We start from the raw sequence: 57,671 nt of genomic DNA on the forward strand, positions 1-57,671 counted from the left end.
GTTCTCAGTGGCTTCCTCGCGAGGACAGCATTTTTCCTCGTGGCGGAGCCACTTGGAAAAATGATCCCGCAGCGAGGAAGCCACTGAGGTTCCGCTACCCGGACACCTACGCAGGACGCCATCGTCCTTCTGACACAAGGAACAAAAGCATCGTTTCGTTCGTAAGGAGGACAACGCGGAGTCCGTTGTGCAGCATGATCCGGGTCACGTTCCCACCACAACGGAGAGGCGGGATCCCCGTGCGCCTACGCAGCGCGCTGTCCGTGGTCGCGTCCCTGCTGCTCGTGCTGCTGGTGCCGCCCTTGGTGAGCACCGGCTCCGGCGGCGAGACCGAACAGCAGATCCGCGGATTGCGGATGCTCGTGCCGAATTCGCCCGGCGGCGGCTACGACATCACCGCCCGCACCGCCGTGAAGGCGATGGAGGACGCGAAGCTCAACGGCAACGTCGAGGTGTTCAACCTGCCCGGGGCGGGCGGCACCGTCGGGCTGGGCCGGGTCGTCAGCGAGCGCGGCAACGGCAAGCTCGCCATGTCCATGGGACTCGGCGTGGTCGGCAGCGTCTACACGAACCACTCGCCGGTGTCCTTGCAGGACACCACGCCCGTCGCGAAGCTCGTCGAAGAGCCCAACGTGGTCGTCGTCGCGAAGGACTCCCCGTACCGGAACTTCGACCAGCTGGTCGCGGACTGGAAGCGCGACCCCGGTCAGACCCCGGTCGGCGGCGGTTCCTCGCCCGGCGGACCGGACCACTTGGCGCCGATGCTCATGGCCAAGGCCATCGGGCTGAGCCCCAAACAGGTCAACTACGTGCCGTTCGACGGCGGCGGTGAACTGCTGGCGTCGGTGCTCGGCGGCAAGGTCGACTTCGGCGTTTCCGGCATCGGCGAGTACCGCGACCAGATCGAGGCGGGCGAGCTGCGGGTCCTCGCGGTCACCGGGCCGGAACGGCTGCCCAATGTGGACGCCCCGACGCTCACCGAGGCCGGTGTGGACGTGCGGTTCACCAACTGGCGCGGCATCGTCGCCCCGCCCGGCATGTCCGAGGCCGACCGGGCCAAGCTCGTCGACCTGTTCACCCGGCTGAACTCCTCCCCGGAGTGGCAGGAGGCGATGGTGCGCAACGGCTGGACCCCGGCGTTCCAGCCCGGCCCCGCGTTCGGTGAATTCCTGCAGCAGGAGAGCGACCGGGTCGTCTCGGTGCTCGGGGAGTTGGGACTGGCATGAACACCAACGGAGTTTCCCGGCGGCAGTGGTTGCGGGAGCATTCCGAACTCGGCATCTGCGTGCTGCTGGCCGCGCTCGGAGTGGTCGTCCTCGTCGACGCGGCCACCATCGCCACCGATTTCACCCAGCGCGGGCCGGTCGGCCCGAAGACGGTGCCGCTGATCGTCGGCGCGCTGCTGCTGGTCGTGTCCGCGCTGCTGGTCCGCGACGTGCTGCGCGGCGGTCGCGGCCAGGCCGAAGCGGGCGAGGACGTCGACCTGGACGCGCCCAGCGACTGGCGCACCGTGCTGCTGCTGACCGGGGCGTTCCTCGCGAACGCCGTGCTGATCAACGTCATCGGCTTCCCGCTGTCCGGGATGATCTTGTTCTGGGGCTCGGCCTACGCGCTGGGCAGCCGCAACCCCGTGCGCGATCCGCTGATCTCCGCGGTCCTGTCCGTCGGCACGTATGTCGTGTTCAACCACTTGCTCGGTGTGCCCCTGCCCGGCGGACCGCTGATGGGGGTGTTGTGACGTGGAATCCTCGTTCGACCTGTTGATGCAGGGGTTCGCCACCGCGCTGACCCCGATGAACCTGGTGTGGGCCGCGTTAGGCGTGCTGCTGGGCACCGCCATCGGCGTGCTGCCCGGCATCGGGCCGGCGATGGCCGTGGCGCTGCTGCTGCCCGTCACCTACGCGCTGGAACCGACCGGGGCGTTCATCATGTTCGCCGGCATCTACTTCGGCGGGATGTTCGGCGGATCGACCACGTCGATCCTGCTCAACACGCCGGGGGAGAGCGCCGCCGTGGTCGCGGCCATGGAGGGCAATCCGATGGCCCGCAAGGGCCGCGGGTCGCAGGCGCTGGCCGCCGCCGCCATCGGGCACTTCATCGGCGCCCTGATCGGCATCACGCTGCTGACGCTGCTGGCGCCGACGGTCGCGTCGGTCGCGGTGAACATCGGTGCGCCCGACTACTTGGCGGTGATGGTGCTCGCGTTCATCGCGGTCACCTCGGTGCTGGGCAGTTCGCGGATTCGCGGGTTCGCCTCGCTGCTGATCGGCCTCACCATCGGGCTGATCGGACTGGACGAGATGACCGGGCAGCAGCGCCTCACCTTCGGGCTGCTGCCGCTGGCCGACGGGATCGACGTCGTCATCGTCGCCGTCGGGCTGTTCGCCATCGGCGAGTCGCTGTGGGTGGCCGCGCACCTGCGCCACACCTCCGGCAAGCCCATCCCGGTGGGGCGGCCGTGGCTGGGCAAGGAAGACCTGCGCCGCTCCTGGAAGCCGTGGCTGCGCGGCCCGGTGATCGGGTTCCCGTTCGGCGCGATCCCCGCCGGTGGCGCGGAAATCCCCACGTTCCTGTCGTACGTCACCGAGAAGCGGTTGTCGCGCCACAAGGACGAGTTCGGCAAGGGCGCCATCGAAGGCGTCGCCGGGCCGGAGGCGACGGCCAGCGCCTCGGCCGCCGGGACGATGGTCTCGATGCTGACCCTCGGGTTGCCGACCACGGCGGTCGCGGCGGTCATGCTCGCCGCGTTCCAGCAGTACGGCATCCAGCCGGGACCGCTGCTGTTCCAGCGGGAATCGGACCTGGTGTGGGCGCTGATCGCGAGCATGTTCATCGGCTCGGTGCTGCTGCTGGTGCTGAACCTGCCGCTGGCGCCGGTGTGGGCGAAGCTGCTGCAGATCCCGCGGCCGTACCTGTACGCGGGCATCCTGTTCTTCGCCAGCATCGGTGCCTACGCGGTCGGCGGGTCCTCTTTGGACCTGCTGGTGCTGTTCATCGTGGGGCTCATCGGTTTCGCCATGCGCCGCTACGGTTTGCCGGTGCTGCCCGCGATCATCGCCGTGATCCTGGGACCCACCGCCGAGCAGCAGATGCGCCGCGCGTTGCAGATCAGTGACGGTCAGGTCATCGGTTTGGTGAACACGCCGTTCTCGCTCACCGTCTACGCCGTGGTGCTGCTGATCTTGGCGTGGCCGTTGCTGGCCAGGTTCCTGCCCCGGCGCAAGGCCGTTGATCAGGAACGCGAGCGGGACGAGGACCGGACGGAGGTCTGATCCGCGCGATCGACCTCCATTCCCGGCGGAGGTCCGCGTCGTACCCCCAGGCGATGCGGACCTCCGTCACCCGTCCCCACGTGATCACCGGACGAACTAGACTCCGGCAGGTGGCCGAATACCGGATCGACGATCTCGCCCGCGCCGCGGGCACCACGGTGCGCAACGTGCGGGTTTACCAAGACCGGGAACTGCTGCCCGCGCCGCGCCGGGAGGGCAGGCTCGCGATCTACTCCGACGCCCACCTGGTGCGCCTCCGCATGATCATCAACATGCTCGAACGCGGCTACGCCTTCGCGCAGATCAAGGAGATGCTCTCGGCCTGGGAAGCCGGACGAAGCCTTGCCGAGGTGCTGGGCCTCGAAGAGGTCATGGGCGAATCCTGGGCGGAGCAGTCGCCGCGGGTGTTCTCGCTGTCCCAGCTGCGCGAGATGTTCCGCGGCCAGCTCAACCAGCGCAACATCCGCCGCGCACTGGAGCTGAACCTGCTGGAGCGGTGGGGCGCGCGGTTCGTCGCCCCCAGCCCGCAGCTGCTCGACGCCGGGAGCGAGCTCGTGCACCTCGGGGTCCCGCTGGAGGACGTGCTCGACCTCGCCGAGCAGTTGCAGAGCGACGTGGACCACGTGTCCGCGACGCTGGTGTCGTTGGTGCGCACCCACGTCCTCGGCGATCCGTCCACGGCGGTCTGGGACGAATCGGAGGTGGCCCGCTACTCCGACGCGGTGCAGCGGCTGCGGCCCCTCGCGATGTCCGCGCTGAACGCGGCGGCGGCCCGCTCGGCGGAACGCGTCATCCCGGAGATCCTCGGCGACAAGCTCATCGGCCTGCTCCAGAAGAACCAGCCCCACACCTGACCCGCCCGCGCCGTCACGGTGTGGACGATTTCCGCAATTGAACCACTCGAACGGGGCGAACCCTGCGATTCAGGTTCCCGGACCCCTGCTGAACAGCGAATACAGTTGTCCACAGGGGGTGTCCGACACGCCGGGTGCGTTCGATTTCTCGGGTGCGATCCGCGTGTGGAATGAGTGACGAGCGACCGCGCGGCACTCCGAGTGCGAGTGCCGCGCGGTCGCGCAGGAATTCCCGGTTCCGTCAGCGGTTGTTGAAACCCGCGCGGCGCAGGGCGTCCGCCATCGCGCCGCCCGCGGGAGCGGAGTCGCGGCCCTTGCGCTGGCCACCGCCCTTCCCGCTGCCGCCCTTGCCGCCGTTGCCGTTGCCACCGCCGGGCCGTCCGCCGCCGTTGCGGCCGCGGTTGCCCTCGCGGCGTTCACCGCCGCCGCGCTCACCGCGTTCCGAACCGGCCTCGTCGTCCAGCCGCAGGGTCAGCGAGATCCGCTTGCGCGGCACGTCCACGTCGAGGACCTTCACCTTCACCACGTCGCCCGACTTCACGACGTCGTGCGGGTCGTTGACGAAGTTCTTCGACATCGCCGAGACGTGCACCAGACCGTCCTGGTGCACCCCGACGTCGACGAACGCGCCGAACGCCGCCACGTTGGTGACCACGCCTTCCAGCCGCATCCCCGGCTTGAGGTCGCCGATCTTCTCGACGCCGTCGGCGAAGGTGGCCGTCTTGAACGTCGGCCGCGGGTCCCGGCCCGGCTTCTCCAGCTCGGCGAGGATGTCGGTGACGGTGGGCAGCCCCACCGAGTCGTCGACGAAATCGGCCGGCTTGATCTCGCGCAGCACGCGGGTGTTGCCGATCAGCGTGCCCAGCTCGGCCCCGGCGGACTCCAGGATCCGGCGCACCACCGGGTAGGACTCCGGGTGCACGCTGGAGGAGTCCAGCGGGTCGTCACCGCCGGGGATGCGCAGGAAGCCCGCGCACTGCTCGAAGGCCTTCGGGCCCAGCCGCGCCACGTCCTTGAGCCCGGCGCGGGAGCGGAACGGACCGTTGCCGTCGCGGTGCGCGATGATGTTCTCCGCGAGGCCCTCCCCGATGCCCGAAACCCTGGTCAGCAGCGGCGCCGACGCGGTGTTGACGTCCACGCCGACCGCGTTCACGCAGTCCTCCACCACCGCGTCCAGCGAACGGGACAGCTTCGTCTCGGTGATGTCGTGCTGGTACTGGCCGACGCCGATCGACTTCGGGTCGATCTTGACCAGTTCCGCCAGCGGGTCCTGCAACCGCCGCGCGATGGACACCGCGCCGCGCAGCGACACGTCCAGGTCCGGCAGCTCGCGGGAGGCGTAGGCGGAGGCCGAGTACACCGACGCGCCCGCCTCCGACACCGAGATCTTCGTCAGCCCCAGGTCCGGGTGCCGCTGGATGAGGTCGGCGGCGAGCCGGTCGGTCTCGCGGGACGCGGTGCCGTTGCCGATCGCGACCAGGTCCACGCCGTGCTCGCGGACCAGTTTCTCCAGCGAGACGATCGCCTGGTCCCAGCGCTGCTGCGGCTGGTGCGGGTAGATCGTGTCGGTGGCCACCACCTTGCCGGTGCCGTCCACCACGGCGACCTTGACGCCGGTGCGGAAGCCCGGGTCCAGGCCCATCGTGGCGCGCATCCCGGCGGGCGCGGCCAGCAGCAGGTCCCGCAGGTTCGCGGCGAACACCCGGGCGGCCTCGTCCTCGGCGGCCTGGCGCAGCCGCAGCCGCAGGTCGATGCCGAGATGGGTCAGCACGCGCGTCCGCCACGCCCAGCGCACCACTTCGCCGAGCCAGCGGTCCGCGGGCCTGCCGAGGTCGGCGATCTCGAAGCGCCGCGCGATCTCGCGCTCGTAGGGGGTCGGGCCGTCCTGCTCGGCGCCGTCGTCCGGTTCCATCGAGAGGTCCAGGACCTCTTCCTTCTCCCCGCGGAACAGCGCCAGGATGCGGTGCGAGGGCAGCGCGGCGAACGGTTCGTCGAACTCGAAGTAGTCCGCGAACTTCGCGCCATCGTCCTGCTTGCCGTCGCGGACGCGGGAGACCACGCGGCCGTTCGACCACATGCGCTCGCGCAGCTCGCCCACCAGGTCGGCGTCCTCGGAGAAGCGCTCGACGAGGATCGACCGGGCGCCTTCCAGCGCGGCGGACGCGTCGGCGATGCCCTTGTCCGCGTCGACGAACTCGGCCGCGCGGGTCTGCGGGTCCTGGCCGGGATCGGTCAGCAGCAGGTCCGCCAGCGGTTCGAGCCCGGCTTCGCGCGCGATCTGCCCCTTGGTGCGCCGCTTGGGCTTGTAGGGGAGGTAGATGTCCTCCAGGCGGGCCTTGGAGTCGGCCGCGTTGATCCGGCTCTCCAGCTCGTCGTCGAGCTTGCCCTGGGAGCGGATCGACTCCAGCACCGTGCTGCGCCGTTCCTCCAGCTCGCGCAGGTAGCGCAGGCGCTCCTCCAGGGTGCGCAGCTGCGCGTCGTCGAGCGCCCCGGTGACCTCCTTGCGGTACCGCGCGACGAACGGCACCGTGGCACCGCCGTCGAGCAGGCCGACGGCAGCGTCGACCTGCCGCTCCCGCACGCCGAGCTCCTCGGCGATCCTCTGATGCACAGCCGTCGTCACGATGTTCCGACACCTCTCCTGATCTCCGCCCAGAACGTGCGTGCATTCTGCCCGACGCCCGGATCAGGCCGGTTCGGTACACGCGTCGGCGTGTCGGCACGGCTGTGAGCTGGTATGGGGTACCGCCGAACGGGTACTGCTGTGACCGGTGCCATACGCTCGGAGCAGGAGGTGGGCGGTGAGCACGGCGAACACCACGCGGGGAACGCGAGAACGGCTGCCTCCCGAGACGACGAGCTTCATCGGCAGGCGCCGCGAACTCGCCGATGCGCGCAGGCAGATGTACTCCGGCCGGTTGCTCACGCTGACCGGGCCGGCCGGGGTCGGCAAGAGCCGGTTGGCGCTGCGGCTGGCGCGCAAGGTCCGGCGCGCCTTCGCCGACGGAGTCGTCCTGGTCAGCCTCGCCGACGTGCAGGACGCGGCGCTGCTGCCGCAGACGGTGAACGCGGCGCTCGGCGGCCGCCCCGGGCCGGGGAACCCGGCCGAGGACCTGGTCAGCCGGATCCGGGACGAGCGGATGCTGATCATCCTCGACGACTGCGACCACGTGCTCCACGCCGTCGCCGGGCTGGCCCGCAGGCTGCTCACCGAGCAGGTCGAAGTCCGCATCGTGGCCACCAGCAGGCAGGTGCTGGGCGTCGCGGGCGAACTGGTGCTGCCGGTCGCGCCGCTGTCGCTGCCCGCGGAGGCCGTCACCGCCGAGCACGGCTACGGGGACGTGTTCGCCGACGCCGTCAGCCTGTTCACCGACCGCGCGGCCTCGGTGGTGCCCGGTTTCGTCCTCGACGAGACCAACCGGGAGGCGATCGGCCGGATCTGCCGCAGGCTCGACGGGATGCCGCTGGCCATCGAGCTCGCCGCCGCGCAGCTGCGGGACAGCTCCCTCGACGACGTGCTGCACCGGCTCGACGACCGGTTCGCGCTGCTCACCAAGGGGCACCGCTCCTCCCGCGACGAGGCGCTGGAGGAGTCGATCGGCTGGAGCTTCGGGCTGTGCGCCGCCAGGGAGCGGCTGCTGTGGACGCGGCTGTCCTGCTTCGTCGGCGAATGGGACCTGGACGCGGTGCGCGCCGTGTGCGCCGACGACGCGCTCGCCGTCGACGAGATCGCCGAGTCGCTCGACGTGCTGGTCTCCAAGTCGATCGTGGTGCGGGAGTTCGACGCGAGCGGCGGCACCGACTACTTCCGCATGTTCGACAGCATCCGCGAGTACGGCCTGGCCCGGCTCTACGCCGCCCACCAGGAAGGCGTGGTGCGCGAGCGGCACGCCGCCTACTTCCACTCCCTCGCCGAGCGCTACCGGCGCGAGGTGTTCGGGCCCGAGCAGCTGGAATGGGTCCACCACATGATCCACCTGCACGCCAACCTCCGGTACGTCCTGGAACGGGACCTGGAGGTGCCGGGCGGGGCGGTGACGGCGGCGGCGACCGCGTCGAAGCTGTGGTCGTTCTGGTTCTCCGGCAACGCGTTGCGGGAGGGCTACCAGTGGCTGCTGAGCTCGCTGGAGCAGCTCCCCGAACCGGTCGCGGAGCGGGCCGACGGGCTGGGGGTGGCGGCGTTCCTCGCGCTGCACCTGGAGGAGGTGGAGGCCGCGGACCCCATGCTGCGCGAGGCGCGGGAGATCGCCGACCGCTACGGCGATACCGCGTTGAGCGCCCGGGTGGACGGCACCCGGGGCATGGAGGCGATGCTCGCCGGCCGGTTGGACGAGGCCGCCGAGGTGCTGGAGCGGGCCGCGACCGGGCACAAGGCGACCGGCGATCCGTTCGGCTACGTGAGCGCGACGATCCTGCTCGCTTGCCTGGGCTTCTACCGGGGGGACAACGGCGGGACCGAGGCGGCGGCGGACTCCTTGCGGCTGTGCGAGACCTACGGCGCGACGTGGACCAAGTGCTACGCGCTGTGGGTCGTGTCGCTGCACCGGTGGCGCGGCGGGGACCACCGCGAGGCCACCTTGCTGATCCAGCAGGCGATCCGGTTGCAGCGGCTGGCGCGGGACATGGCGGGGCTCGGCGTCTACCTGGAGGTGCTGTCGTGGTGCGCGACGACGACGGACCAGCCGCAGCGCGCGGCGCGGCTGATGGGGGCGTCGAACGCGCTGCGCAAGGCCAACGGCGGCGAGATGGGCGATTCGGTGTACTTCGACGACTACGACGCGGTGGCGATGAGGTGGGCGCAGCAGGTGCTCGGGGAGGCCCGGTTCCGGTCCGCCTACGACGAGGGCGCGGGCTGGGAGCTGTCCGAGATGGTCTCCTACGCGCTCGAAGAACGGTCCGCGAGCCCGGCGACCGGTCCGGAGATCACCTCCGGGGACGGTGGGCTCACCTCGCGCGAGATGGAGGCGGCGCTGCTGCTGTCGGCGGGGTCGAGCGGCGCGGAGATCGCGCGGCGGCTGCACATCGCGCCGCAGTCGGCGGAGGTGGAAGCCGATCAGGTGCTGGAGCGGCTCGGCTTCCGCGCTCGGGAGGAGATCGTCGGATGGGTGCGGCGGCGTCTTTCGTAGCCGGGGGCGTGGGTTAGGCTGACCGCGTTCCGGGCTGTTTCGAGACGGTGCGGTTCCGCCGATGTTTCGTGAGCCAGCTCTCCGGTTCGGCCGGAACATTCACAGCCCGTGACGATTCGGCCGGGCGACGGTGGCCTGGGTCGACGTAACCAGGTACCTCCGTACGTAGAAACCGCGATGCACGTACACGCTCCGTTCCGGAGTGTGGGGCCTCGTGACACCCCCCGATCGAAACCAGAACCCCGAACGAGGCAACGAGCCTCAGACCCCGACCCCCGAGAACCAGAACCCCGACACCTCGCGGACCGCTTCGGCGAACAGCAACGCCTGGCGGGACACGGCCTTGGGAGCCGACCACGCGGTGCGTTCCGGAGTGGACCGGGTGCGGCCCTACGCCCACCAGGTCTGGCAGCGGATCCTCCCGCTGCTGCGCCGGTTGTGGCTCGCCGTGCTGCCGCTGCTGCAGCGGGTGCGGAACTCCACCGCCGGTCAGTGGATCGAGCAGCGCGTCGGCCCGGCGGCGAGCGGCGCCGCCACCAAGTTCCAGGCCGCGACCGAATCGAACCGCGGCGGGCACCGCAGCCCGCAGCACCCCCGGCTGCGCGCGATGCAGGCCGGCGCCGGACTCGCCGTGCTCGGCGTGCTGGGCGTCGCCGTGCTCAGCGTCAGCACCGGTTCCGACAACGACGTCCGCGCCGCCGCGCAGGTCGACGACATCCCCGCCGCGGAGCAGGACTCCGGCAAGGACGAGGGCGGCCTGTTCGGTTCCGACGAGGCGCCGAAGGACACCGGCCCCGTGCCGGGCCCGCCCGCCAAGGGCATCGACGTTTCCAACCACAACGGCTCCGTCGACTGGAAGAAGGTCGCGGAGTCCGGTCAGAACTTCGCGTTCGTGCTGGCCACGGACGGCACCGACTTCACCAGCCCGAAGTACGCCGAGCAGTACCACGGCGCGAAGGACGCGGGCCTGATGGCGGCGCCGTACCACTTCGCCCGCCCGGACGAGTCCGCTGAGGCGCAGGCCGACAAGCTGCTGTCCGTCGCCGACTACAAGAAGGACGGCAAGAGCCTGGCCCCGGTGCTGGACCTCGAGGTCGACCCCTCCGGCGGTGGCTGCTACGGCCTGTCCGTGCCGGAGATGCACAAGTGGACCGACACGTTCAACAAGAAGATCAAGGACGCGACCGGGGCCGACCCGATCATCTACGCGAACCCTTCGTTCTGGAACGAGTGCATGGGCGGCAGTGACGCCTACGCGGACCACCCGCTGTGGCTGGCCGCCTACGAGGTGGACGAGCCGACCGTGCCCAAGGGCTTCAAGGACTGGAACTTCTGGCAGTACACCGAAGAGGGCTCCGTGCCCGGCGTCAGCGGTGACGTGGACCAGAACCACTTCCAGGGCAGCGTCGGCGACCTGGCGAAGCTGGGTCAGGACTGATCCCGCGGGGCGGGTCGCTTCCCCGAGCTTCTCGCCCCTTCCCGGGAACGCAGCCGCCCCGAGGCTGCGAACCGGCCCCGACGAAGTGAACAGCGCACGGGACGCCCGACTCCCGTGCTCCGCCGGACCCCGCCTGCCCCCGCAGGCGGGGTCCGAGCACGTCCGGCCCGGGCCAGCGAGTGGTACCGGGACCGCGTGAGCGTGCTCACCAGCACGAACGATCGACGCACCGCTGCCTGCGGGTAGCCTTCGTCGTGATTGAAGGAGGCGTCATCCGCTACGACGGCCACGTGACCAAGGCAGCCCTGATCGTCAACGCGAATTCCCGATCGGGTGCTCGCGCGTGCTCGCACGCGGAAGACCTGCTGCGAGCGCTGGACGTGCCGCTGCACGCCGTGCACCCGCTGCGGGACCCGTCCCGGCTGCTGGAGGTCGTGGAGGGCGCCGTGGACGCGGGGCACGACCTGATCGTGCTCGGCGGCGGCGACGGGACCGTCAGCTCCGTCGTCGACGTCCTGGCGCACCGCGGGGTGCCGATGGGCCTGCTGCCGCTGGGCACCGCGAACGACTTCGCCCGCACCATGCACATCCCGGCGGACCTCGACGGTGCCTGCCGGACCATCGCCCGCGGCCACGTCGTGGACGTGGACTTAGGGCTGTGCGGTCGCAATTACTACGTGAACCGCGCCTCGGCCGGTTTGGGCGCCGCCGTCGCCGAGCACATGTCGCCGAGGTTGAAGCGGCGCATCGGTCCGCTGGCCTATCCGGTGGCGACGGCGCGGGCGTTGCGCAAGCACCGCCCGTTCACCGCGACCCTGGAATTCCCGGATGGTGATCACGAGCCGTTGACGTTCACCGACCTGCTGCAGATCTCGGTGGCCAACGGTCGTTATTTCGGCGGCGGCCAGCTCGCCGCGCAGGACGCGGGCATCGACGACGCGATGCTCGACGTGTCGGTGCTGCGCAACGGGAGCCCGCTGCGGCTGCTGTCGATGGCCCGCGAGCTGCGCACCGGCAGCACCACGGACAGTTCGCTGGTCACGCACCTGCGCACGGGGAAGGTCGAGGTCCGCACCGACGCCGAGCTGCCGATCAACATCGACGGCGAGCTGGTGGCGAACACGCCGCAGCTGTTCTCGGTCGCCAGCAACGCCCTGCACGTCATCGCCCCGCCGACGTGGACCGACGGCGGCTGATCCGAGGCTCGTCCGCCATCGCCGGGAGAACGGTTCTCCCGGCGATTCGCTCCATTCCCATTTGCCGATCCGGGCCCTCGGGTCATCTCCGCGATAACGGTTACGGCATTTCGGATGGTGAATCGCGCTGGAATTCCCCGGTTTTCCCGTTCTCGCTGGTGCCGGGCGTGATTTCGCTTCATCGTTAGTCCATCGCGCGGACATGTGATTGCTCTGAACGATTCACTCGTCAGTGGCTTTTCGCGTGCCAGACTTTTGCCTTGACCGTGCTTTGTGACGCGGCGTCACCGCGAATCGCCAATGCGTAGGTGGCGTCAGCCTTTCGGGAGAGGATCATGCCCGTGCTGAAGACCCGTTGGAAACGACTGGCCGTGGTGGGCGCCTTGCCGCTGGCTCTGGCGGTGCCGATGCCCGCTTCCGCCGCTCCCGCCGACCTGGGTGTGGCCGATCGCGTGACGGCCTACGACGACACGTACTACGAGCCGGCGCTCGGCAAGACCGGTGAGGAGCTGAAGGTCGCCCTCAACGACATCATCAGCACCAACGACCAGCTCACCTACGACGACGTGTGGGAGGCGCTGAAGGTCACCGACCAGGACCCGGCGAACCCGGACAACGTCATCCTGCTCTACAGCGGCCGTTCGCAGGGCAAGGACACCAACGGCGGCGGCGCCGACCAGTGGAACCGCGAGCACACCTGGGCCAAGTCGCACGGCGACTTCGGCACCGCGGTCGGACCCGGCACCGACGTCCACCACCTGCGCCCCACCGACGTGTCGGTGAACTCGGAGCGCGGCAACAAGGACTTCGACATGGGCGGCAGCCCCGTCGACGAGGCCGAGGGCAACTTCACCGACGAGGACTCGTTCGAGCCCCGCGACGAGGTCAAGGGCGACGTCGCCCGCATGATCATGTACATGGCGGTGCGCTACGAGGGCGAGGACGGCGCCCCCGACCTGGAGCTCAACGACAACGTCGACAACGGCAGCGCCCCGCTGATGGGCCGCCAGTCGGTGCTGCTGGAGTGGAACGCCCAGGACCCGCCGGACGAGTTCGAGCAGAACCGCAACCAGGTCATCTACGACCAGTTCCAGCACAACCGCAACCCCTTCGTCGACCACCCCGAGTGGGCCGCCGAGATCTGGAACTGAACGAGCGAGCACCGGAGGCGGCCCGCGCGTCGGGTCGCCTCCGCTGCTGTCTCCGGCCGCGAAATTCACGGGAACGAACCAGCGCTTGAGACCGTCGCAGTACTATCGCGGCACTGATCGGCGGTGACGCAATCGGTTCGATCCTGGGGGGACGAGCGTGGCACTGAATGTCGCACCGGAGGCCTTGACCGCGCACAGCCAGGGCTCCGAGGGGGTGTCGCAGCACCTGGACCAGCTGTCCTCGGTGCTGGAGCAGGCGCGGGTCAGCGACGACTGCTTCGGCCCGATCGGTGAGCTGCTGGCGTTCGCCTACTTCGACTCCCTGGAGGAGTGCCGCGACCTGGCCAAGCAGGCCGGCGGCTTCATGAGCCACATCTCCTCGGCGGTCCAGGACTGCGCCAAGGACTACCAGGAGATGGACCAGACGCAGGCCGACGACCTCGGCAAGATCGACCTCAGCGGGATGCGCGTGTCCGGTGGCGGACCCGCCTCGCTCGGCGCGGTCAACGGCGCGGGCGGTCCGGGCAAGAGCTACATGGAGCAGACGACCGAATACGGCTCGTCCGCCGCCTCGACCAGCGGTGACCTGGCGCGAGCGGACAACCCGCCGGACGTCGCGATCGCCACCGTCAACGCCCGCATGGAACAGCTGCAGATGGTCACCAGCCCTGGGCAGTCCTTCATGGACAACGGGCTCGGATTCCTGGTGTCGCTGGTGATCAGCCCGCTGGTGGAGTTCGTCCTCGAACCCGCCATCGGCGACCCGGAGCAGATGCGCAGCACCGGCAAGGGCTGGGAGCAGGTCGCCGAGTGGCTGGACAAGCTCGGCGAGCAGGAGAAGCAGCGCGCCGAAGCCACCAAGCCGCACTGGGAGGGCCAGGCGGGCGACGCCTTCCGCAAGCAGCTCGACGAGTTCTCCGGCGGCGCGAGCGCGTTCGCCTCGGAGGTCCGCGGCCTCACCCAGATCCTGAACATGGCGGCCGACCTCTTCGACATGTTCGTGGAGATGGCGATCGACATCATCCAGGAACTCGTGATCGGCCTCATCATCGAGTGGATCGCAGCCCTGGCCGCCTCCTGGATCACCGCCGGAGCCTCGGTCGGCGCCGCCTCCGGCCTGACCGCTTCGCAGGTCGCCATCACCGGCACCCGCCTCGGCACGAAGGTCGCCGAACTCCTCCACAAGCTCAAGCCGCTGGTCACGAAGCTGGAAGAGCTCCTCAAACAACTCCGCAGCGGCCCCCTGCGCAAGGTCGTCGAGAAGATGAACGACCTGCGTGGCGGGAACATGGCCCAGCAGTGGGTCGCCCGCCAGATCGACGGAAACCCCCTTGCGAAGATGGTCACGCGCGGCGATACCGATGGCGTCCGCAATGCGCAGCGCGGAGTCCGGGAAGCGGAAGAGGCGCTCGCGCAAGGTCGGCCTGGAGCGCAGGCGGATCTCAACAGGGCGACCCGCGACCTGGAGCGCGCCAACGCACAGGACATGGCTTCGACGACCGGCAATCGTTATGCCAACCAGGCGAGGACCGATCACAACGGTGACGTCATCTACCGGCAGGATTCAAACGGGAATCCTGTTCGATCGTGGGGCGGTGATCTTCAGCCGGAGATGGAGCGGGCGACGGGCGAGCAGGCATTGGCCACCAATGCAGTGCAAGCCGGGCTCGGTGCAGCCGGACTGAGCGGTGAGCACCGCTGGCAAGATGCCGTCGTGCACGAGGGAAGTGCGGCGGTGGCGCAAGAGGGCATCGAGCAGGGTGTGAAGTACGGCTACGACAAGGCTCAGGACCCGTCGAGCTCCGAGGATCGGCAGGCGGCCACGGACAGTGGATTCAGCGTCTGAGAAGGGGAACCGTATGTCGGTGTCCAGGGCGCTCTCGGCGCCGTTGGTGGCTCGCGAATGGTGGTGTGCTCGCGATGAGCCGCTGCTGTGGGCCCTCTGGCAAGAGGACATGGCTTACAAGGTCAAGGGGTTGGACGCGAGCGGCGCCCCTACCGAGAGCATGGGCAAGCGTTTCGCGAGGGGCGGCGGAAAGGCCGCTGCCGCTGTAGGGAACTTCGCGGGGGACGCGTTGCTGACGATGGCGTTCGGCAGCGGCGACAGCGGCGACCGTGGTGGCGCAGGGGGTAACAGCGGTCGTCGGACTGATCTGACCGTGTTCGGCGGCGATCCGGATTGTGCCGCGGTGCGAGCGGTCCGCAGTACCGTTCCCGCAGAGGGGTCGCCGTATCGCATGCTGTGGGTTTTGACGCCTCGACGGCTGGGTGTAGCGGTGGAATTGCTTGCGCGGCCGGGCTCGGCCGGTCAGCCCGGTGCTGGGAAAGAAGCGGAGAAGTTCGGGAAGAACATCTCCGGCGAGCCGATTCGGCCTGAGCGCGTGTTGCCGTGGTTGGACTTCAGCGCCGCAGACATCGCGGATTGCCGCCCGATCGGATCGAAACATCCCATGACGTGCGCGATCACACTGCGCGATGGATCCGGCTTCGGGTTGAACGCCCGTCGGCCGCAAGGCGTCCCGGTCATGGTCGACGCCCTGCAAGCGTTCATGCGCGGACAGCAATGGAGCGGACGTGGCTGATCTCAACGAACTGGATCGGGAGATCCTGGAGCGCAAGTGGTCGGCGAAGCTGGCCGAGAAGTGGCTGGTCGACGGCGAGCAGCTGTTGTGGCTCGTGCTTCCGGAGCAAGGCTATGTCGGTTCTACGGTGTCGGGGCGAACCCTCGTCCCGCACTCCCCGGTCCTCGAAGTGATCACATCCACTGTGGACACCTCGGATTGGCCCTTGCCGAGCGAGCTCGTCACGTCCGGCCGGTATTTGAACGACGAGTGGGCCGACGATCCTTCCATCATGTGGTGGGTGTTCGCCGATTCCGCTGAACGTGACGCGGTCCGATTCGGCGATCGCCTCGCGACGGTTCCCGGCGAAGCGTTCCTCGCGTTGAGCTCGAATCGGCTGGCCGTGATCGTCGAACAGGGCAAAGTCAGCGCGCGACAGGCAGAGCAGCGTGATGAGTCGAGCACCGGATGGTTCGGGAAGGTCCGTTCGGTGGCCGCACAGGTTCAGCAGGCCGCGGAGGGTGTTGCCGCGCTCAAGGATGCCAAGCAGCCGCACTCGTACGTGGAAGTGCCGATCGCACGCGTCGCCGCCGTGAACTTCGCGCCGCTCGGCCGCAACATTCCGCGGGAGCCGTTCTTGCGGATCGACTTCGCCGATGGATCGATCTTGTTCGCCCGCCATTACCTAGCGGAAGCCCACGCGCCGAAGTTCCCAAGCTCCCGCTGACCCCGCACCGGGGATGTTGCCAAGCGTGCCCCGGCACGGCGAGCATGGCGTCGCGAGTGTGCATCTCACGACGGAGGACGGCGTCATGCGTTCCAGCAGCGAAGGCATTCTGACCACTCAAGCGGGCAGCTTGCCGCGGCCCGAGGCGCTCATCGAGTGGAACGCGGCGGACGGTGGGGATGCCGCGGCCTACCGGGAGGAACTGGACGCGGAGCTGGCCGCGCTCGTGGTCCGGCAGCGCGACCTCGGCATCGGGTTCGTCGGTGACGGGGAGTTCGGCAAGGCGACCAGCCAGAAGGTGGATTACGGCGCCTGGTGGTCGTACTCGTTCCAGCGGCTCGGCGGCCTGGAGCTCGGCAGGACCGCGCTGGCGGACGTGACGGGGCAGCGCGCGAAGCCGACGGGCGAGGTGGAGCTGACGACGTTCGGCAACCGCCGAGACCGGACGCGGTTCGCCGACGCCTACGCCGATCCGACGTCGGGCGCGGCGGTGAGCAGCAGCGCGAAGGTGTTCCCGACGTGCACCGGGCCGTTGACCTACACCGGTCAGGAGGCGATCGCCTCGGACATCCGCGGGTTCAAGCGGGCGTTGGCGGCGGCCGGGCTGGAGGAGGGGTTCATGACCTCCATCGGGCCGGGCAGCTGTTCGCGCATCGGCAACGAGCACTACGCCGACGAGGAGGAATTCCTCTACGCCTGCGCGGATGCGATGCGCGAGGAGTACGAGGCGATCATCGACGCGGGGCTGATCCTGCAGATCGACGACCCGGCGATCGCGGAGAACTGGGATCAGATCAACCCGGAGCCGACGGTGGAGGCCTATCGGGACTTCACGATGCGGCGGGTGGAGGCGCTCAACCACGCGCTGCGCGGGCTGCCGCCGGAGCGGATCCGGTTCCACCTGTGCTGGGGGAGTTGGCACGGCCCGCACACCACGGACCTGCCGATGCGCGACCTGGTGGACGTGCTGCTGTCCATCAACGCGCAGGCCTACGCGTTCGAAGCGGGCAACGTGCGCCACGAGCACGAGTGGAAGGTGTGGCGGGACGTCGCGCTGCCCGAGGGCAAGCTGCTGCTGCCGGGTGTCGTCAGCCACGCCACGAACGTCGTGGAGCACCCCGAGCTCGTCGCCGACCGCATCGTCCGGTTCGCGGAGTGCGTCGGCCGGGAGAACGTGGTCGCCTCCACGGACTGCGGCCTCGGCGGGCGGGTGCACCCGCAGATCGCCTGGGCGAAGCTGGAATCCCTGGTGGCGGGGGCGGAATTGGCGACCGCGAGGCTGTGGGCCTGATTCGTCCGCTGTGGACCTGGTCCTGAGGTCGCGGGCGGGAACCCGACGGTTTCCGCCCGGTCAGGATCTGGGGGCGTCACCGTCCGGTCGCTGTGCGGAACCGGACGGTGCGCTCAGCGGGAACCGGGCCGTGAAGTGCGCGCCGCGGTCGGAGTCGTTGATGACGACCGAACCGTGGTGCAGGTCCGCGATCTCGCGGACCAGCGCCAGGCCGAGCCCGGAACCGCCCTGCTCGCGGGCGCGGGCGGTGTCCAGGCGGGCGAACCGTTCGAAGACCTGATCGCGGGACTCGACGGGAATGCCGGGTCCGTCGTCGACGACGTCCAGCCGGGCGCACCCGTCCTCGGCGCGCAGCCGCAGCGCGACCCGGTGTTCGGCGTGGGCTTCGGCGTTGTCCAGCAGGTTCGTGATCAGCCGGGCGAGGTGGGTGCGGTGGCCCCGCACGACGATCCCCGGTTCGAGCTCGACGGCGCGTTGCGGTTCGGCCGGAGCCCGCCGGGCGACGGTGTCGGCGGTCAGCGAGCTCAGGTCGAGCTCGTCGCCAGGGGCAGGGGTCGTGCCGTCGATCCTGGCCAGCGCCAACAGGTCCGAGGTGAGCCGCTCCAGCCGGTCCAGGTCGTGCAGGGTGCCTTCGGCGATGCTCGGCCAGTGCGCCCGGTCCGGGTGCGCCTGCGCCACCTCCAGCGGGGTGCGCAGCGCGGCCAGCGGGCTGCGCAGCTCGTGGGAGGCATCGGCGACGAACCGCCGCTGCCGCCGCACCGAATCGTCGAGCCGGTCCAAGGTGTCGTTGAGCGTCAAAGCGAGCCGCGCGATCTCGTCCCCGCTGGCGGGCACCGGCATCCGCCCGCGCAGGTCCTGCGCGGACAGGCGGGTGAACTCGTGCCGGATGGCCTCCACGGGGCGCAGCGCGCGTCCGGTGCTGAACCAGGTGAGCGTGGCGACGACGGCCAGCAGCACCGGCATCCCGAACAGCAACCCGGTGGCTGCGGTCTCCGTCGCGCGCTGCACCGACCGGGTGGAGGCACTCGCGATGAGCGTCTGGTTCCCCGTGGGCGTGACGACGGTCGCGGTGGCGGTGCGCAGCGGAGCCATGCTTTCCGCACCGGCCGGGATCGGTCGCGGGCCCAGCTGTTCGGCCGGGTCGACCGGTTCGGCCGGGGCCACCGGTTCGGGCAGGTCCGCCGGGGCAGGCGGTTCGAGCGTGTCCGCAAGCTCGCCCGTCATCGGCGCCGACCCCGGTTCGAGGTCCGGTCGGGCGGGCACGCTGCCGGCCGGGTCATCGGCGGGGACGGCGCGGACCCGCACGGTGCCCGACGGTTCCTCCGGGATGCCGCTGCCCGCCACGACGGAGGCGCTCGCCGCGCTGAGCTGCTCCTGCAGCGCCGCGTCGAGCTCTTCGTTGAGCCTGCCGTTGAGGTGCCCGACCAGCACCGCGCCGATGGCGACGACGGCGAGCGCGACGATGGTGGTGGCGGTGATCGTGGTGCGGGCCCGGATCGACAGCCGCCGCAGCAGCAGGCGGTCACGCATCGGAGGCCCCCTCCGCGTCGAGGCGGTAGCCGTGGCCGCGGACGGTGCGGATGCTGCGCACGCCGAACGGGCTGTCGATCTTGCGCCGCAGTGCGCTGATGTGCACTTCGACGAGGTTCACGTCGGGCTCGTCGGCGAAGTCCCAGCCGTCCTCCAGCAACCGGCGCTTGGACACCACGCGGCCGCGGCTGCGGGCGAGGACTTCGAGCAGCGCGAACTCCTTGCCGGTCAACGAGATGTCCTGGCCCGCGCGGGCGCAGCTGCGCCGGGCCGGGTCGAGCACCAGGTCGCCGACGCGCAGCACCGCCGGGCGCTCCGCGGGCCTGCGGCGGATCGCGTTGCGCAACCGGGCCAGCAGCACCACGTAGGAGAACGGTTTCGTCACGTAGTCGTCGGCGCCCGCGTCGAGCGCCTCCGCCTCGTCGTACTCGCCGTCCTTCGCGGTGAGCATGATGATCGGCGTCCAGTTCTCCGCCGCCCGCAGCCGCGCGCACACCCGGTAGCCGTTGAGGCCGGGCAGCATGATGTCCAGCAGGATCGCCGCGTACTCGCGCTCCTCGGTGAGCCGCAGCGCGTCGAGGCCGTCGCCGGTGACGTCCACCGCCCACCCCTCGGCTCCCAGCCCGGTGCGCAGCGCTTCCGCGACGCGACGTTCATCCTCGACGACGAGCACCCGCATGCGGATCAGCATGCCAGCCCTGCCTGAAGCGATCTTCAGGAAGCTTCAGCTCCGCTCCAGCGAAGATCGGCATCGTCGTCCTCGTCGCGGTGCACACCGCGGTCCACCAGACGCAGAGGAGTTCACAACGATGCGGAACAAGCTCGTTTCCCGCGCCGCCATCATCGTGGCCGGAGCCGCCGTGCTCGGCCTCGGTGGCGCCGGTTCGGCTCTCGCGGAGGCCGCTCCGGCTCCGGCGGAGGCCGCGCCGGTCCAGGGCGCGCCGCTCGCACCGGGCGTCCCGGCGGAGGCGGCTCCGGCGGTGCCGCTGCCGCCGTGCGGCATCCCGTCCGACGACCCGGAGGGTTCGGTGCCGCCCGGAATTCCGTCGGGCGACCCGGAAGGGTCCGTTCCGCCGCTGCCGGGTGTGCCTTCGGACGACCCGGAGGGTTCGGTTCCGCCGCTGCCGGGCGTCCCGTCCGAGGACCCCGAAGGACCGGTCCCGCCGCTGCCCGAAGCCCCCGAGGCGGGCGAGACCATCCCGGCGCTGCCGACCGTTCCCTGCTGGGGACCCGCGCCCGGCCACGGCGTGCCGGTGCCCGCCCCGGCGCCGGGCGTGCCCGCTCCCGGCATCCCCGCTCCCGCGCCGGGCGTGCCCGCGAACGGCTGACGAGAATCCGGGGAGCCAGGTGACGCTCCCCGGTGACGCGGTGCCGGGAAGGACGTGGGGGTCCTTCCCGGCACGCGCGCGCCGAGATCACTCGAAGCGGCTGGTGTCCCCCGCGCCGCGGCGCACGATTTCGGCCTCACCGCTGGAGAAGTCGATGACCGTGGTCGGCTCGGTCCCGCAGTCGCCCGAATCCAGCACCGCGTCCACCACGTGATCGAGCCGTTCCTTGATGTCCCAGCCCTGCGTCAGCGGCTCCTCCTCGTCGGGGAGCAGCAGCGTGCTCGACAGCAGCGGCTCGCCCAGCTCCGCCAGCAGCGCCTGCGCGGTGACGTGCTCGGGGATGCGGATGCCCACGGTCTTCTTCTTCGGGTGCATCAACCGGCGCGGCACTTCCTTGGTCGCCGGCAGGATGAACGTGTAGCTGCCCGGCGTGCTCGCCTTGATCGCGCGGAACACCGAGTTGTCGATGTGCACGAACTGGCCCAGCTGCGCGAAGTTCTCGCACACCAGGGTGAAGTGGTGCCGGTCGTCGAGCTTGCGGATGGTCTTGATCCGCTCCACACCGTTCTTGTTGTCCAGCCCGGTGCCCAGGGCGAAGCAGGAGTCCGTCGGATACACGATCACCCCGTCGGACCGGATGATGTCGACCGCCTGCCCGAGCGTGCGGCGCTGCGGATTGTCCGGGTGCACGTCGTAGTACCTGGCCATCCACCGAGCCTAGGATCACCCACCCCGTTCCGACAGCCCGCCCCCTCGGACAGCGCAGCGACGAACGATCAACGAGCACCCGCGTCGTCACTGGAAGGGCGGGATCAGACCTTGCTCGTGCGCCCAGCGCCGGAATCCACCGGTGCTGAAGGGCAGCCGGTATTCGCTCTCCAGCAGGTGATCGGCCACCGCGGAGATGAGATCGATCGACAGCAGGCCGTCGTGCAGCGCTTCGCAGAGGAACCCGAGCGTTCCCTTGCACGCCACTTGGTGCGCACGTGCGAGCTTGCGCGGAGGGCCGTCGTCGATGACCGCCGTCGCCCCGTTCGCCTTCGCGTAGGCGAGCACGCCGCATTCGCCGAGGTTTCGCCCTTTCGCCGCAAGCATCTCAGCGAAACGCGCGAACTCGGACAGCTCGTCCGGGCCGGTGAGCGCTCGGTGTTCGAGCCACACCGCATCGAGCACGAGCTTCAGGTGCACTCGCTGCTCGGCGCCCGCCCGAAGCTCGTCGACGACGGTGTCGGGGATGACCGCGGTCCGATCGCCGACGACCACGCGCAGGATTCCGAGCCAGCCTTGCTGGGCGAAGTGGCTGAGCGGTCCGGTGTCGAACACCAGCACGCCGGGGGTTGCGCCCATCTCAGATGTACTGCCAGATCTGGTCCTCGCCGCGTTGCGGCAACGTGGGCAGCATGTCCTCGGTCCACGTGTCGAGGAGCAGGTCCATCGCTCTGGCGGCCGTGATCGACTCGCTCCGGAACAGCCGGAGGACCGCGCGCTCGTACTCGCGCGGCAGCGCTGGCGGGGCGAGTTCGTCGCCGACGACGAGGTCCAGTTCGACGATGTCGGCCCTGTTCGTCCGGGTGGCCCTGATCCGATCGGCGTCCGGTCGCGCTGCGAGGCCGAGCTCGATGAGCCTTCTGGCGAGGGTCGCCATGTCGACGCGGTACGAGCTCGCGATGCGCACCGCCGCGGTGCGGGTGTCCCCGTCGGCGGACGTGTGCTGCTCCCACACCGCGCGGAGGCTCTGGGCCGGCAGCAGGAGAGCCCGGGCGAACCGGTCGAACAGCGCTTCGCGGTGCTCCGCCCCGAGCGTCTCGGCGATCCGCCAGTCCACCGCGTAGTCGTCGGCGACGAGGAAGTGCCCGAGCTCGTGGGCCAGGGCGAGACGTCGCCTGCCGACGCGGAGTCCACCGTTGACGATCGCGACCCCGCCGGTGTCGAGCAGCACGGTCGCCGCATCGGCGGATTCCGCTCCCAGGTCGAGGGAGAACGGGAACAGGCCGACCGCGGCAACCTTCTCGGCGAGTCCGGTGCACGGTCCGTCGAGCGGCACGCGGAGCAGATTTCGCGCTGTGGCGGCGAGTTCTTCCGCTCCGGCCGCGGTTTCCGGCATCGTCCGCGCCTGCACCGCGGCGGGGGTGATGCGGTCGTCGTGGCGCAGGACGAATTCGACTTCGCGGGTGATGCGTTCGGCCATCGCGTCGATGCGAGGACTCGGAGAGCCGGGATCCTGAGCGTTGCGGCGCGAGACGAGCGCATGTGGAGCGTCGTCGAGGAACCATTCGATCCGCATCTGCAGCGCGGCCGCGGTCCGGCCCAGTTCCACGGCGGACACGCGGCGTTGACCGGACTCGATCTTCGCGATGGCCGAGCGGTCGATCCCGACCTCTGTCGCCAGTTCTGCCTGCGTCACTCCGGCCCGGCCGCGCGCTTCGCCGATCCTGCGGCCCAACGCCTCGGCATCCATCCCCATTGTGCGATTCTAGAACATCGCTGGCTCTGCCTGCGGGAACGCGGGCGTGCTCATTCGAGTGGACGTGCGCGCGCCGGTATCGCCGCGCAGCGCATTGGTATCCCCGCACGTGAAAGCGGGCCGCCCGATCGTTCGGGCGGCCCGCTTCGGCGTGCTTCGGTCACCAGCCTCGTTCGCGCCATTCCGCGAGGTGGGGGCGCTGCTCGCCGAGGGTCGAGTCGTCGCCGTGGCCCGGGTAGAACCAGGTGTCGTCGGGGAGCTCGGCGAAGATCCGGTTCTCCACGTCGTCGACCAGCGAGGCGAAGTCCTCCGGCGAGTTCGTCTTGCCGACCCCGCCGGGGAACAGCGAGTCGCCGGTGAACAGGTGCGGGTGGCCCGCCGGGTCGCGGTAGACGAGCGCGATGGACCCGGGGGTGTGGCCGCGCAGGTGGATCACCTGCAGCTCGGCGTCGCCGACGGAGACGGTGTCGCCGTGGTCGACGAGGCGGTCCGGCGGCACCGGCAGCGCCTGCGCGTCCGCCGGGTGCGCCAGCGTGTAGCAGCCGGTCTGGCCCGCGACCGCGCCCAGCGCCTGCCAGTGGTCACCGTGCTGGTGCGTGGTGACGATGCTGCGCAGCCGGGGCCGGTCGTCGTCGTGGCCCAGCAGGTCGGCGAGCCGTTCCGAATCGTTGGCCGCGTCGATCAGCAGCGCGTCGCCGGTGCCGCGGCAGGTCAGCAGGTACGCGTTGTTGTCCATCGGGCCGACCGACACCTTCGTGATGGTCAGCGCGTCCAGCACCCGCTTGGCGGGGGCGCCGCCGGGTTCGACATGGCCGGTGTACTGCTCGTATGCCTCCACGCGGGGAACCCTATCGCTTCGGCGAGGCCTGCCTCACAGCCACACCGGCAGCTCCGGCGCCTCGCCTTCCAGCGCTTCGTTCCCGGTCCGCCCGAGAAGCCAGCCGAGCATCGCGCCCGGAGTCCCGCGCACCTGGGCGGGCGGGGAGGTGGTCCCGCGCAGCTCCCACGTGCGCAGGTGCCCGTCGGCGAAGTCCACGACGACCGTCACGGCGGGCACGTCGGGCCTGCCGCCGAACGTCTGGACGGTGTCCTCCAGCAGCTGCTCGACGTCCGGTTCGGGGATGTCGGCGAAGCCGAAGCCGTGGTCGAGGTCCGCGAGGTGCACCCAGACCTCCAGCAGCCGCTTGCGCAGCACGTCGCGCGCGGGCATCGGCTGGCGGCCGACGACCTCGGCGTCCCACGCCGACTCCGGCAGCGTGCGCACGGCGTGCGCGAAGCGGCCGTGCGAGGCGACCACGTCCTCCAGCAGCAGCCGGTGACCGCGCACCGCGCCCTCCTGGATGTCGGCGTCCCGGTCGGCGGGGCTGGCGTACATCGGGTGCTCGGCGCCGGTCCGCGCCCAGATCAGCAGGTTCAGCAGCCCATCGGCGTTGCGCGCCAGGTGGGTGAGCACGTGCGCCCGCGACCATTCCGGCAGCAGGCTGGGCCGTCGCACGCTCGCGTCGTCGAGCGCCTTGCCGACCTCGAGCAGCCGGTGCGTGCCCGCTTCGATCGCGGACAGGGCGGCGGTGACCTGTTCGGTGGACTGCTGGGCTCCGGTGGGCACGTGGGTGCCGCCGGCGCCGAGGACGGTGTCAGCCATCGGATTCCTTGAAGTGTGCAGGAAAGTGCTCCGGACGTGGCAGGGGAGTACCCGAGAGTAGGGGCACAGGTGTGTCCCCCGACAGTGCCCAATCCGGGGAAATTTGCGTATGGTCGCGCAAGGGCGTGCTAATGGCTGCGGAATAACGCACCGCTGTGCGCGTTGCATCCTGATACGGCCTGTGACGAGGGACGACGCGGCACTGTCGGGGGTCCGGCATAGCATGGCCGCGCGACGTCCGAACACCGCCGAGCGCGGCAACGCCGACCTGCTCGGCTCCGCGCCAGGTCGACCGACCAGGGGCTCGTGCCCCGCCAGGGCCGCCGTCACGGGGAGCCCGGCCGGGTCGTCCGAGGGTGGGCGATGCCGCGGCCCGGTGCCGGCGGGCGCGTCCAGCGAACCGGCGAGAACTTCCGAAAGGATCACAGTGGCCGACCGCCTCGTCGTCCGCGGCGCCCGCGAGCACAACCTGCGCGGGATCGACATCGACCTGCCGCGCGACAGCCTGATCGTGTTCACCGGACTGTCCGGCTCCGGCAAGTCCAGCTTGGCCTTCGACACCATCTTCGCGGAGGGACAGCGGCGCTACGTGGAGTCGCTGTCGGCTTACGCGCGGCAGTTCCTCGGCCAGATGGACAAGCCCGACGTGGACTTCATCGAGGGCCTGTCGCCCGCGGTGTCCATCGATCAGAAGTCGACCAGCCGCAACCCGCGCTCCACGGTGGGCACCATCACCGAGGTCTACGACTACCTGCGGCTGCTCTACGCCCGCGCCGGCAAGCCGCACTGCCCGACCTGCGGTGAGGCGATCAGCAAGCAGACGCCGCAGCAGATCGTCGACCAGGTGCTGGCGATGCCGGAGCGCACCAAGTTCCAGGTGCTGGCGCCGGTGATCCGCGGCCGCAAGGGCGAGTACGTCGACCTGTTCGAGCAGCTGCAGTCGCAGGGCTACGCGCGCGCCCGGGTGGACGGCGTGGTGCACCAGCTGGAGTCGCCGCCGACGCTGAAGAAGCAGGAGAAGCACGACATCGCCGTGGTCGTGGACCGGCTCACGGTGAAGGCGAACGCGAAGCAGCGGCTCACCGACTCGGTGGAGACGGCGCTGCGGCTCGCCGACGGGCTGGTGCTGCTGGAGTTCGTCGACGTCGACGAGGGCTCCCCGGAACGCGAGCGGAAGTTCTCCGAGCACCTGGCCTGCCCGAACGGGCACCCGCTGGGCGTGGACGAGCTGGAGCCGCGCTCCTTCTCGTTCAACTCGCCCTACGGCGCCTGCCCGGACTGCGCGGGCCTGGGCATCCGCAAGGAGGTCGACCCGGAACTCGTCGTGCCCGACGAGGAGCTCTCGCTGGGCGAGGGCGCCATCGCGCCGTGGGCGGGCGGGCACACCGCCGAGTACTTCACCCGGCTGCTGACCTCGTTGTCGGAGTCGGTCGGGTTCCGGATGGACACCCCGTGGGACAAGCTGCCGACGAAGGTGAAGAAGGCGGTGCTGCACGGCACCAACGACCAGGTGCACGTGCGCTACAAGAACCGCTACGGGCGCCAGCGCTCCTACTACGCCTCCTACGAGGGCGTCATCCCGTTCCTGGAACGGCGCCTCGACCAGACCGAATCGGACTACGCCCGCGAGAAGTACGAGGGCTACATGCGCGACGTGCCGTGCCCGTCGTGCGACGGGACGCGGCTCAAGCCGGAGATCCTCGCGGTCACGATGGAGAACGCCGAGCACGGCGAGCTGTCCATCGCCGAGGTCAGCTCGCTGAGCGTGCGCGAGTGCGCGGCGTTCCTCAACGCCCTGGTGCTGGGGCACCGCGAGGAGATGATCGCGGGCCGGGTGCTCAAGGAAGTGCAGGCGCGGCTGGGATTCCTGCTCGACGTGGGCCTGGACTACCTGTCGCTGGACCGCGCGGCGGGCACCCTCTCCGGCGGTGAGGCGCAGCGCATCCGGCTGGCCACGCAGATCGGCTCGGGCCTGGTCGGCGTGCTGTACGTGCTGGACGAGCCGTCGATCGGCCTGCACCAGCGGGACAACCACCGGCTGCTGGAGACGCTGAGCAGGCTGCGGGACCTGGGCAACACGCTCATCGTCGTCGAGCACGACGAGGACACGGTGCGCAGCGCCGACTGGGTCGTCGACATCGGTCCGGGCGCGGGCGAGCACGGCGGCAAGGTCGTGCACAGCGGCCCGTACAAGGAGCTGCTGGACAACGAGGATTCGCTGACCGGTGATTACCTGGCCCGGCGCAAGCGGATCCCGATCCCGCAGACCCGCCGCAAGCGGGACCCGAAGCGGCAGCTGACCGTGGTGGGCGCCAAGGAGCACAACCTCGGCAAGATCGACGTGTCGTTCCCGCTGGGCTGCATGGTCTCGGTCACCGGCGTCTCCGGTTCCGGGAAGTCGACGCTGGTCAACGACATCTTGGCGTCGGTGCTGGCGAACAAGCTCAACGGCGCGCGCCAGGTCCCCGGCAGGCACACCCGGATCAAGGGCGTGGACCAGGTCGACAAGCTGGTCCAGGTGGACCAGTCGCCCATCGGCCGCACCCCGCGTTCGAACCCTGCGACCTACACCGGGGTGTTCGACCGCATCCGCAAGCTGTTCGCGGAGACGACGGAGGCGAAGGTCCGCGGCTACCTGCCGGGCCGGTTCTCCTTCAACGTCAAGGGCGGCCGGTGCGAGGCGTGCGCGGGCGACGGCACGTTGAAGATCGAGATGAACTTCCTGCCGGACGTGTACGTGCCGTGCGAGGTGTGCAAGGGCGCTCGCTACAACCGCGAAACGCTCGAAGTGCATTACAAGGGCAAGACGATCGCCGAGGTGCTGGACCTGCCCATCGAGGAGGCCGCGGAGTTCTTCGAGCCGATCAAGGCGATCCACCGCTACCTGAGCACCTTGGTGGACGTCGGCCTCGGCTACGTGCGGCTCGGCCAGCCCGCGCCGACGCTGTCCGGCGGTGAGGCGCAGCGGGTGAAGCTGGCCAGCGAGCTGCAGAAGCGCTCCACCGGTCAGACCGTCTACATCCTCGACGAGCCGACGACGGGCCTGCACTTCGAGGACATCCGCAAGCTGCTCGGCGTGGTCAACGGCCTCGTCGACAAGGGCAACACGGTGATCGTGATCGAGCACAACCTGGACGTCATCAAGACCTCCGACTGGCTGCTCGACCTCGGTCCCGAAGGCGGGTCCGGCGGCGGCGAGCTCGTCGCCCAGGGCACGCCGGAGCAGGTCGCCGAGGTCGAGGAGAGCTACACGGGCCGCTACCTGGCCCCGATCCTCGCGGAGGACTGAGCAGCCCCGTGCCACCCGGCGTCGATCCGGGTGGCACGGGTCCGGACCTCAGTCGCCGAGCCAGGTGCAGCCCTCGGGCCTGGCCGCGGTGTTGGCCTGGTGATCGCCGCACACCAACAACGTGCGGCTTTCCTGCGCACCGCCTTCGATGCGTTCGATGGTGATCGCCTTGTGCACCGGGACCTGATCGTTCATCGGGTCCTGGTCGCTGCGGTCGTAGACGATCGCGCCGGTGCTGCCGGTCAGCATGCTCTTGGTGTGCGACAGCTCGTTCCACACGGTGAGCCCGTTCAGCGGCAACCCGTTGTACTTGAACTGGTCCACGGCCTGGCCGAGCAGTTTCATCGCGTCGCGGGCCAGCGCGGACCGTCCTTGGCTGGTGCTGCCGGAGTGCTGCAGCTTGTTGAACGACACGTAGTCCAGCCGGAGATCGGTGTGGTCCGGCATCTGGTCGTCGAGCACGAACTTCGTGATGTCGTCACCTGCGATCAGCTGCGGTCGTTCGTCGGGGTCGCAGGTCTGGTTGCTCAGGAATTCGTTGAGCCGTTCGGAACGCCCCGCGAAGAACAGCACCGTGTCCCGGCCGCACGACCGCGCGACGGTCGCGTTGTCGTCGGTCACGCTGACCTCGGCGATGCCGCGCCCGATGAGCTCGCGGCGCACGTCGGCGGCGAGGTTCTCGCTGTAGGCGTCGCCGCTCTCCTGGTAGATGGTCGCTCTCCGCACGGGGACGTCGAGGTGGTCCTGGATGTACCGGCCGACCACTGCCGCCTGGTCCTTGTTCGGCGGTGCCACTTGGAAGTACAGCTTGCTGGACTTCCACATCGAATCCGCCGAGGTGGTGATCCCGATGGTGGGCAGCCCGCCGTCGCCCAGGTCGGCGATGGCCTCCTTCGTGATCTCCCTGCTGCCGCCCATGCCCACCACGCCGACCACCGGTGACGTCGCTTCGCGCGGTGCGCCAGGCCGCCGGGCGTCCCCGCGTGCGGTGGCGTTCGTGCTCTCGGCTTCCCGCGCGATCGCGTTGATCCGTTCGGCGACGTCGGGGGCGTGCCGCATGCCTTCGCCGCCGTTGGCGATGAGCACCCGCAGCGGCAGCCGGGCCATGCGCGACTCCTCCTGCGCGTCGGCGACGCCGTGCAGCTCCTCCAGGGCCGCGGTGAGCGCGGTCGAATCGGAGTTGGTGGTCGTCAGGACGCTGAAGTAGACGATCGTGACGTACGGCAGGTCCGTCTGATTCCGGTGCAGTTCGTCGGCTTGCTCGTTGAGGTCGTGGATCCGGATCTGCGCCCGCTCGAGGGCTTCGCGCGTCACGTCTCCCTCTCCGTCCGGCTGCGAGAACACGTATCCGTCCGACACGCCGACGCATTCACCGTTGTTGTCCCCGAATCCGTCCGGGTCCGCCCAGATCAGGTCGCCGCCGGCCCACGGCCGCAGTTGTCCGCAGTGCTGCGCCCATTCCTTCACGTACCAGCCGCCCGCCCCGGCCACGACGATCACCGCCAGCAGCGCGGGCACGACCCGCAGGGCGCGCGCTCGCTTGGTGCGGATCGGTGCCTGCCCGCGGGGGAAGGCGGGGAGCGGTTCCACATCGGTCGGCGGGTTCTCCACTCGCAGCGGCAGGTACCAGGCCGTGGGCGAGCGCTTCCGCCTGGCCTCCAGCAGCTGCTTCTGCCAGCCCTGCACCGTCATCGGCTCGGCGGGTGCGGTGCCGTGCGGCAGTTCTTCCGGGCCGCTGGCCACGACCAGCAGGGGGTCCCGCGCGCCGGTCTCGTTGCGCACGTCGTTGATCAGCCGGATCAGCAGCTCGCCGGTGGTGCCGGGGGTGACGCCCTGCAGGAGCAGCACCGGGTAGTTGTCGCGCCGCATCCAGCGCCACCGCCACACCCGGCGCGCGTAGGCGTCGGCGAGGTCTTCCAGCAGGGCGTGCACGAGGAACTTGCGCACCTGGTTGGCGTTCTCGTGCACCGACGGCGTGCTCAGCAGCCGCTGCGCGAAGCTCGCGAAGTCCGCGGATTCGCGCGGCGACAGGTAGTGCTGGCGCAGGGACCAGCGCGCGGGCCTGCGCAGCACCACGCCGCGCTGGATCGCGGGCGGCAGGGCCCAGGACAGCAGCATCGCGGGCAGCAGCAGGTACCAGGGCAGCCCGAGCGGTTCGACCCGGTGCACGGTCGCGTCGACGCGCGCGCCCGCCCCGGCTCCTTCGGCTTCGGCTTGGCGGTTCTTGAGCCCGAACAGCCGCCCGCGCACGTAGTTCCCGAGCAGTTCGCGGGCCTGCCGGTTCGGCACCTCGTCGGGTTCGGGCGGTTCCTCGTTGTGCTGCAGCAGGTAGCTGGCCAAGGCGTAGCGGCGGAAGCGGATCCGCCCTTGCCAGCGCCGTGAATCGTGCCGCCCCAGGCCGAGCGCGACCTTGTCCAGCAGCTGTTCCCGCATCAGCACCGAGGTGCTGAGCTCGTCGTCCGGCAAGGGCTGGCCGGCGTTGAGCAGCACGTGCGGCACCCCGCCGCCGAGGTGCCCGCCGAGCTGGGCGGTCAGCTCGTCCGGGCGGTCCTCCCGGACCAGGTGGAAGATCGGCTGCTCACCGACCGCCGAGAACAGGCCGGTGCGCCGCCAGCGGGACCCGATCACCGCGCGCAGCCCCTTGACCGGGATGGTGTTGTCCGGCATCCGGAACCCCCTCGATCCCCCCCCCGAAACGAACCGCTCAGAGTAGCGATTTCACCTGTCCGGGGGAGGGAGTCGCCGCGTCGGTGCGGGTTCTTCCCGTTGTCCTCGCGGGAATTCGCCCTTTCAGCCGAGCAGCTGACCCGATCCGGGCGCCTCAGCCACCGAACGCGAGCACCACGGCTCCGGCGAACGCGCCGGACTCCTCGGCGGGCGCGAGCAGTCCGGTGCCCGCGTCGCGGGCCAGCCGGGTGATCGTGCCGGAGCGCTGGTTCACCACGTGCAGCGCCGATTCGCCCGGCTCGAACGCGAAGTGCCGCGGCCACTGCCCGCCGGTCGGGGTGCTGCCGAGCCGTTCCAGGCCGTCGTCGCGCACGGCGAACACGGCGATCGTGTCGTCGCCCCGGTTCGAGGCGTACACGTGCGCGCCGTCGCCGGAGACCGCGATCTCGGCGGGGAAGTTCTCGCCGGTGGCGCCTTCGTCGCGGGTGTCGAGGACCTGCCCGGCGGTGAAGGCCGCGCCGTCCCAGTCCAGCACGGTGATCGTCGAGGCGTACTCGGCGAGCAGGTAGGCGCGCCCGCCGTCCGGGTGCCACGCGAGGTGGCGCGGCCCGGTCCCGGTCGGGACGGTGAGCTTCTGGCGCTGCACGAGCTTGCCGACCTCCAGCGCGTACACGAACACCGCGTCCGCGCCGAGGTCCACGGCCACCGCCAGATCACCGGCGGGAGCGATGAGCACCTGGTGGGCGTGCGGTTCGGCGGCGTCGTGGCGCACCAGGTCGGTCGCCTCGCCGACGCCGCCGTCGGGCTCGATGGGGTGCGCGGAGACGGTGCCGTCGGTGTAGTTCGCCGTCAGCAGGTACCCGTCGGGGTGCACGGTGAGGTGCGTCGTGCCGGATCCGCCGGTCTTCGCGCTGCCGAGCACCGCGGGCGCGGCGGGGTCGGCGAGGCTCAGCGCGGTGACTCCGCCCTGCTCCTGCTCGTTGGTGGTGTAGAGGACCCGGCCGTCGGGGGAGAAGGCGAAGAACGACGCGTCCGGGACGCCTTCGACGACCGCCGTGGAGGTCAGCTTCCCGGTCGCGGCGTCGAAGCCGGCCACTTCCAGCCCGAGGCCGACGGGTTCCGCGGAGGTCAGGCTGCCCACGTACGCCGTCGTCGTCGCGCGCGGCCCGGCCGCCGCGGTCAGCGGGGACAGCAGCGGCAGCGCGCTCGCTCCGGCGAGGACGCCGAGGAAGTTTCGGCGGCGCATCGGGTTCTGGGCGGGACCGGGCACGGTGGTTCTCCTTCGTCGGGTGCGTCGGCCGCCAGTCTCGTCGCCGCGCTCGACAATGGACCAGACCAAAATGGCCCAATCTCGTCCGCCCGAGATCGGCCGGGCGGCAAGACCGCCCGGCCGAGTCGGCTCACGGAGCGACGCGCAGCACCTGCTTGCCGCGGACCTCGCCGCTCTGCCCGCGCCGGTGCGCTTCGGCTGCCTGCGCCAGCGGCAACACCTCGTCGATCTCCACGGAGATCGTGCCGTCGTCGATGAGCTCACCGATCCGGCGCAGCGCCGTCCCGTCCGGCTCGACCAGGTATCCGGTGGCGCGCACGCCGCGCCGCAGGGCCCGCTCCAGCAGTTCGGGGGCGACGCCCGAGGGCACCGCGATCAGCAGCCCGTCCGGCTTGAGCACGTCCAGCGAGCGGGTGCTGGTGTCGTCGATGCCGTCCCCGACCAGGTCGAGGACCACGTCGACGTCGCCGGTGACCTCTTCGAAGCGGGTCTCCCGGTAGTCGATCACCTCGTCCGCGCCCAGCTCGCGCACCCAGTCGTGCTTGCTCGCGCGGGCGGTCCCGATCACGTGCGCGCCGAAGTGCTTCGCGATCTGCACCGCGAAGTGCCCCACCCCGCCGGAGGCCGCGTGCACCAGCACGCGCTGCCCGCGGGAGATCCCGGCGAGGTCGACCAGGCTCTGCCACGCGGTCAGCGCCGCCAGCGGCACCCCGGCCGCCTGGTCGTGGTTCAGCGTCGCGGGCTTGCGGGTGAACTGCCGGGCCGGTGCGGTCACGTACTCCGCGTAGGCGCCCGCCTGGCGCGGGAACCACGGCATGCCGTAGACCTCGTCGCCCGCGGTCAGGGTGTGCACGCCGAACCCGGTCTCCTCGACGATGCCGGAGACGTCCCAGCCGAGGACGAACGGCGGTTCGCCGAGCACGCCCGCCATGCCCCCGCCTTCGCGGGTCTTCCAGTCCACCGGGTTGACCCCGGCGGACACGACGCGCACCAGCACCTCGGTGGGCAGCGGGGACGGGCGCGGCACTGTCGTCTCGCGCAGCACCTCCGGTCCGCCGAGTTCGTCCTGGCCGATGGCCCGCATGGTCGTGTTGGTCATGATCCGTTCCCTGTCGTTCGTGCGCCGGAAGCCGAGGGGCGCGCATCCCGTCGGGCACCGCGGTGCGCGGCTGCCCTGCCGGGATACCCGCCCCTGCGGCGATCAACGCGCAGCGCCGGGTCCGGCATTCCGGCTCGGCCGCTACACCAGCAGGCTCAGCAGCGCGGCCATGGCGAAGCCGGTCAGCGACAGGATCGTCTCCAGCACCGTCCAAGTCTTGATCATGTCCTTGACGGAGATCCCGAAGTACCGCGAGATGATCCAGAACCCGCCGTCGTTGACGTGCGAGGCGATGATCGAACCCGCGGCGATGGCCACCGCGATCAGCGCCAGCCGCGGCTGCGAGAAGTCCGCGTCGGCCAGCAGCGGCGCCACGATGCCGCCGGTGGTCACGATCGCCACCGTCGCCGAGCCCTGCGCGATCCGCAGCCCGGAGCTGATCACGTACGCCGACACGATCAGCGGCAGCCCGGAGGCCTGCAGCGACCCGGCGAGCGCGTCGCCGACACCGGTCTCGGAGAGCACCTTGCCGAAGAACCCGCCCGCGCCGACGACCAGCAGGATCATGCCCAGCGGGCGCAGCGCCGCCGCCGTCAGCGTGGCCAGGTCCTGCCCGGTGAGGCCGCGCCGCGTGCCCAGCAGCCAGAACGCCGTCAGCACCGCGATGGTCAGCGCCACCACCGGATTGCCCAGGAACGTCAGCACGTCCAGCGCCGCGCCGGCGGGCAGCGTGATGCTGCCGAAGGTGCCGCCGAGGATCAGCAGCATCGGCAGCCCGATGACGAGCGCGACGACGCCGAGCTTCGGCTCGTCGCCGGACTCGGAGGTCAGTTCGGCGGGCGGTGCGGTGTCGGGGACGTCCACGTGGATGCGCTTGCCGATCCACGCCGGGAACAGCACGCCCGCCACGACGAACGCGGGAATGCCGCAGGCCAGGCCCATCAGGATGATCCAGCCGAGATCGACTCCGAGCAGCCCGGCGGCCACCACCGGCCCGGGGTGCGGGGGCAGGAACGCGTGCGTCATCGACAGGCCCGCGACCAGCGGCAGGCAGTACAGCAGGATCGACCGCCCGCCTTGCCGGGCGGCGGTGTAGACCAGCGGCGCGAGCACGAAGATGCCGATGTCGAAGAACACCGGGATGCCGAACAGCAGCCCGGACAACCCCATCGCCAGCGGCGCCCGGTTCTCCCCGAAGGCGGCGAGCAGCCTGCGGGTCAGCAGTTGCGCGCCGCCGGAGGCCTCCAGGATCGAGCCGAGGATCGCGCCGAGGCCGACGATCGCGGTGATGTGGCCGAGGATGCTGCCGAATCCGCTCTCCAGCAGCGATTCGCTGCTCTTCTGCGCGGAACCGACGAGGTCGGTGACGGGCACTCCGGCGGCGAGCGCCAGCAGCAACCCGGTGATGATCAGTGCGATGAACGGTTCCACCCGGAACCGGATGATCATCAGCAGCAATGCGGCGATGCCTACCGCGCACAACGTGAGCAGACCTGAGGTCTCCTGCTGCAACCAGTGCACTAAACCATCCACAGTGGACTCCTTGGGGGTCAGGAGGTGCGGCGTACCGCACGACCGGGCAGCGCGTCGGTGCGCCGCCCGGAGTCGAGGACGGGAACCCCGTTGACCAGCACCTGGTGCATCCCCGCGGCCGTGCTGCGGGGCTCGTCGAAGGTGGCGGTGTCGGCGACGGAGTCCGGGTCGAACAGCACCAGGTCCGCGACCGCGCCCTCCCGCACGCGACCGCGATCGGGCAGCCGCAACCGGTCCGCGGCCCGCGAGGTGAGGTGCCGGACGCACTCCTCCAGGCTCAGCACGCCCAGCTCCCGCACGTAGCGCCCCAGGTAGCGGGGGAAGGTCCCCCACGCGCGCGGGTGCGGCCGGGCACCGACCAGCAGCCCGTCGCTGCCACCGGTGTGCGCGGGGTGGCGCATGATCGCGCGCACGTTCTCCTCGTGCCCGACGTGCATCAGGCAGGAGGTGCCGAGCCGCTCGGAGACCAGCACGTCGAAGAACACCTCGGCGGGTTCCGCGCCGGAGGCCCTGGCGGATTCGGCGATGCTGCGCCCCACCAGGTGCCCGTTGCGCTCGGCGTCGCGCACCCCGTTGACCTCGATGGTCTCCCAGTCGACCGGCACCCCGTGGCAACCGTCGGAACCCGCCACCTCCATGGTGTGCCGGATCCGCAACCGGTCAGCCGGATTCCGCAGCCGCGCCAGCGTCGCCTCGACACCGCCTTCGGCGGCCCAGCTCGGCAGCAGCGCGTGCAGCGAGGTCGCCCCCGGCAGGTACGGGTAGCTGTCCATCGTGATGTCCGCGCCCGCGGCGAGCGCGTCGTCGACCAGCGACAGCAGCTCGGGCGCGCGGCCCCGGTTCACCTCGAAGTTCATCGTCGCGTGCGCCAGGTGCAACGGGCAGCCGGACGCGCGGCTCACCTCGATCATCTCCGCGTAGGCCGTGAGCGCCCCCGCGCCGTAGCTGCGGTGGTGCGGGCTGTAGAAACCGCCGTGCGCGGCCACGACCCGGCACAGCTCGGTCAGCTCCGCGTCCGAGGCGTACATGCCCGGCGTGTAAGTCAGCCCCGACGACATGCCGACGGCGCCCTCGGCGAGCGAGTCCGCGAGCACCTGGCGCATCCGGTCGAGCTCGGCGGGCGTGGCGTCCCGGTCGTCGTGGCCGACGCACAGCATCCGCAACGTGCCCTGCGGCACCAGGTACGCGGCGTTGACCGCGATCCCGGTGTCCAGCCGCGCGAGGTATTCGCCGACGCCGCGCCAGTTCCAGTCGAAACCGGGCGGGTCGTCGTTCCAGCCCGCGATCTGCGCCCGCACCGCCGCCAGCGTCGCGTCGTCGACCGGCGCGTAGGACAGCCCGTCCTGGCCCAGCACTTCCAGCGTCACGCCCTGCGAGACCTTCGCCAGGTGGTCCGGCTCGGCGAGGATCTGCAGGTCGGAGTGCGAGTGCATGTCGATGAAGCCCGGCGCGAGCACCAGGCCGTCGGCGTCGAGCACCCGCTCGCCGTCGAGCGCGCCCGGCGGGCCGATCTCGCTGATCCGCTCACCGCGGACCGCGACGTCGCCGCGGTAGCGGTCCCGCCCGGAACCGTCGACGATCGTCGCCGCGCGGAACACCCCGTCCATGTCGACCTCCGGTTCTCGCCGTGCGGGTCAGAAGAAGGTGCGCACCAGGTCGACCACGTTCTCCCCGTCGACCACCGGGATCAGCGGCCACTTGTCGAAGACGGTGCACGGGTGCGACAGGCCGAACCCGACCCAGTCGCCGATGCGCGGTTCGTCACCTTCGACGGCGAGGAACGCGTGCTGGTCGGCGAGCGAGGTCACCCGGCACGAACCGGGCGGGAGCTCCCGCGTCACCCCGTCGGCGCCGCGGAACACCTGCGGCTCCGGCAGGTCCTGGTCGAAGGACACGTCCCGGCGCCCCATCGTCACCAGCGCCAGGCCCGGCTCGGGGCGCGAGGTGATCTGCGCCCAGATCCGCATCGCGGGCAGGAACGGCGATTCCTCACCCGCCAGCCGGTGCGGGCGGCCGAAGGGGGAGTTGCGCCGGTACAGCCCGTCGTCGTGGGTGATGTAGGCGCCGCTGCGCAGCACCGGCAGCACCCGCGCGCGCGTCGGCCACGGCGCCGCGAGCGACTCCGCGACCTGGTCGAAGTAGGCGCTGCCGCCGCCGGTGACGATGATCTCGTCGGTCTCGAACAGCTCCGCGCGCTCGATCTCGCCCACCAGCGAACGCATCCGGGACATGTATTCATCCACAGTGGCCAGAGCTGAGTCCGCGGTGCCGTGCGCGGCAGCGCCCTCGTAACCGCCCACGCCCGCCAGGCGGAGGTTCGGGCTCGCCGCGACCGCCCGCGCCACCTCCAGGGCCTGCTGCACCGACCGCGCGCCGGTCCGGGCGCCGTCCCAGCCCAGCTCCACCAGCACGTCCAGCGGGCGCCGGCCGGAGTGGGCCCCTGCCATCAGCGCCACCCCGTCGGCCGAATCCGCCCAGCAGCTCACCGAGAACTCCGGATCCGCGTCGAGCTCGGCACCCAGCCAACGCAGCCCGGCCGGATCGAGCAGCTGGTTCGCCAGCAGCACCCGCCGCACCCCGAACGCCCGGTACACCCGCAACTGCGGGAGGTTCGCCGCGGTGATGCCCCACGCCCCGTGCTCCAGCTGCCGCTCGAACAGCCGCGGCGCCATCGTCGTCTTCCCGTGCGGGGCGAGCAGCACCCCGTGCTCGTGGCACCACCGCGCCATCGTCGACAGGTTGTGGGTGAGCGCGGCCTCGTCCAGCGTCAGCACCGGGCCGGTGAAACCGGAGCCGAACAGCGTCGGCTCGGAGCCGAGGAATTCCTCGACCGTGCGCCCGGACGACTCGGCTGGCAGGCCCTTGAACCGCCAGTCGAGGACTTCCTGGCGCAGCCGCGCCACCGCGTGCTGGTCGATGCCGGGTGCGGAGCGGGGCAAGGGGCCTCCAGTGCGAGCAGCGCGATCTGATCGGGAGATGATAAGCACTCGGACGGTGCAGTGGTCCAGACGAATCTTCGGACTCCGCCCTGGCCCGCCCATTCGCACCGGGAAACCGCCGAAACGCAGGAGGAACCATGCCCAGGACCATCATCACGAGCAGCGACGCCCCGACCCCGCCGCCGCACATCCCGCTCTCGCCGGGCGTGCGCAAGGGCAACATCGTGCAGGTCTCCGGGCAGACCCCGGTCGACCCCGCCACCGGTGAGCTCGTCGCGGGCGGCGTCCCCGAGCAGACCGAGCGCGCGCTGCGCAACGTCATCGCCGTGCTCGAAGCAGCCGGAGCCGGGCTGGATGACGTGCTGATGCTGCGCGTGTACCTCACCGACGTCTCGCAGTTCGCGGAGATGAACGAGACCTACGCCCGCGTCGTAGGCGAGCCCTACCCGGCCCGCACCACCGTCTACGTCGGCCTGCCCGCGGGCCTGCTCGTGGAGATCGACGCCCTCGCGGTGCTCGGCGACTGACCTCCGGCGGCCGGTGCTCGTCGTCGCAGGTTGCTCCGTTCCGGGGACCAGCGGGACCGAAGTCCGAAGCGGTGCGCGGTGGGCCGGTCGCGGCCGGTCGACCGCTCACCGCACCCGACCTTGACAACCGGGTGCGGTGCTCGGAAGGTGTCGATCAGTCACCCCGGTCCGCCCGGCCCGCCCGGAGCGGCAGCCAAGGAGGGCGGACATGACCACGTTCGGCGACCTCGACGGCCGGCTCGCGCAAGGCTGGGGCGGACGCAAACCCAACGGATGCCGGGTGATCGTGGTGCTCGCCCGCCGCGGCGGCACCACCGCGGCCGGGCTGCTGACCACGCTCACGGTCCCCACCGAGCGGCTCGCGCCGATCCTGGTCTCGGTCGGCGAGGACCGGGACTCCTGCACGGCGGTGCAGCCGCCGACGTTGCTGGTCGGCCACGAGGTCGCCGCCTCCGGGCGGACCGCGGCGCTGGTCTTCGGCGCGAGCCAGGTCGGCGTCGCGCAGGGCGTGCTGGACTCGGTGGCCGAGGGCCTGCTGGAAGCCGACCAGGAGACGATGGTCTTCGTGTCGTTGTGGTTGGACCACGACGCCGACGACGAGACGGCCGTGCGCTTCTCCGCGCGGGAAGCGGTCGGGGAGGCGATCCGGGACGCCGTCACCGGTCACACCAAGGAACGCATCCGCGGCCTCGTCGAGGAACGCGACCGGCTCACCCACCCGTACTACGGGGGCGACTGAACGCCCGCGGGCAGCGGGACGGGGTCAGTGCACCGGCCCGGTGTACTTCTCGCCGGGGCCCTGGCCAGGCGCGTCGGGAACGGCGCTCGCCTCGCGGAACGCGCGCTGCAGGCTCTGCAGTCCGTCCCGGATCGGCGCGGCGTGCAGCCCCAGGTACTCCACCGACGCCGTGACCAGTCCCGCGAGCGCGGTGATCAGGCGCCGGGCCTCGTCGAGGTCCCGGCTCGGCGCGGTGTCGGGGTCTTCGTCGCCCAGGCCGAGCTTCTCCGCGGCGGAGGACATCAGCATCACCGCGGCGCGGCTGATCACCTCGACGCTGGGAACATCCACCAGCTCGCGGACGTTGAGATCGGTGTCCGCCTCGGTGGCGGAGCCGGCCCCGAACTCCTGGGACCTGAACTCCTGCGATCCGTCCGGAATGCCGTCGGAGGGCGGGGTCGACTGCGGTTCGTTCACGGCTGGTACCCTGACATGAGCGACCAGCCCCCGCTTAGCCGGGGGCGGCAAAGTGGAGCCCCGCTCCCACCCGTGCAGCCGACTCTCAGGCCGCCGGGTCCCGGTCACATCGGCGCACCGCGCCGGTGGCATGAGCGGTATTGCGGTACCGGTTCGATCGGTAGGAGTAGGGTCTCGCGCTTCCGGGAATCCGGAGTGCGTGGGACTACTGCACGTCCAGGGGCAGAGCTTCACGCGCCGAGGCTTGCAGCAAGACCGAAGCATCGAACCGAGGAGGCCCCATCAGCACGGAGACGCGCATCAACGACCGCATCCGCGTGCCCGAAGTCCGCTTGGTCGGACCGAACGGCGAACAGGTCGGCATCGTCCGCATCGAGGACGCGCTCCGCCTGGCGCAGGAAGCGGATCTGGACCTTGTCGAGGTCGCCCCGCAGGCGCGCCCGCCGGTCTGCAAGCTCATGGACTACGGCAAGTTCAAGTACGAGAGTGCGCAGAAGGCTCGCGAATCGCGCCGCAACCAGCAGCAGACCGTCATCAAGGAGCAGAAGCTCCGGCCGAAGATCGACCCGCACGACTACGAGACGAAGAAGGGTCACGTCACCCGCTTCCTCGGTCAGGGTCACAAGGTCAAGGTGACGATCATGTTCCGCGGTCGTGAGCAGTCGCGTCCCGAGCTGGGCTTTCGTCTGTTGCAGCGGCTGGCCGACGACGTCGCCGAACTGGGGTTCATCGAGGCCAACCCGAAGCAGGACGGCCGTAACATGATCATGGTCCTGGCGCCGCACAAGACGAACAAGACCAAGCCGAAGGCGACCGCGTAAGGCCACCGGAACGCGTCGGTAGCCGCCCCGGCCGCTGAGCCGGGGCCGGCGCCACGATGCGATGGTCGGACGCCGGCGCCGGTCGGGTGCAAGGCCGACCGGTCGGAGAGCCCGGTCGGGCAACGGGCCGATCAGGTCCGCCGTGGAGTTCCCAGCCGCGGCGGACCCCGTATGAGAAGGATTGAGAGATGCCGAAGAACAAGACCCACAGCGGGACCGCGAAGCGCTTCCGGGTCACCGGCAGTGGCAAGCTGCGTCGCGAGCAGGCGGGCCGTCGCCACATCCTGGAGAAGAAGTCCAGCCGGGTGACCCGTCGCCTGGAGGGCACCGAAGCCGTCGCCAAGAACGACGTCAAGCGCATCAAGAAGCTCCTGGGCCGCTGAGCCGCCGCACCTGCGCGACGCCCCCTCGCGGGCGGATCGCCGGTGCACGTGCTCCCCAGTGCTCCCAGCCCCCCAGGGCGGTCCCGCCGCCCCCGATGAGATCGACAGGACGGACCCGTGGCACGCGTCAAGCGGGCAGTGAACGCCCAGAAGAAGCGCCGCAGCATTCTCGAGCAGGCCAGCGGTTACCGCGGCCAGCGCTCCCGGCTGTACCGCAAGGCCAAGGAGCAGACGCTCCACTCGAACGTCTACGCCTACCGCGACCGGCGTGCCCGCAAGGGTGACTTCCGGAAGCTGTGGATCACCCGCATCAACGCGGCGACCCGGCAGAACGGCCTGAGCTACAACCGCTTCGTGCAGGGCCTGAAGGCCGCTGAGGTCGAGGTGGACCGCAAGATCCTGGCGGACCTCGCGGTGCGCGACCCGCAGGCCTTCACCGCTCTGGTGGACGTCGCCAAGCAGCACCTGCCGGAAGGTGCGGCCTGATCACCGAGGGCACGCATGAGCCTCAGCGACCCGAGACGCCTCCGTTGACGGAGCGTTCGTCTCGGGTCGTTGTTGCGCGCAAGCTCACTCGCCGCGCCGGGCGGGACCGCGCCGGCGAGTTCCTCGCGGAAGGTTCGCAGGCGGTCGGCGAGGCGCTGGCCGCGCACACGGCGGGCCGGGTGCGGGTGCGATCGCTGTTCGCCACCGAGGAGCAGGCCGCGAAGCTCACCGACGCGGGCGTCCCGGTGCACGTCGTGACCGATCGGGCGGCGGCCTCGCTGTCGGAGACGGTCACCCCGCAGGGCCTGGTGGCGCAGTGCGAGCTGCCGGCCACCACGCCCGCGGAGGCGCTGGCGTCCCGGCCGCCGCTGGTGGCGGTGCTGCTGGGCGTGGCCGATCCGGGCAACGCGGGCACCGTCGTGCGCGTCGCGGACGCGGCGGGCGCGGGTGCGGTGCTGTTCGCCGGGGACACCGTCGATCCGTACAACGGCAAGGCGGTGCGCGCGTCGACGGGCAGCCTGTTCCACCTGCCGGTGGCGCGGGACCGGGACGCGCTCGCGGTGCTCGCCGCCTGCCGGGAGGCGGGTCTGCGGCTGGTCGGCGCGGACGGCTACGCCTCCGACGACCTCGATTCGGCTTCGGTGCGCGGCGAACTGGCAGGTCCGACGGCGTGGGTGTTCGGCAGCGAAGCCCACGGCCTGCCGGAGGACGTGCTCGCCGAGCTGGACGCGACGCTGCGGGTGCCGATCTACGGCGGTGCGGAGAGCCTGAACCTGGCCACCGCCGCCGCGGTCTGCCTGTACGCCTCCGCGCGGGCCCAGCGCCATCACGGATAGTCATCGCAGCCGCCCTCGGACCGGTGAACACGCCCAGGAACGCGGCTGCGCGAAAATCGCTCGACCGGGTCGCTTAGACTCGTGTGGCTGCGGCACGCATCCGCAGGTCACCTAGCAGGTGAAGGCCCATCGGGAGCCCCGGTGGGTGCGCTGGACGAGAAGGTCATGCCGGGCGGGTCACGCCGTACTTGTCATGCCTGACAAGTGTCGCCTGACGAATGACGGGAGTCATGCAGTAACGATGTCTGGAGCCAACGACTCGTACGACCCCAAAGAGGTCGCCGCACTCGCGCCGGAGACGCTCGACCGCGCCGTTGTCGAAGCCCGCAAGGGGTTCGAGGAGGCCGCCGATCTCGACGAGCTGGCCGCCGTGAAGCCCGCGCACCTCGGGGAACGTTCGCCGTTGCTGACCGCGCGCCGCGAGATCGGGGCGCTGCCGCCGAAGGCGCGGTCCGAGGCGGGCAAGCGCGTCAACGAGGCGCGGCAGGCGATCCAGGGCGCGTTCGACGAGCGCCGCGCCGTGTTGCAGGCCGAGCGCGACGAGAAGGTGCTGCGCGAGGAATCCGTGGACGTGACCTTGCCCTCGGGCCGGGTCCCCGCGGGCTCCCGGCACCCGATCACCCAGCTCACCGAGCAGATCAGCGACGTGTTCGTGGGGATGGGCTGGGAGGTCGCCGACGGGCCGGAGCTGGAAGCCGAGTGGTTCAACTTCGACGCGTTGAACTTCGGCAAGGACCACCCGGCGCGCACCATGCAGGACACGTTCCACGTGGCGCCGGAGGACTCCGGCCTGGTGCTGCGCACCCACACCTCGCCGGTGCAGGTCCGCTCGCTGCTGAGCCGCGAGCTGCCGGTGTACCTGGTGTGCCCGGGGCGCACGTTCCGCACCGACGAGCTCGACGCCACGCACACCCCGGTCTTCCACCAGGTGGAGGGCTTGGCGGTCGACGAGGGCCTGACGATGGCGCACCTGAAGGGCACGCTCGACGCGTTCGCCCGCGCCATGTTCGGACCGGAGTCGGCGATTCGGCTGCGCCCGAGCTTCTTCCCGTTCACCGAGCCGTCGGCGGAGCTCGACGTGTGGTTCCCGCAGAAGAAGGGCGGCGCCGGCTGGGTCGAGTGGGGCGGCTGCGGCATGGTCGACCCGAACGTGCTGCGCGCCTGCGGGATCGACCCCGCGGTGCACACCGGGTTCGCGTTCGGCATGGGCTTGGAGCGCACCCTGCAGTTCCGCAACGGCATTCCTGACATGCGTGACATGACCGAGGGCGATGTGCGGTTCACCGAACCGTTCGGCATCGACTCGTGATCCCCGTCCCGCTGCGAGAGAGAAGGACCTGAGCAAGTGCGGATTCCGGTTTCCTGGCTGGCCGAGCATCTGGAGCTGCCCGCGGACACCACCGCCGACACGCTGGCGGAGGCCTTCGTCCGGATCGGGCTGGAGGTCGAGGAGGTCGCCCACCTGTCGCAGGTGAGCGGCCCGCTGGTGGTCGGTCGTGTGGCCGAGATCGAAGAGCTGTCGGGGTTCAAGAAGCCCATCCGGTTCTGCCGGGTGGAGGTCGGCGACGCCGAGGACGGCGAGCGGCCCACGCAGGGCATCGTGTGCGGCGCGACGAACTTCTCCGAGGGCAACCTCGTCGTCGTGGCGCTGCCCGGCACGGTGCTGCCCGGCGGGTTCGAGATCGCTTCGCGCAAGACCTACGGTCGCGTCAGCGAGGGCATGATCTGCTCGGCCAAGGAGCTGGGCATCGGCGAGGACCACGACGGCATCCTGGTGCTGCCCGCGGGCGTGGCCGATCCGGGTTCCGACGCCACCGAGCTGGTGGGCCTGGACGATTCGGTCATCGAGCTGGCGATCACGCCGGACCGCGGTTACTGCTTCTCCGTGCGCGGCCTGGCCCGCGAGCTGTCCAACGCCCTGGAAGTGCCGTTCGGCGACCCGGCCTCGATGCACGTGCCGGAGGACGAGCGGGCTTCGCGCGAGGTGCGCATCGAGGACGAGTCGGCGTGCTCGCGGTTCGTGTTCCGCCGCGTGACGGGCGTGGATCCGACGGCGCCGACGCCGTGGTGGATGCGGCGCAGGCTGGCGCTGGCGGGCATCCGGTCGATCTCGCTGTCGGTGGACGTCACGAACTACGTGATGCTGGAGCTGGGGCAGCCGCTGCACGCGTGGGACGCCTCGAAGCTCACCGGTGACGTGGTGGTCCGCCGCGCGGCGGAGGGCGAGAAGCTCACCACCCTCGACGACGTGCAGCGCGAGCTGGACCCGGACGACATCGTGATCTGCGACGAGTCCGGCCCGGTCAGCCTGGCGGGCGTGATGGGCGGCGCGAGCACCGAGATCGGCGCGGAGACCCACGACGTGCTGCTGGAGGCGGCGAACTGGGATCCGGCGAGCATCGCCCGCACCATCCGCAGGCACAAGCTGCCCAGCGAGGCGGGCAAGCGCTTCGAGCGCACGGTGGACCCGGCGGTGGCCCCGGTGGCCGCCGAGCTCGCGGCGAAGCTGCTGGTGCGCTACGGCGAGGGCCGCATCGCGCAGGGGCGCACGGACGTCGGTTCGCCGCTGGCTCCGGCTCCGGTGACGATGCCGCTGGCGCTGCCGGACAAGATCGCGGGCGTGTCCTACGAGCGCGGGATCACCGCGCGCCGGTTGTCGCAGATCGGTTGCCGCATCGAGGTCGGCACCTCGGACGAGGGCGTGGGCCTGGTCACCGCGCACCCGCCGACGTGGCGCCCGGACTTGAAGCAGGCCGCGGACCTCGTGGAGGAGGTGCTGCGGCTGGAGGGCTACCACACGATCCCGTCGGTGCTGCCCGCCGCGCCTCCCGGCCGGGGCCTCACGGCCGCGCAGCGTCGCCGCCGCGCGGTGTCGCGGGCACTGGCCGCTGACGGTCACGTCGAGGTGCTGCCGTTCCCGTTCACCAGCGACGAGGTGCTGGGCAAGCTCGGCATCGGCGAGGACGATCCGCGTCGTCGCGCGCTGTCGCTGTTCAACGCGCTGGAGTCGGACCGCTCGCAGCTGGCGACCACGCTGCTTCCCGGCCTGCTGGATTCGTTGCAGCGCAACGTGTCCCGCGGTCAGCGCGACCTGGCGCTGTTCCACATCGGACAGGTCGTGCTGCCCGCGCAGCAGCCGCCCGCGATGCCGGAGGTCGGCGTCGCGCAGCGGCCGACGGACGCGGAGATCGCGGCGCTGGACGCGGCGCTGCCCGCGCAGCCGACGCACGCCGCGGTGGTGCTGGCCGGCAAGCGCGAGCGCCAAGGCTGGTGGGGTCCGGGCCGCGACGCGGGCTGGGCCGACGCCGTCGAGGCGGCGCGCACGGTGGCCAGGGCCGCCGGGGTGGAGCTGACGGTGGCCGCGGGCGACCTGCTGCCGTGGCACCCGGGCCGCTGCGCCGAGCTGAAGGTGGGCGACGTCGTCGTCGGCCACGCGGGTGAGCTGCACCCGAAGGTCGTCGAGGAGCTGGGCCTGCCGAAGCGCGCGTGCGCGATGGAGATCGACCTGGACGCGCTGCCGCTGGAGGAGTCCCGCCCGGCGCCGTCGATCTCGTCGTACCCGCCGGTGCTGCTGGACGTGGCGCTGGTCGTGGACGAGGCGGTGCCCGCGGCGGAGCTCGTCGACGCGGTGCGTTCCGGCGGCGGCGAGCTGCTGGAGGACGTGCGGCTGTTCGACGTCTACTCCGGCGAGCAGCTCGCGGACGGCAAGAAGTCGCTGGCGCTGGCGCTGCGGTTCCGCGCCGCGGACCGGACCCTCAAGCAGGAGGAGGCGACCGAGGCCCGCGATTCCGCGCTGCACGCCGCCGAATCCCGCTTCGGAGCAGCACTGCGCGCCTGACACCGCGTCGAACGAACCGGGGTGTTCTTCCTGAGCGGAAGAACACCCCGGTTTTTTCATTCCGCACTTCCGACTCCGGCGGTGGCCGCCGATCGTGCGAATGCGGGATCGAATGGGTGCGTGCCGCTCCGAATTCCGTCGCCGATCGGTGCGCGTTCCGCCGAACGCATCGCTTGTCCGGGCCATGCGGAGTAGTCGTCCGAGTGAATTCCCCTTTCCCACCCCTGTGCCCGCGGGTCCCTCCGGACCTGGCAAAGTCGATCGTGACGTGATCGCAGTGGAATGTGTGGAGGAGTCGTGTCATGAGCGCTCAGGATCGACTGGTCGCCGGGCGGTATCGGGTGGAGTCGAGGCTGGGCAGTGGCGCGATGGGCGTGGTCTGGAAGGCCTCCGACGAGCGCCTGAACCGCACGGTCGCGGTGAAGGAACTGCACTTGCGCCAGTCGCTCAACGACGCCGACGTGCAGACCGCGAAGCGGCGGGCGATCCGGGAAGGCCGGATCACCGCGAGGTTGATGCACCGGCACGCGATCGCCGTGTACGACGTGGTCGAGGAGGACGGCCGTCCTTGCCTGATCATGGAGTTCTTGGAGTCGCGGAGCATGGAGGCGGTGCTCGCCGATCGGGGGACGATGCCGGTCGCCGAGGTCGCGAAGCTCGGCGCCGACGTGGCCTCCGCGCTGGCCGCCGCGCACGACGCGGGGATCGTGCACCGGGACGTGAAGCCGGGCAACATCCTCGTCGCCGAGGACATCACCAAGATCACCGACTTCGGGATCTCCCGCGCGCTCGGTGACGCGAGCACGACCGGGGTGCTCGCGGGAACTCCCGCTTACCTCGCCCCGGAGGTCGCGCAGGGCGGCAAGGCGGATTTCCACACCGACGTCTTCTCGCTGGGCTCCACGCTCTACGCCGCGCTGGAGGGCCGTCCGCCGTTCGGCTTGGGGGACAACTCGATCGCGCTGCTGCACCGGGTCGCGGCGGGTGACTTCGACGTTCCGGAGCACGCGGAGGCGCTCACGCCGGTGCTGCTGCGGATGCTGGCGACCGAACCGGCGCAGCGCCCGACGATGCACGAGGCGCAGCGCGCGCTGGCCGCGGTCAGCGACGGGAAGGAACTGCCGGAGTCGTTCACCGCCGTGCCGGTGCCGACTCCCACGAAGCCCGCGCGCCCGGAGGTCCCGCCGCAGCCGGAGCCGGAGTCGTCGGGCAATCGCGGTCGGTACGGGCTGATCGTCGTGGGCGCGCTGCTCGTCGTCGGTGCGGGCGTCATCGCGGCGCTGCTGACGGGCAACCTCACCGGTGATCCCACCGCGTCCAGGCCCGCCGCTTCGCAGCCGCCGCAGCCGCGGCCCGAGCCGAGCCCGGTGTCACCGCCCGAGCAGCAGCCCGCGCCGGTGGAGCCCCCGGCCCCGCAGGCACCGCCGCAGGCGCAGACGCCGGACGCGGTGGTGTCCGAGTACTACGCGGCGATGCCGGGGAACCTGCCCGCCGCCTGGGAGCAGCTCACGCCGGATTACCAGACGAACCACGCGGGCGGTTACGAGGCGTTCAGCGAGTTCTGGGCGCCGGTTCAGAGCGTGCAGGCTTCGAACGTGTCGACCGAGGGCGCGAACTCGGCGCTGGCCACGATCACCTATGACTTCGACGACGGCCGCACGGTCGAGGAGAAGACCCGCTACACCCTGGTCCGCGACGGGGAGAGTTGGAAGATCGCCGCGACCACGGTCCTCAGCAGCCGCACCCGCTGAGGGTCCTGGGCTGCGCGGCCGGTCGCGGCGGTCGGATTGTCGGTGCCGTCCGGCACACTCGCCTCATGTTGATCTACCGCACCGAAGACGACGAGTTCGACGCCCTCGTCGTGCGCGTCGACTTCTCCGACGAGCTCGCGTGGGGAACCGTCGCGGAACTGCTCGAACTCCCTTACGGCAGCGAAGAATTCGAGTCGTCCAACCAGCTCGTCGACGACCCGTCCTTCACCGGCGCGACTCCTGATGAGGTCTTGGCCGCGGCGGCGGGAGAAGCGCAGCCGCCGGTCGTGTTCTTGGCGGACGCGGCGACGATGCGCGAGCCGTACCCGCTGCTGGCGGTATCGACCTTGGCCAGGGAAGAAGCCGAGGATGACGACGAGTACGAGTCGGAGATGGAGTACGGCCGCGAGTTCCGCCTCGTTCCGACGGCCGTCAGCGAGATGCACGTGAACTTGACCATCGCGAACATGGACTTCTCGGAGTTCTCCGGTTCGGCGGCCGACGACGATCAGAGGATCCATCGCGGCTTTCTCTGACCGGGAAAGCGCACCGGCTCAATGGGCTTTCCCGTCGTGCCGGGGAAGTCGCCGTGCTCAACCGAGAACGAGCGGGAGTCTCGTCGCTCGTTCCGGCTGCTTCGGCGGGGGCCCGTCTGCCGGTGCAGATCAGCGGCGCGGCCTGGTCGGAGAAGGTATTCGGGGAACTCCGTTCCGGCGATCTGCTCCAGCATCGCGCGTGACCGGGCGATGCCCTGGGCCGGTGGTTCGGCCGGGTCGGGGAGGTGCGTGATCAGGTCGAGGTGGTGCATCCAGGACTTGCGCGGACGGGTAGTCGCCCGCGGCGAGGATTTCGTCGTGGGCGCCGACGGCCAGCCCCGGGGCGGCGGGTCCGGCGGCGCCGACGTCGTCGAGGTGGAACTCGAGCCACCGCGGTTCCGCGTACGCGGTCGCGAGCCGGACTGCCAGCGCGCCCAGCGGGTCGTCGTCGGTGGGTGGTGTGTCTAGCGACGACCCGGCAGGTGATCTCGTTCCGGGTCGGATCGGTCTCGGCCGGTGTCGTGAAGGTGATCAGGACGTCCTGGGCGTCGATGATCAGGTGGCACACGAGGTCGCGCACGGAGCCGTCCGGTGCATCAGGACGGTGAGAGCTGGAAGATCGCCGTGACCGCGGTCCTCAACAGCCGCACCCGCTGAGGCGTTCTTCCCTGCGACGAACGAGCACTCATGTGAGCCGGATGTGCATCGATCGGATCGTCCAGCCTGCTTAGGGTCGTCGGCATGGCGAACGTGAGCAGGAACGTGCAGCGCATGGTGCTGGGCGACGTCGAGGTCATCCGGATCGTCGAATGGCACGAGCCGTTCGTCCCCGCCGCCGAGATGTTCCCGGACGTCGCGGCCGGCGTGTGGCAGGACAACGAGGACTGGCTGGCCCCGGACCACTGGGAGCCGCGCAGCGGCCGGGCGGTGATCGCGTTGCAGACGTGGGTGCTGCGCAGTGGCGGGCGGACCGTCCTGATCGACACCGGTGCGGGCAACGGGCGCGAACGTCCGGGCATGGCCCCGTTCCACCGGTGCGAGGGCGACTTCCTCAGGCTCCTGGACCGCGCCGGTGTGCGTCCGCGGGACGTGGACGTCGTCGTCAACACGCACCTCCACGTCGACCACGTCGGCTGGAACACCACCGGCGCCGACGGCGAGTGGGTGCCGACGTTCCCGCGGGCGCAGTACCTCGTCCCGGCCGCTGACGACTTCCACTACGGGCCGGACAACCCCGATCCGCGCGGTCTCCAGGAGGTCGACCGGCTGATCTACGCCGACAGCGTCGCGCCCGTCCACCGGGCGGGGCAGGTCGTGCTGTGGGACGGCTCGCACCGGATCGACGACCACCTCACCTTGGAGGCGGCGCCCGGCCACACGCCCGGTCATTCGGTGCTGCGGCTGGCTTCCGGGAACGACCGCGCGGTCTTCACCGGGGATCTGCTGCACAGCCCGGTGCAGGTCCTGGATCCGTCCTGCAGCAGCAACGCCTGCCTGGATCCGGGGCGGGCCGCGGCCTCCCGCCGCCGGGTCCTCGCCCGCGCGGCCGAGGAGCGGGAGCTGCTGGTTCCGGCCCACTTCGGTGGCTCCGGAGTCGTCGAAGTGCGGCGGAACGGCGACGCGTTCTCGCTCGGTTCCTGGGCGGCGCTCGACTCCGCTCCGGCACCGGTGTCCGGATGAGCGAGCCGTCGAATCCGCGCAGCGGTGGGAAAAGCGCTCACCCGAGGATGAGCGGTACCCGTCTGCCCAGTGCGCCCAGCGCGGTTCGTTCGACCTCGGTCGGCTCGCGTCGGCCGGTGCCGATCAGCAGCGCGTCGCGGTGCGAGAACGACGTGGGGAACGCGGCGCCGGCGATGCGTCCCAGCAGCGCGCGGGACGCGGCGAGGCTCGCAGTGGGCGGGTCCGCGGCGCCGGGCAGGTGCGCGATCAGGTCCAGGTGGTGCAGCGTCCATTCGAGGACGTACGCGGACAGGTAGTCGGCCGTGGTGAGCACCCCGCCGCGGGTGCCGACGCGGCGCCCGGGGTCGGCGAGCGCGGCGGCGCGGTCCGCGGCGGACCCGACGTCGTCCAGGTGGAACTGGAGCAGCCACGGTTCCTGGTAGGCGGCGGCCAGCCGGACGGTCAGCGCGTCCAGCGGATCGTCCCCGGTCGGCGGCGAATCGGAGACCTCCCAGTAGGTCGCCGCGTCCCGCGTAGCCGCTTCGTCCACGGGTGTCGCGAGGGTGATCAGGACGTCCTGGGCGTCGATGATCAGGTGGCACGCCAGGTCCCGCACGAGCCACCCGGTGCAGCCCGAGGGGCGCGCGAAGTCCTCGTCGGCGAGTTCGGCGACGGCCGTGCGCAACGCCGTCCAGGTGAGTGAGAACAGCTCCACCGGAGCAACCTAGTGCTCCGGCGGAACGCCGGGCAATCGTTTTCGGAGCTTCCGGCGGGATTGTCGGTGCGCCCGTGCATACTCGCCCCATGTTGATCAAACGATCCGAAGAGGACGAGTTCGACGCGCTGGTCGTGCGCGTGGACTTCTCCGACGACGCCGCGTGGACCGAGGTCGTGGGGCTGCTCGAAATCCCTTGGGGCGACGACGAATTCGACTCCAGCAACCAGCTCGTCGACGATCCCGCGTTCACCGGGGCGAGCCCGGACGACGTGCTGGCGGCGGTGGAGGAGGAGCACAAGCCCGCCGTCGTCTTCCTGGCCGACGCCGAGACGATGCGCGGTGCGCACCCGCTGCTCGCGGTCTCGACGCTGACGCGCGAGGACGCCGAGGACGAGGACGACTACGAGGAGGAGATGTCCCACGGCCGCGAGTTCCGCCTCGTGCCGGGGGCGGTCAGCGAGATGCACACGAACCTGGAGATCGCGAACATGGACTTCACGGACTTCTCCGGCTCCGCGTCGGGCGACTCGGAGCGCATCCACCGCGGCTTCTGCTGAGCTCCTGTCACACCGCGGCCTCGGCGGGAGCGCGGCGGAGGATGTCCTCGACCGTCTCCTCCGGGGTCTGCTCGGAGGTGTCGAGCCAGAGCCCGAGGCGCGGGGTGTCCTCGCGCAGCACCGCGTCGAGCGCGCGCACGGTCCACTCGTCGTAGGCCGCCTTGTCCCGTTCCGCTTCGCGGTCGGCGATGGCGGCGGCCTGCGGCGCGAGCACGACGACGTAGAGCGGGCGGCTGCGGATCTCCTGCGCGATCTCGGTGAGGTGTTCGCCGATCACGACGTCCTGGGCGATCACGGTGAAGCCGGCGGCGGTGTACTGCTCGCAGGTCTGGGCGGTGAGCCGGTGGCGCAACCGGAGCTGGTCGGTCGCTGCCTCGCTCGGTTCCGGTGTCATGTCCTGCCTGCCGTTGACGATCATGCGGCGGAACAGGTCGCCGCGCAGGTGCACGGAGTTCGGCAGTCGTTCCGCGAGCAGCTGCGCCACGGTCGACTTGCCCGCGGCCTGGATGCCGGTGATCAGCACGACCCCGGCGGCGAAGTCTTCCGGCGTCGGCGCGGGCGCGCTCGCCGGGTCGGTGCGAGGTGGTGAGGCGGAGCCCATGGAGCACCTTTCCGAAGGGGGCGAGCGCGGTGTGCGACCACCCTAGCGCTTTCGGTATTCGTCCCGTTCGACCTTTTCGGTGCTGGCCGGCACCGCGAACGCGCGATCGTGAGAACCTGCCGGGGTGCCGCGCCACCTCCGCTCCGCCCCCGGGACCCGCTGATGGTCAAACTCGATCGGCTGATCAACGTCCTCGGCGGCTACGGCGCGCGGTTGTGCACCGCGCCGCGCGGGCGGGACGTGGAGCTGCGCGGTGTCGCGCTGCACGATCCGGCGGGTGCGGAGGAGGTGCTGCTGGCCGTCGGCATCGACTCCATCGGAGCGGTGCTCGCCGAGACGCCGGCCGCGGTCGTGCTGCTGCGCGAAGTCGACGAGCAGGAACTGGCCGTGGCCCGCGAGCGCGGTGTCGCGGTGGTGCGGATCGACCCCGACGTGTCCTGGGGCCAGCTGGCGGCGGTGGTGTACGGGCTGGTGCTCGAAGGCCGCGAGACGGAGGCGGGACGCGGGCCGACGGACCTGTTCGCGCTGGCCGACGCGTTGGCGGCGTCCGTCGGCGGCCCAGTCACGATCGAGGACCAGCACGCCGGTGTGCTGGCGTATTCGAGCAGGCAGGAGTCCGCCGACCGCGCACGGCTCGCCACGATCCTGGGCAGGCGGGTGCCCGCGGACATCCGCGCCGAGCTCACCGCGCGCGGCGTGTACGCGCACCTGGCGTCGTCGGCCGAGCCGTTGTTCGCCGAGCCGATGCCGGAGCAGGAGTTCCACGGCCGCGCGCTCATCGCGGTCCGCGCGGGTCGGGAACTGCTCGGGTCGATCTGGGTGGAGGTGACGGAGCCGCTGGACGAGGAGCGTTCGGCGGCGTTGCGCGCGGGCGCCCGCACGGCGTCGCTGCACCTGCTGCGGGCGCGGGCCAGCGCCGACTTGGAGCGGCAGATCGAGTCGGACCTGGTGATCGGCCTGCTGGAGGGGCAGGCCGACGCGCCCGCGGTGCTGAGCAGGCTCGGGTTGCGCGGCAACGGTTTCCGGGTGGTCGCGATGCAGGCCGAGGAGGCGCAGGACGCCGCGGTGCTGATCGCCTTCGAGCGCGCCACCGCCGGTTTCGGCTGGGCGCGGCCGGGCCGCAGCGCGCTGTTCGCGAACACCGTCTACACCGTGCTGCCCGATGGGGAACCGGGGGAGCGGTGGTTCCGGGGTCTGCTGCGGAACATGCCCGCCGACGTGCGGCTGCGGGCCGGGGTGGGCGGTGTGGCCGAGCCGTTGGAGCTGCCGCTGAGCAGGCAGGAAGCCGACGAGTGCCTTGCCGTGGACGGCGATCGGGAGATCGTCGGCTACGAGCAGGCGTGGCACGAGATCCTGCTGCGCCGGGTCCGCAACGCGGCCTCCAGCGGTCGCGTCCCGTCCCGCGGCCCGGTGTGGGACCTGCGTCGCCACGACGCCGACAACGGCACCCGCTACGCCGCCACGCTGCGGGAATGGCTGCGCTGCCAAGGCGATCCGGGGGCGGCGGCGAACCGGCTGGGCGTGCACGCGAACACCGTGCGGTACCGGATGCGCAAGATGGCCGAGGTGACCCGCCTCGACTTGGACGATCCGGACGAACGCCTCGCCCTCATCATCGCGCTGCTCATCGACTAGTGCGGATCGACCAATCGTCGGCGGCGAGATTGTGCCGAACTGACAATCGCCGGGCCGTCACTGCCGGTCACACTCGGATCCAACCGATCTGAGGAGGGCGAAGATGGCCGGCAACGACCAGACCCCGCGGCACGTGGTGATCGCCGGGGCGGGCGCCGTCGGGTTGTCCACGGCGTGGTTCCTGCAGGAGCACGGTGTGCGGGTGACCGTCGTCGACCGCGACGGCGTGGCCGCCGGTTCGTCCTGGGGCAACGCGGGCTACCTGGCCCCCGCGTTCTCCATCCCGCTGCCGGAGCCGAGTGTGCTGCGCTACGGCCTGCGCTCGCTGCTGGACCGCAACGCCCCGCTGTACGTGCCCGCCCGCGTGGACCCGCAGCTGTGGGCGTTCCTGGCGAGGTTCGCCGCGCACTGCAACATGCGCTCGTGGCGCCGCTCGATGCAGCCGTTCGTGCCGATGAACAACGAGTGCCTGGACGCGTTCGACGCCCTCACCGCCGGTGGCGTGGAGGCTCCGACGAAGGCCGCCCCGATCACCGCCGGTTTCGAGAAGGCCGAGCAGGTCGCCGACCTGCGCCGCGAGTTCGACCTGATCCGCGAGTCCGGCCAGGACGTGCGGGTCGTCGACTCCTCGGTCGCCGAGGCGGGCGTGCCGCAGCTGTCCTCCCACATCGAGGCGGTGCTCCGGATCGAAGGGCAGCGCTACGTCGACCCCGGCGAGTTCGTCCGCTCCTTGGCGCGGTCCGTCGAGGCCCGCGGCGGCGAGATCCGCAGCGGTTTCACCGTCGACGAGGTGACGCGAGAGCAGGGCCGCACCGTCGTGCGCTCCGGCGACGAGCGCCTGACGGCCGATTCGGTCGTGCTCGCCACCGGCGCCTGGCTGAGCTCGCTCGCGAAGCCGTTGGGCGTGCGCACCGCCGTGCGCGCGGGCCGCGGCTACTCGTTCACCGTCCCCACCGAGGAGCCGGTTCCCGGCCCCATCTACCTGCCCGCCGTGCGCGTCGCCTGCACCCCGTACCAGGGCGGCCTGCGCGTGGCCGGGACGATGGAGTTCCGCTCCCCGGACGCCAAGCTCTACCCGGAGCGCATCGCCGCGATCGAGCGCTCCGCGAAGCCGCTGCTGCGCGGCGTGTCCTGGGAGGACCGCCGGGACGACTGGGTCGGCGGCCGACCCGTCACCCCCGACGGCCTGCCGCTGATCGGCGCCACCGACATGCCCGGCGCGTACGTCGCGGGCGGGCACGGCATGTGGGGCCTCACCCTCGGACCGCTCACCGGGCAGCTGCTGTCGGAGCAGATCGTCACCGGCAAGCAGCCCGACCAGCTCCGCCCCTTCAACCCCCTCCGCTGACCACCCCCGAAGGGCAGGCGTCGCCGCAACCGTGCGGCGGCGCCTGCTCGTTTCACTGGGGCTGCGGTCTTATCCGAGACGGTGATCCTTTCCGCAACGACGCGCTAAGGTGCTCGACGTTCAGGGGCCGATAAGCAGGGTGCAGAGTGGTGGGTTAACGAGCGCGGACGCGACGGTTTCGCGGCGGCAAGGGAAAACCGAAGACCGCGAGGCCAGGCTCAGCCGATCAACCAGCAGGTGGGTATTCAGTGAGCAAGCTTGTCCGGTCGCTGGCCGTGGTGGCCAGCAGTGCGGTTCTTGTCGGGCTGTCCGGGTGCGCTTTGGGCGAGGGCGATGGGACCCAGGCGCCGACCTCGGATGCCGCTGGAGCGTCGTTGGAGGCCTTCGATCCCTGCACGTTCTTCTCCCCTGATGACTTGACCGGATTCGGGCTGTCGCCTCAAAGCGAGCCGTTCACGCAGGTCAGCTTTGAGCCCGGTTGCCGCTGGACCGGCGAGAAGATGTCGCTCACGCTCCACAAGAACGTCGATGAGACCGTCGACTCCTACGAGACCGGTGGCAACTGGGAGAAGTACGAGAAGCGGTCGATCGCCGGGCGATCGGCCGCGATCGCGAACGTCCCAGGATCAGGGACCACCGGGGGCTGCGACATCTTGGTCGATGCAGGCGGCGGCGTGGCCATCTACGGGATCTCCGGCAAGATGGCCGATTCGATCGACGCGTGCCCTGAGCTGGAGAAGATCGTCAACCAGACCGCGTCGGGATTGCCGAAGTGATGTGAACTGGTCGGCGTGACTGGGCTTCTGCCGGTCACGCCGACCAGAACGCGCACAGTCTCAAGTGACGAGAAGGGCGTAGCCGCTCACTGGGGCTGCTGCGCGAGCTTGTCCTTCTCGGCTTGCGGCAGGTGGCAGCCGGTGGAGCCGGAGAACGTCGTTCGTTTGCCGGTGCCGAAGTTGTAGGTCGCGCCGTACTGGTCGGAGCTGGTGATCTCGTGGTCGGCCGGGCGGTCGACGATGGTTCTCGGCGGTGTGAAACCGAATTCGCCGGAGACCTCCGCGAAAATCTGCTCGGCTCGTGCCCAGTCCGTGTCGGGTATGTTGCCTTCGGTTCCCCAGACGCCGAGCGTCCAACCTTCGGCGACGTCCTTGAAGGCATCGAAGTCAGCGCATCCGGCTCGGTTGAGGTCCCGGATCTTCTCCCAGCGCATCCAGGGAAAGTTCGCACTGAGCTGTTGCTGGAGCCGGGTATCCATGTCCGAGTACTTCTGGTTCACCTCTTCGATGCTGGGCCGCCGCACCAGCTCGGCTTTCTGGTCGTCCATGCTGCCTCCCTGCTCGGAAACCAGTTCGTTGCCACAGCTCGTGATGCTCAAGAGCGTCAACGCTACGAGCGCGAGTCGCTTCATGGTCAGTCCTTGATCTCGACGTACTCGTTCAGTAACGCGGGGTTTGCACGACACGGTCGGGTACTCCAGCAGCGATGACAGCTGCGTTGTACTGGCTGGTCGTGCCAGGCGTGAGATATCCGGCAGGGCCACCGGTGTTGTGCCCGGTCGATTCGTTCAGACGCTGTCCGTCTGGTGAAACGGCTTCGTTCGTGCAGAGCTGGTCTACTTGTGGGTTCTTCGAGGGATCGCCGCCGAAGCGGCCGATGTCTGCGACGGGATCCCAACTGGATTCGAGGTTGTACATCCATCCGCCAGGTACGTTGAGATCACTCCGGGTTCCTGTGCCCAGGCCAGGCGATCCCATTGTGACCGCTGCGTCTACCCCGACGTCTTCTCGTTGGAGGGCATACCCAGTCGTGGTAGATCCGTAGGAGTGGCCCATCGCGACCAGATGCGGGTCGTCCGTCCGGGATTCGTTGAGACCGCGATAGAAGCCCGACAGGTCGGTCGCGCCACGTTGCGCCGCCGCGGACCCTGCGACTGACTTGTCCGGATCAAGCATTTCGGACCCCTGGGGGGCTTCGTAACCGAGCCAGGTCACCGTTGCGACATCGCCACCGTCGCCGTACCTGTATGACTCGCGAACGGCATCCTGTTGCAACGAGTCCATGCTCTTGTCGTAGTCGTCGATGCTTCCTTCGACCGTGCTGTTCATGCCGGGCGTGAAGACTGTGACGTGTTCGGCGGTATCGACGTCGCCGATGCCGACGGCGGCTTTGGTGCGTTCACCGGAGGTGTCGAGCAGCAGGAGCTGCCGGTTCCCGCGATCCAAGGTCGACTCCACCTGGTCCAAGGACTTCAGCTTTGCTTCGACCTTGTCCAGTGGGTTGCGCAGCGCGGCGCGGTCGCCCCTCGAACCGGGGCCGTTCGGAAGTGCCTTGATCTCGTTCCGCAGCCGGGTTGCTTCCGCTTGCAGCGTCGCGCGTTCGTCGTCGATGCGGTTGATGTTGGCGGTGTTGCGGACTGCTCCGGGGATGCCGTCCATGTTGCCGAGCCAGGCCGGGGGAGCGGTGGCCAGCGCCGATTTCGTTTCGGCGGGCAGGGATTTCCACCACTCGGCGTTCTGCTTCGGGTCACCGGGTGGCGGCGGCTCGATCGTTTCTCCGAGTCCGCGCGCGTCTCCCAGGGCCGCCGCTTCCGCGAGGTTGTGCGCGCCGCGGGTGTCCATGAGGTCCTTGTCGGCGTCGCCGAGGACCTTGGCGAGTTCGCGGTCGGTGTCCGTGGCGCGGGCCAGGATGCGCTCGACCCGGTCGGCGAGGTCGGGGCGGACGCGGTTGTTCCGGTCTTCGTTGACGCTTTCCGCCTCATCGGGGTGGAGGCCGAGCGGTGTGCCCAGGTCTTCGATGCTCCCGTCTTCGCCGATCGCGAAGTGGTGGGAGTGGGCGAGCGCTTCGGCTTCGGTGAGTTCGTGGCCGATCTCGCGGATCTCGTCGGCGGTCGCGATGGTGGCGCTGCGGACCGTGGAGACCTCGACGACGAGTTCGCGCAGTCGCTCGCCGAGCTTCCTGTGCTCCGCCGTGGCGGAGTCGGCCGCTTTGCCCTGCCACTCCTTCGGCCGACCGGAGTGCGCCAGTTCGTCGTCCAAGCCGACGAGCCGATCCTGTTCCCGCTTCAGGTCGTCGATGGCGTCGTCGAGGAGGTCGGGGTTCCAGCGGCGGAGGTCGCCGATGTTCACCATCAGGAGCCACCGCGTGTCAGCTTGTCCTTCTCGGCTTGCGGGAGGTGACAGCCGGTGGAGCCGGAGAGGACGGTGCGCTTGGCGGTGCCGAAGCGGTAGCCCGCGCCGTAGCGGTCGCTGCCGACGACCTGGTGGTCGGAGGGGCGGCTGACGACGGTTTCCGGCGGTGTGAAGCCGTATTCGGCGCTGACCTGGGCGACGATCTGCTCAGCGCGAGGCCACTCGGGGTCGGGGATGTTGCCTTCGGACCGCCAAGCTCCGAGGGTTTGGCTCTC

Annotated in this window: 49 protein-coding genes (1 of these 49 running past the window's edge); 29 read left to right on the top strand and 20 right to left on the bottom strand. The window is 70.6% G+C overall.

Translation table 11 applies throughout. The annotated features are described in order from the left end of the window. The first annotated feature begins 239 nt into the window (after positions 1 to 239). From ACWD38_RS16390 to ACWD38_RS16405, 4 genes are all read left to right on the top strand, one after another. Positions 240 to 1,226: a Bug family tripartite tricarboxylate transporter substrate binding protein gene (locus ACWD38_RS16390; RefSeq protein ID WP_343071491.1), complete on the top strand. Its 987-nt coding sequence runs from the start codon at positions 240 to 242 to the stop codon at positions 1,224 to 1,226. Then, positions 1,223 to 1,738, top strand: a complete 516-nt coding sequence (locus ACWD38_RS16395; protein WP_184480654.1) for a tripartite tricarboxylate transporter TctB family protein — start codon at positions 1,223 to 1,225, stop codon at positions 1,736 to 1,738. The genes ACWD38_RS16390 and ACWD38_RS16395 overlap by 4 nt, the downstream gene beginning before the upstream one ends. A 25-nt stretch (positions 1,739 to 1,763) precedes the next feature. Beyond that, on the top strand, positions 1,764 to 3,272 hold the full coding sequence (locus ACWD38_RS16400) for a tripartite tricarboxylate transporter permease (protein ID WP_184485514.1): 1,509 nt from the start codon (positions 1,764 to 1,766) through the stop codon (positions 3,270 to 3,272). Positions 3,273 to 3,382: 110 nt separating this feature from the next. After that, positions 3,383 to 4,126: a MerR family transcriptional regulator gene (locus tag ACWD38_RS16405; RefSeq protein ID WP_184480652.1), complete on the top strand. Its 744-nt coding sequence runs from the start codon at positions 3,383 to 3,385 to the stop codon at positions 4,124 to 4,126. Positions 4,127 to 4,367: 241 nt separating this feature from the next. Here the strand turns inward: ACWD38_RS16405 and ACWD38_RS16410 are convergent, their stop codons facing one another. After that, on the bottom strand, positions 4,368 to 6,749 hold the full coding sequence (locus ACWD38_RS16410) for a Tex family protein (RefSeq protein ID WP_450124363.1): 2,382 nt from the start codon (positions 6,747 to 6,749) through the stop codon (positions 4,368 to 4,370). Positions 6,750 to 6,927: 178 nt separating this feature from the next. Between ACWD38_RS16410 and ACWD38_RS16415 the strand changes: the two genes are divergently transcribed. The 8 genes from ACWD38_RS16415 (at position 6,928) to ACWD38_RS16450 (ending at position 17,616) form a co-directional block, all read left to right on the top strand. Then, entirely contained in the window at positions 6,928 to 9,252 is a 2,325-nt protein-coding gene (locus ACWD38_RS16415; RefSeq protein WP_450124364.1) for an ATP-binding protein, read from the top strand. 343 nt (positions 9,253 to 9,595) lie between these two features. Further along, positions 9,596 to 10,690, top strand: coding sequence for a GH25 family lysozyme (locus ACWD38_RS16420; RefSeq protein ID WP_221315877.1), 1,095 nt, complete (start codon positions 9,596 to 9,598; stop codon positions 10,688 to 10,690). 290 nt (positions 10,691 to 10,980) lie between these two features. After that, the gene (locus tag ACWD38_RS16425) at positions 10,981 to 11,886 is read left to right on the top strand and encodes a lipid kinase (protein ID WP_450124365.1); all 906 of its coding nucleotides are present in this window, start codon (positions 10,981 to 10,983) and stop codon (positions 11,884 to 11,886) included. 344 nt (positions 11,887 to 12,230) lie between these two features. Beyond that, complete coding sequence (locus tag ACWD38_RS16430; protein WP_425503610.1) at positions 12,231 to 13,037, top strand: endonuclease I family protein; 807 nt, start codon at positions 12,231 to 12,233, stop codon at positions 13,035 to 13,037. A gap of 157 nt (positions 13,038 to 13,194) precedes the next feature. Then, on the top strand, positions 13,195 to 14,883 hold the full coding sequence (locus ACWD38_RS16435) for a WXG100 family type VII secretion target (protein WP_450124366.1): 1,689 nt from the start codon (positions 13,195 to 13,197) through the stop codon (positions 14,881 to 14,883). Positions 14,884 to 14,902: 19 nt separating this feature from the next. Then, the gene (locus tag ACWD38_RS16440) at positions 14,903 to 15,619 is read left to right on the top strand and encodes a hypothetical protein (protein WP_450124367.1); all 717 of its coding nucleotides are present in this window, start codon (positions 14,903 to 14,905) and stop codon (positions 15,617 to 15,619) included. Next, positions 15,612 to 16,325: a hypothetical protein gene (locus ACWD38_RS16445; RefSeq protein ID WP_450124368.1), complete on the top strand. Its 714-nt coding sequence runs from the start codon at positions 15,612 to 15,614 to the stop codon at positions 16,323 to 16,325. Before ACWD38_RS16440 ends, ACWD38_RS16445 begins: the two co-directional genes overlap by 8 nt. A gap of 85 nt (positions 16,326 to 16,410) precedes the next feature. Continuing rightward, positions 16,411 to 17,616, top strand: a complete 1,206-nt coding sequence (locus ACWD38_RS16450; protein WP_184480633.1) for a cobalamin-independent methionine synthase II family protein — start codon at positions 16,411 to 16,413, stop codon at positions 17,614 to 17,616. A 60-nt stretch (positions 17,617 to 17,676) separates the two neighbouring features. On the opposite strand, the gene ACWD38_RS16455 is transcribed toward ACWD38_RS16450, so the two are convergent. Together ACWD38_RS16455 and ACWD38_RS16460 are read right to left on the bottom strand one after the other, a co-directional pair. Next, a complete protein-coding gene (locus ACWD38_RS16455) occupies positions 17,677 to 19,146 on the bottom strand; it encodes a sensor histidine kinase (protein ID WP_184480631.1) in 1,470 nt (489 codons plus the stop codon). Beyond that, positions 19,139 to 19,825 (bottom strand): response regulator transcription factor, encoded by a 687-nt coding sequence (locus tag ACWD38_RS16460; RefSeq protein ID WP_184485510.1) that lies wholly within the window; start codon positions 19,823 to 19,825, stop codon positions 19,139 to 19,141. The genes ACWD38_RS16455 and ACWD38_RS16460 overlap by 8 nt, the downstream gene beginning before the upstream one ends. Before the next feature lie 130 nt (positions 19,826 to 19,955). On the opposite strand from ACWD38_RS16460, the gene ACWD38_RS16465 reads away from it, so the two are divergent. Then, on the top strand, positions 19,956 to 20,474 hold the full coding sequence (locus ACWD38_RS16465) for a hypothetical protein (protein WP_184480629.1): 519 nt from the start codon (positions 19,956 to 19,958) through the stop codon (positions 20,472 to 20,474). Between the two features lie 87 nt (positions 20,475 to 20,561). Here ACWD38_RS16465 and ACWD38_RS16470 read toward each other — a convergent pair whose 3' ends face one another. The 5 genes from ACWD38_RS16470 to ACWD38_RS16490 all read right to left on the bottom strand — a co-directional run bounded on the left by ACWD38_RS16470 (position 20,562) and on the right by ACWD38_RS16490 (position 24,580). Beyond that, the gene (locus tag ACWD38_RS16470) at positions 20,562 to 21,182 is read right to left on the bottom strand and encodes an L-threonylcarbamoyladenylate synthase (protein ID WP_184480627.1); all 621 of its coding nucleotides are present in this window, start codon (positions 21,180 to 21,182) and stop codon (positions 20,562 to 20,564) included. An 87-nt stretch (positions 21,183 to 21,269) separates the two neighbouring features. Next, entirely contained in the window at positions 21,270 to 21,821 is a 552-nt protein-coding gene (locus ACWD38_RS16475; RefSeq protein ID WP_184480625.1) for a hypothetical protein, read from the bottom strand. A 1-nt stretch (position 21,822) separates the two neighbouring features. After that, positions 21,823 to 22,938, bottom strand: a complete 1,116-nt coding sequence (locus ACWD38_RS16480) for a helix-turn-helix domain-containing protein (protein WP_221315876.1) — start codon at positions 22,936 to 22,938, stop codon at positions 21,823 to 21,825. Positions 22,939 to 23,098: 160 nt separating this feature from the next. Further along, positions 23,099 to 23,776, bottom strand: a complete 678-nt coding sequence (locus ACWD38_RS16485) for an MBL fold metallo-hydrolase (protein WP_184480623.1) — start codon at positions 23,774 to 23,776, stop codon at positions 23,099 to 23,101. A 33-nt stretch (positions 23,777 to 23,809) separates the two neighbouring features. Next, positions 23,810 to 24,580, bottom strand: coding sequence for a maleylpyruvate isomerase family mycothiol-dependent enzyme (locus ACWD38_RS16490; RefSeq protein WP_184480621.1), 771 nt, complete (start codon positions 24,578 to 24,580; stop codon positions 23,810 to 23,812). Positions 24,581 to 25,007: 427 nt separating this feature from the next. Here ACWD38_RS16490 and uvrA point away from each other — a divergent pair, with 427 nt between their 5' ends. Then, complete coding sequence (uvrA, locus tag ACWD38_RS16495) at positions 25,008 to 27,869, top strand: excinuclease ABC subunit UvrA (protein WP_450124369.1); 2,862 nt, start codon at positions 25,008 to 25,010, stop codon at positions 27,867 to 27,869. A 48-nt stretch (positions 27,870 to 27,917) separates the two neighbouring features. On the opposite strand, the gene ACWD38_RS16500 is transcribed toward uvrA, so the two are convergent. The 6 genes from ACWD38_RS16500 to ACWD38_RS16525 form a co-directional block, all read right to left on the bottom strand. Continuing rightward, positions 27,918 to 30,536 carry a hypothetical protein gene (locus ACWD38_RS16500; protein WP_450124370.1) on the bottom strand — a complete coding sequence of 873 codons (2,619 nt, stop codon included), beginning with the start codon at positions 30,534 to 30,536 and terminating at the stop codon, positions 27,918 to 27,920. Between the two features lie 154 nt (positions 30,537 to 30,690). Then, positions 30,691 to 31,806 (bottom strand): lactonase family protein, encoded by a 1,116-nt coding sequence (locus ACWD38_RS16505; RefSeq protein WP_343071489.1) that lies wholly within the window; start codon positions 31,804 to 31,806, stop codon positions 30,691 to 30,693. A gap of 130 nt (positions 31,807 to 31,936) precedes the next feature. Further along, positions 31,937 to 32,890 (bottom strand): NADP-dependent oxidoreductase, encoded by a 954-nt coding sequence (locus ACWD38_RS16510; RefSeq protein ID WP_221316596.1) that lies wholly within the window; start codon positions 32,888 to 32,890, stop codon positions 31,937 to 31,939. Positions 32,891 to 33,046: 156 nt separating this feature from the next. Beyond that, positions 33,047 to 34,438 (bottom strand): GntT/GntP/DsdX family permease, encoded by a 1,392-nt coding sequence (locus ACWD38_RS16515; protein ID WP_184480613.1) that lies wholly within the window; start codon positions 34,436 to 34,438, stop codon positions 33,047 to 33,049. Positions 34,439 to 34,455: 17 nt separating this feature from the next. Next, complete coding sequence (locus ACWD38_RS16520; protein ID WP_450124371.1) at positions 34,456 to 36,045, bottom strand: N-acyl-D-amino-acid deacylase family protein; 1,590 nt, start codon at positions 36,043 to 36,045, stop codon at positions 34,456 to 34,458. A 27-nt stretch (positions 36,046 to 36,072) separates the two neighbouring features. Then, positions 36,073 to 37,377: an amino acid deaminase gene (locus ACWD38_RS16525; RefSeq protein ID WP_246456991.1), complete on the bottom strand. Its 1,305-nt coding sequence runs from the start codon at positions 37,375 to 37,377 to the stop codon at positions 36,073 to 36,075. Positions 37,378 to 37,514: 137 nt separating this feature from the next. On the opposite strand from ACWD38_RS16525, the gene ACWD38_RS16530 reads away from it, so the two are divergent. After that, positions 37,515 to 37,904 (top strand): RidA family protein, encoded by a 390-nt coding sequence (locus tag ACWD38_RS16530; protein WP_184480607.1) that lies wholly within the window; start codon positions 37,515 to 37,517, stop codon positions 37,902 to 37,904. A gap of 208 nt (positions 37,905 to 38,112) precedes the next feature. Then, positions 38,113 to 38,643, top strand: coding sequence for a formaldehyde-activating enzyme (locus ACWD38_RS16535; protein WP_184480605.1), 531 nt, complete (start codon positions 38,113 to 38,115; stop codon positions 38,641 to 38,643). Between the two features lie 24 nt (positions 38,644 to 38,667). On the opposite strand, the gene ACWD38_RS16540 is transcribed toward ACWD38_RS16535, so the two are convergent. Next, the gene (locus tag ACWD38_RS16540) at positions 38,668 to 38,976 is read right to left on the bottom strand and encodes a DUF1844 domain-containing protein (RefSeq protein ID WP_246458322.1); all 309 of its coding nucleotides are present in this window, start codon (positions 38,974 to 38,976) and stop codon (positions 38,668 to 38,670) included. A 434-nt stretch (positions 38,977 to 39,410) separates the two neighbouring features. Between ACWD38_RS16540 and infC the strand changes: the two genes are divergently transcribed. From infC to ACWD38_RS16585, 9 genes are all read left to right on the top strand, one after another. Next, complete coding sequence (gene infC / locus ACWD38_RS16545; RefSeq protein ID WP_374108151.1) at positions 39,411 to 39,920, top strand: translation initiation factor IF-3; 510 nt, start codon at positions 39,411 to 39,413, stop codon at positions 39,918 to 39,920. A gap of 188 nt (positions 39,921 to 40,108) precedes the next feature. Then, positions 40,109 to 40,303: a 50S ribosomal protein L35 gene (gene rpmI / locus ACWD38_RS16550; protein WP_184480603.1), complete on the top strand. Its 195-nt coding sequence runs from the start codon at positions 40,109 to 40,111 to the stop codon at positions 40,301 to 40,303. A 117-nt stretch (positions 40,304 to 40,420) separates the two neighbouring features. Continuing rightward, the gene (gene rplT, locus ACWD38_RS16555) at positions 40,421 to 40,789 is read left to right on the top strand and encodes a 50S ribosomal protein L20 (RefSeq protein WP_184480601.1); all 369 of its coding nucleotides are present in this window, start codon (positions 40,421 to 40,423) and stop codon (positions 40,787 to 40,789) included. A gap of 44 nt (positions 40,790 to 40,833) precedes the next feature. Further along, entirely contained in the window at positions 40,834 to 41,625 is a 792-nt protein-coding gene (locus tag ACWD38_RS16560; RefSeq protein WP_246456989.1) for a TrmH family RNA methyltransferase, read from the top strand. 241 nt (positions 41,626 to 41,866) lie between these two features. Further along, positions 41,867 to 42,934, top strand: coding sequence for a phenylalanine--tRNA ligase subunit alpha (pheS, locus tag ACWD38_RS16565; protein ID WP_450124372.1), 1,068 nt, complete (start codon positions 41,867 to 41,869; stop codon positions 42,932 to 42,934). 36 nt (positions 42,935 to 42,970) lie between these two features. Further along, positions 42,971 to 45,463 carry a phenylalanine--tRNA ligase subunit beta gene (gene pheT, locus ACWD38_RS16570; RefSeq protein ID WP_184480597.1) on the top strand — a complete coding sequence of 831 codons (2,493 nt, stop codon included), beginning with the start codon at positions 42,971 to 42,973 and terminating at the stop codon, positions 45,461 to 45,463. 302 nt (positions 45,464 to 45,765) lie between these two features. Then, entirely contained in the window at positions 45,766 to 47,214 is a 1,449-nt protein-coding gene (locus ACWD38_RS16575) for a protein kinase domain-containing protein (RefSeq protein WP_221315875.1), read from the top strand. A gap of 65 nt (positions 47,215 to 47,279) precedes the next feature. Next, entirely contained in the window at positions 47,280 to 47,750 is a 471-nt protein-coding gene (locus ACWD38_RS16580; RefSeq protein WP_184480595.1) for a DUF6924 domain-containing protein, read from the top strand. Positions 47,751 to 48,491: 741 nt separating this feature from the next. Then, complete coding sequence (locus tag ACWD38_RS16585; RefSeq protein WP_450124373.1) at positions 48,492 to 49,430, top strand: MBL fold metallo-hydrolase; 939 nt, start codon at positions 48,492 to 48,494, stop codon at positions 49,428 to 49,430. A gap of 37 nt (positions 49,431 to 49,467) precedes the next feature. Here ACWD38_RS16585 and ACWD38_RS16590 read toward each other — a convergent pair whose 3' ends face one another. After that, a complete protein-coding gene (locus ACWD38_RS16590) occupies positions 49,468 to 50,124 on the bottom strand; it encodes a maleylpyruvate isomerase N-terminal domain-containing protein (RefSeq protein ID WP_184480591.1) in 657 nt (218 codons plus the stop codon). Between the two features lie 89 nt (positions 50,125 to 50,213). Between ACWD38_RS16590 and ACWD38_RS16595 the strand changes: the two genes are divergently transcribed. Continuing rightward, on the top strand, positions 50,214 to 50,684 hold the full coding sequence (locus ACWD38_RS16595) for a DUF6924 domain-containing protein (protein WP_184480589.1): 471 nt from the start codon (positions 50,214 to 50,216) through the stop codon (positions 50,682 to 50,684). Positions 50,685 to 50,691: 7 nt separating this feature from the next. Here ACWD38_RS16595 and ACWD38_RS16600 read toward each other — a convergent pair whose 3' ends face one another. Beyond that, positions 50,692 to 51,285 (bottom strand): AAA family ATPase, encoded by a 594-nt coding sequence (locus ACWD38_RS16600; protein WP_450124374.1) that lies wholly within the window; start codon positions 51,283 to 51,285, stop codon positions 50,692 to 50,694. A 162-nt stretch (positions 51,286 to 51,447) separates the two neighbouring features. On the opposite strand from ACWD38_RS16600, the gene ACWD38_RS16605 reads away from it, so the two are divergent. From ACWD38_RS16605 to ACWD38_RS16615, 3 genes are all read left to right on the top strand, one after another. Beyond that, the gene (locus ACWD38_RS16605; RefSeq protein WP_450124375.1) at positions 51,448 to 52,920 is read left to right on the top strand and encodes a PucR family transcriptional regulator; all 1,473 of its coding nucleotides are present in this window, start codon (positions 51,448 to 51,450) and stop codon (positions 52,918 to 52,920) included. A 103-nt stretch (positions 52,921 to 53,023) separates the two neighbouring features. Beyond that, positions 53,024 to 54,268: an NAD(P)/FAD-dependent oxidoreductase gene (locus ACWD38_RS16610; RefSeq protein ID WP_184480584.1), complete on the top strand. Its 1,245-nt coding sequence runs from the start codon at positions 53,024 to 53,026 to the stop codon at positions 54,266 to 54,268. A gap of 248 nt (positions 54,269 to 54,516) precedes the next feature. Next, a complete protein-coding gene (locus ACWD38_RS16615; RefSeq protein WP_450124376.1) occupies positions 54,517 to 55,044 on the top strand; it encodes a DUF3558 family protein in 528 nt (175 codons plus the stop codon). A gap of 86 nt (positions 55,045 to 55,130) precedes the next feature. Here ACWD38_RS16615 and ACWD38_RS16620 read toward each other — a convergent pair whose 3' ends face one another. The 3 genes in view from ACWD38_RS16620 to ACWD38_RS16630 are tightly spaced (at most 28 nt apart) and all read right to left on the bottom strand, a layout consistent with a single transcriptional unit that may run on beyond the window. Continuing rightward, complete coding sequence (locus ACWD38_RS16620; protein ID WP_450124377.1) at positions 55,131 to 55,676, bottom strand: LppA family lipoprotein; 546 nt, start codon at positions 55,674 to 55,676, stop codon at positions 55,131 to 55,133. A 28-nt stretch (positions 55,677 to 55,704) separates the two neighbouring features. Next, entirely contained in the window at positions 55,705 to 57,396 is a 1,692-nt protein-coding gene (locus ACWD38_RS16625) for an alpha/beta hydrolase (RefSeq protein ID WP_450124378.1), read from the bottom strand. Further along, on the bottom strand, positions 57,396 to 57,671 hold the 3' portion of the coding sequence (locus ACWD38_RS16630) for an LppA family lipoprotein (RefSeq protein WP_450124379.1). The gene runs 273 nt beyond the window's last position; 276 of the gene's 549 nt are visible here — the last part of the coding sequence; the start codon falls outside the window, past its right edge — the gene reads right to left on this strand; it ends in the stop codon at positions 57,396 to 57,398. Before ACWD38_RS16630 ends, ACWD38_RS16625 begins: the two co-directional genes overlap by 1 nt.

Source organism: Saccharopolyspora sp. NPDC002578 (assembly GCF_053592695.1).

Excerpts from the sequence above, each read along its gene's own strand:
- ACWD38_RS16395 (WP_184480654.1), top strand. The coding sequence starts at position 1,223 with ATGAACACCAACGGAGTTTCCCGGCGGCAGTGGTTGCGGGAGCATTCC.
- ACWD38_RS16400 (WP_184485514.1), top strand. The coding sequence starts at position 1,764 with ATGCAGGGGTTCGCCACCGCGCTGACCCCGATGAACCTGGTGTGGGCC.
- ACWD38_RS16450 (WP_184480633.1), top strand. The coding sequence starts at position 16,411 with ATGCGTTCCAGCAGCGAAGGCATTCTGACCACTCAAGCGGGCAGCTTG.
- ACWD38_RS16455 (WP_184480631.1), bottom strand. The coding sequence starts at position 19,146 with ATGCGTGACCGCCTGCTGCTGCGGCGGCTGTCGATCCGGGCCCGCACC.
- ACWD38_RS16460 (WP_184485510.1), bottom strand. The coding sequence starts at position 19,825 with ATGCGGGTGCTCGTCGTCGAGGATGAACGTCGCGTCGCGGAAGCGCTG.
- ACWD38_RS16465 (WP_184480629.1), top strand. The coding sequence starts at position 19,956 with ATGCGGAACAAGCTCGTTTCCCGCGCCGCCATCATCGTGGCCGGAGCC.
- ACWD38_RS16470 (WP_184480627.1), bottom strand. The coding sequence starts at position 21,182 with ATGGCCAGGTACTACGACGTGCACCCGGACAATCCGCAGCGCCGCACG.
- ACWD38_RS16475 (WP_184480625.1), bottom strand. The coding sequence starts at position 21,821 with ATGGGCGCAACCCCCGGCGTGCTGGTGTTCGACACCGGACCGCTCAGC.
- ACWD38_RS16480 (WP_221315876.1), bottom strand. The coding sequence starts at position 22,938 with ATGGGGATGGATGCCGAGGCGTTGGGCCGCAGGATCGGCGAAGCGCGC.
- ACWD38_RS16490 (WP_184480621.1), bottom strand. The coding sequence starts at position 24,580 with ATGGCTGACACCGTCCTCGGCGCCGGCGGCACCCACGTGCCCACCGGA.
- ACWD38_RS16500 (WP_450124370.1), bottom strand. The coding sequence starts at position 30,536 with ATGCCGGACAACACCATCCCGGTCAAGGGGCTGCGCGCGGTGATCGGG.
- ACWD38_RS16510 (WP_221316596.1), bottom strand. The coding sequence starts at position 32,890 with ATGCGGGCCATCGGCCAGGACGAACTCGGCGGACCGGAGGTGCTGCGC.
- ACWD38_RS16520 (WP_450124371.1), bottom strand. The coding sequence starts at position 36,045 with ATGGACGGGGTGTTCCGCGCGGCGACGATCGTCGACGGTTCCGGGCGG.
- ACWD38_RS16530 (WP_184480607.1), top strand. The coding sequence starts at position 37,515 with ATGCCCAGGACCATCATCACGAGCAGCGACGCCCCGACCCCGCCGCCG.
- ACWD38_RS16535 (WP_184480605.1), top strand. The coding sequence starts at position 38,113 with ATGACCACGTTCGGCGACCTCGACGGCCGGCTCGCGCAAGGCTGGGGC.
- rpmI (WP_184480603.1), top strand. The coding sequence starts at position 40,109 with ATGCCGAAGAACAAGACCCACAGCGGGACCGCGAAGCGCTTCCGGGTC.
- pheS (WP_450124372.1), top strand. The coding sequence starts at position 41,867 with ATGTCTGGAGCCAACGACTCGTACGACCCCAAAGAGGTCGCCGCACTC.
- ACWD38_RS16575 (WP_221315875.1), top strand. The coding sequence starts at position 45,766 with ATGAGCGCTCAGGATCGACTGGTCGCCGGGCGGTATCGGGTGGAGTCG.
- ACWD38_RS16580 (WP_184480595.1), top strand. The coding sequence starts at position 47,280 with ATGTTGATCTACCGCACCGAAGACGACGAGTTCGACGCCCTCGTCGTG.
- ACWD38_RS16585 (WP_450124373.1), top strand. The coding sequence starts at position 48,492 with ATGGCGAACGTGAGCAGGAACGTGCAGCGCATGGTGCTGGGCGACGTC.
- ACWD38_RS16595 (WP_184480589.1), top strand. The coding sequence starts at position 50,214 with ATGTTGATCAAACGATCCGAAGAGGACGAGTTCGACGCGCTGGTCGTG.
- ACWD38_RS16600 (WP_450124374.1), bottom strand. The coding sequence starts at position 51,285 with ATGGGCTCCGCCTCACCACCTCGCACCGACCCGGCGAGCGCGCCCGCG.
- ACWD38_RS16605 (WP_450124375.1), top strand. The coding sequence starts at position 51,448 with ATGGTCAAACTCGATCGGCTGATCAACGTCCTCGGCGGCTACGGCGCG.
- ACWD38_RS16610 (WP_184480584.1), top strand. The coding sequence starts at position 53,024 with ATGGCCGGCAACGACCAGACCCCGCGGCACGTGGTGATCGCCGGGGCG.
- ACWD38_RS16620 (WP_450124377.1), bottom strand. The coding sequence starts at position 55,676 with ATGAAGCGACTCGCGCTCGTAGCGTTGACGCTCTTGAGCATCACGAGC.
- ACWD38_RS16625 (WP_450124378.1), bottom strand. The coding sequence starts at position 57,396 with ATGGTGAACATCGGCGACCTCCGCCGCTGGAACCCCGACCTCCTCGAC.